49 protein-coding genes and 1 riboswitch (1 of these 50 running past the window's edge) are annotated in these 57,671 nt (G+C 54.5%); of the genes, 28 read left to right on the top strand and 21 right to left on the bottom strand.

The window, feature by feature from the left end:
- Together HY788_04410 and HY788_04405 are read right to left on the bottom strand one after the other, a co-directional pair.
- On the bottom strand, positions 1-562 hold the 5' portion of the coding sequence (locus HY788_04410; protein ID MBI4773416.1) for a hypothetical protein. Its footprint begins 326 nt before the window's first position; the window shows 562 of its 888 coding nt (coding positions 1-562); its start codon is at positions 560-562; its stop codon lies beyond the left edge, outside the window.
- Positions 563-704: 142 nt separating this feature from the next.
- Complete coding sequence (locus HY788_04405) at positions 705-1,943, bottom strand: hypothetical protein (GenBank protein ID MBI4773415.1); 1,239 nt, start codon at positions 1,941-1,943, stop codon at positions 705-707.
- A gap of 609 nt (positions 1,944-2,552) precedes the next feature.
- Here HY788_04405 and HY788_04400 point away from each other — a divergent pair.
- The 6 genes from HY788_04400 to HY788_04375 all read left to right on the top strand — a co-directional run bounded on the left by HY788_04400 (position 2,553) and on the right by HY788_04375 (position 8,692).
- Positions 2,553-3,908, top strand: a complete 1,356-nt coding sequence (locus HY788_04400) for an NDP-sugar synthase (GenBank protein ID MBI4773414.1) — start codon at positions 2,553-2,555, stop codon at positions 3,906-3,908.
- Between the two features lie 79 nt (positions 3,909-3,987).
- Positions 3,988-4,305, top strand: coding sequence for a hypothetical protein (locus HY788_04395; protein MBI4773413.1), 318 nt, complete (start codon positions 3,988-3,990; stop codon positions 4,303-4,305).
- A 492-nt stretch (positions 4,306-4,797) separates the two neighbouring features.
- Positions 4,798-5,214 (top strand): DUF3795 domain-containing protein, encoded by a 417-nt coding sequence (locus tag HY788_04390; GenBank protein ID MBI4773412.1) that lies wholly within the window; start codon positions 4,798-4,800, stop codon positions 5,212-5,214.
- 72 nt (positions 5,215-5,286) lie between these two features.
- Positions 5,287-7,548: a molybdopterin-dependent oxidoreductase gene (locus tag HY788_04385; GenBank protein MBI4773411.1), complete on the top strand. Its 2,262-nt coding sequence runs from the start codon at positions 5,287-5,289 to the stop codon at positions 7,546-7,548.
- A 246-nt stretch (positions 7,549-7,794) separates the two neighbouring features.
- Entirely contained in the window at positions 7,795-8,385 is a 591-nt protein-coding gene (locus tag HY788_04380; protein MBI4773410.1) for a TetR family transcriptional regulator C-terminal domain-containing protein, read from the top strand.
- A 52-nt stretch (positions 8,386-8,437) separates the two neighbouring features.
- A complete protein-coding gene (locus tag HY788_04375) occupies positions 8,438-8,692 on the top strand; it encodes a hypothetical protein (GenBank protein MBI4773409.1) in 255 nt (84 codons plus the stop codon).
- Positions 8,693-8,874: 182 nt separating this feature from the next.
- On the opposite strand, the gene HY788_04370 is transcribed toward HY788_04375, so the two are convergent.
- Positions 8,875-9,354: a hypothetical protein gene (locus tag HY788_04370; protein MBI4773408.1), complete on the bottom strand. Its 480-nt coding sequence runs from the start codon at positions 9,352-9,354 to the stop codon at positions 8,875-8,877.
- A 36-nt stretch (positions 9,355-9,390) separates the two neighbouring features.
- On the bottom strand, positions 9,391-10,698 hold the full coding sequence (locus tag HY788_04365; protein ID MBI4773407.1) for a hypothetical protein: 1,308 nt from the start codon (positions 10,696-10,698) through the stop codon (positions 9,391-9,393).
- 386 nt (positions 10,699-11,084) lie between these two features.
- Between HY788_04365 and HY788_04360 the strand changes: the two genes are divergently transcribed.
- The 5 genes from HY788_04360 (at position 11,085) to HY788_04340 (ending at position 16,400) form a co-directional block, all read left to right on the top strand.
- A complete protein-coding gene (locus tag HY788_04360; protein MBI4773406.1) occupies positions 11,085-12,314 on the top strand; it encodes a GAF domain-containing protein in 1,230 nt (409 codons plus the stop codon).
- A gap of 1,263 nt (positions 12,315-13,577) precedes the next feature.
- A complete protein-coding gene (locus HY788_04355; GenBank protein ID MBI4773405.1) occupies positions 13,578-14,432 on the top strand; it encodes a transporter substrate-binding domain-containing protein in 855 nt (284 codons plus the stop codon).
- A gap of 540 nt (positions 14,433-14,972) precedes the next feature.
- On the top strand, positions 14,973-15,125 hold the full coding sequence (locus HY788_04350; protein MBI4773404.1) for a hypothetical protein: 153 nt from the start codon (positions 14,973-14,975) through the stop codon (positions 15,123-15,125).
- Positions 15,126-15,215: 90 nt separating this feature from the next.
- Entirely contained in the window at positions 15,216-15,434 is a 219-nt protein-coding gene (locus HY788_04345) for a hypothetical protein (GenBank protein ID MBI4773403.1), read from the top strand.
- A 30-nt stretch (positions 15,435-15,464) separates the two neighbouring features.
- Positions 15,465-16,400: a glycine cleavage system protein H gene (locus HY788_04340; GenBank protein ID MBI4773402.1), complete on the top strand. Its 936-nt coding sequence runs from the start codon at positions 15,465-15,467 to the stop codon at positions 16,398-16,400.
- 356 nt (positions 16,401-16,756) lie between these two features.
- Here the strand turns inward: HY788_04340 and HY788_04335 are convergent, their stop codons facing one another.
- From HY788_04335 to HY788_04290, 10 genes are all read right to left on the bottom strand, one after another.
- Positions 16,757-17,287 carry a zinc metallopeptidase gene (locus HY788_04335; GenBank protein ID MBI4773401.1) on the bottom strand — a complete coding sequence of 177 codons (531 nt, stop codon included), beginning with the start codon at positions 17,285-17,287 and terminating at the stop codon, positions 16,757-16,759.
- Between the two features lie 94 nt (positions 17,288-17,381).
- Positions 17,382-18,728, bottom strand: coding sequence for a sigma-54-dependent Fis family transcriptional regulator (locus HY788_04330; protein ID MBI4773400.1), 1,347 nt, complete (start codon positions 18,726-18,728; stop codon positions 17,382-17,384).
- Complete coding sequence (locus tag HY788_04325; GenBank protein MBI4773399.1) at positions 18,725-20,284, bottom strand: PAS domain-containing protein; 1,560 nt, start codon at positions 20,282-20,284, stop codon at positions 18,725-18,727. The genes HY788_04330 and HY788_04325 overlap by 4 nt, the downstream gene beginning before the upstream one ends.
- 497 nt (positions 20,285-20,781) lie before the next feature.
- A complete protein-coding gene (locus HY788_04320; GenBank protein MBI4773398.1) occupies positions 20,782-21,267 on the bottom strand; it encodes a hypothetical protein in 486 nt (161 codons plus the stop codon).
- 13 nt (positions 21,268-21,280) lie between these two features.
- A complete protein-coding gene (locus tag HY788_04315) occupies positions 21,281-21,616 on the bottom strand; it encodes a hypothetical protein (GenBank protein MBI4773397.1) in 336 nt (111 codons plus the stop codon).
- Complete coding sequence (locus HY788_04310; GenBank protein ID MBI4773396.1) at positions 21,574-22,254, bottom strand: ParA family protein; 681 nt, start codon at positions 22,252-22,254, stop codon at positions 21,574-21,576. The genes HY788_04315 and HY788_04310 overlap by 43 nt, the downstream gene beginning before the upstream one ends.
- Before the next feature lie 276 nt (positions 22,255-22,530).
- Positions 22,531-23,565, bottom strand: coding sequence for a uroporphyrinogen decarboxylase family protein (locus tag HY788_04305; protein ID MBI4773395.1), 1,035 nt, complete (start codon positions 23,563-23,565; stop codon positions 22,531-22,533).
- 127 nt (positions 23,566-23,692) lie between these two features.
- Entirely contained in the window at positions 23,693-23,905 is a 213-nt protein-coding gene (locus tag HY788_04300) for a hypothetical protein (GenBank protein MBI4773394.1), read from the bottom strand.
- Between the two features lie 126 nt (positions 23,906-24,031).
- The gene (locus HY788_04295) at positions 24,032-25,708 is read right to left on the bottom strand and encodes a sigma-54-dependent Fis family transcriptional regulator (GenBank protein MBI4773393.1); all 1,677 of its coding nucleotides are present in this window, start codon (positions 25,706-25,708) and stop codon (positions 24,032-24,034) included.
- Positions 25,709-25,712: 4 nt separating this feature from the next.
- Positions 25,713-26,951, bottom strand: coding sequence for a PAS domain-containing protein (locus HY788_04290; GenBank protein MBI4773392.1), 1,239 nt, complete (start codon positions 26,949-26,951; stop codon positions 25,713-25,715).
- 991 nt (positions 26,952-27,942) lie between these two features.
- Here HY788_04290 and HY788_04285 point away from each other — a divergent pair.
- From HY788_04285 to HY788_04230, 12 genes are all read left to right on the top strand, one after another.
- A complete protein-coding gene (locus tag HY788_04285) occupies positions 27,943-29,952 on the top strand; it encodes a thiamine pyrophosphate-binding protein (GenBank protein ID MBI4773391.1) in 2,010 nt (669 codons plus the stop codon).
- A gap of 319 nt (positions 29,953-30,271) precedes the next feature.
- Positions 30,272-31,039, top strand: a complete 768-nt coding sequence (locus HY788_04280; protein MBI4773390.1) for an SDR family NAD(P)-dependent oxidoreductase — start codon at positions 30,272-30,274, stop codon at positions 31,037-31,039.
- 253 nt (positions 31,040-31,292) lie between these two features.
- Positions 31,293-32,963: a methylmalonyl-CoA mutase gene (locus HY788_04275; GenBank protein MBI4773389.1), complete on the top strand. Its 1,671-nt coding sequence runs from the start codon at positions 31,293-31,295 to the stop codon at positions 32,961-32,963.
- A 76-nt stretch (positions 32,964-33,039) separates the two neighbouring features.
- Complete coding sequence (locus tag HY788_04270) at positions 33,040-33,453, top strand: cobalamin B12-binding domain-containing protein (protein MBI4773388.1); 414 nt, start codon at positions 33,040-33,042, stop codon at positions 33,451-33,453.
- A gap of 41 nt (positions 33,454-33,494) precedes the next feature.
- Positions 33,495-34,652: a thiolase domain-containing protein gene (locus HY788_04265; GenBank protein ID MBI4773387.1), complete on the top strand. Its 1,158-nt coding sequence runs from the start codon at positions 33,495-33,497 to the stop codon at positions 34,650-34,652.
- Between the two features lie 2 nt (positions 34,653-34,654).
- Complete coding sequence (locus HY788_04260) at positions 34,655-35,002, top strand: OB-fold domain-containing protein (GenBank protein MBI4773386.1); 348 nt, start codon at positions 34,655-34,657, stop codon at positions 35,000-35,002.
- A gap of 160 nt (positions 35,003-35,162) precedes the next feature.
- A complete protein-coding gene (gene meaB, locus HY788_04255; protein ID MBI4773385.1) occupies positions 35,163-36,140 on the top strand; it encodes a methylmalonyl Co-A mutase-associated GTPase MeaB in 978 nt (325 codons plus the stop codon).
- Positions 36,141-36,172: 32 nt separating this feature from the next.
- Entirely contained in the window at positions 36,173-36,712 is a 540-nt protein-coding gene (gene cobO / locus HY788_04250; protein ID MBI4773384.1) for a cob(I)yrinic acid a,c-diamide adenosyltransferase, read from the top strand.
- A 301-nt stretch (positions 36,713-37,013) separates the two neighbouring features.
- A complete protein-coding gene (locus tag HY788_04245) occupies positions 37,014-37,952 on the top strand; it encodes a DUF4384 domain-containing protein (GenBank protein MBI4773383.1) in 939 nt (312 codons plus the stop codon).
- A 140-nt stretch (positions 37,953-38,092) separates the two neighbouring features.
- A complete protein-coding gene (locus tag HY788_04240) occupies positions 38,093-38,809 on the top strand; it encodes a transporter substrate-binding domain-containing protein (GenBank protein MBI4773382.1) in 717 nt (238 codons plus the stop codon).
- A gap of 108 nt (positions 38,810-38,917) precedes the next feature.
- Complete coding sequence (locus HY788_04235; GenBank protein MBI4773381.1) at positions 38,918-39,379, top strand: cytochrome c; 462 nt, start codon at positions 38,918-38,920, stop codon at positions 39,377-39,379.
- 116 nt (positions 39,380-39,495) lie between these two features.
- Complete coding sequence (locus HY788_04230; protein ID MBI4773380.1) at positions 39,496-40,425, top strand: hypothetical protein; 930 nt, start codon at positions 39,496-39,498, stop codon at positions 40,423-40,425.
- Positions 40,426-40,545: 120 nt separating this feature from the next.
- Here the strand turns inward: HY788_04230 and HY788_04225 are convergent, their stop codons facing one another.
- From HY788_04225 to thiC, 5 genes are all read right to left on the bottom strand, one after another.
- Entirely contained in the window at positions 40,546-42,063 is a 1,518-nt protein-coding gene (locus HY788_04225) for a B12-binding domain-containing radical SAM protein (GenBank protein ID MBI4773379.1), read from the bottom strand.
- A complete protein-coding gene (locus tag HY788_04220) occupies positions 42,023-43,402 on the bottom strand; it encodes a radical SAM protein (GenBank protein MBI4773378.1) in 1,380 nt (459 codons plus the stop codon). The genes HY788_04225 and HY788_04220 overlap by 41 nt, the downstream gene beginning before the upstream one ends.
- Before the next feature lie 194 nt (positions 43,403-43,596).
- Entirely contained in the window at positions 43,597-45,168 is a 1,572-nt protein-coding gene (locus HY788_04215) for a methyltransferase domain-containing protein (protein ID MBI4773377.1), read from the bottom strand.
- A 211-nt stretch (positions 45,169-45,379) separates the two neighbouring features.
- Positions 45,380-46,465, bottom strand: coding sequence for a nicotinate-nucleotide--dimethylbenzimidazole phosphoribosyltransferase (cobT, locus tag HY788_04210; GenBank protein ID MBI4773376.1), 1,086 nt, complete (start codon positions 46,463-46,465; stop codon positions 45,380-45,382).
- Between the two features lie 14 nt (positions 46,466-46,479).
- Entirely contained in the window at positions 46,480-47,793 is a 1,314-nt protein-coding gene (gene thiC / locus HY788_04205; protein MBI4773375.1) for a phosphomethylpyrimidine synthase ThiC, read from the bottom strand.
- 349 nt (positions 47,794-48,142) lie between these two features.
- A riboswitch (cobalamin riboswitch) is annotated at positions 48,143-48,346 on the bottom strand.
- 670 nt (positions 48,347-49,016) lie between these two features.
- Here thiC and HY788_04200 point away from each other — a divergent pair.
- Both HY788_04200 and HY788_04195 read left to right on the top strand, forming a co-directional pair.
- Complete coding sequence (locus HY788_04200; protein ID MBI4773374.1) at positions 49,017-51,215, top strand: M4 family metallopeptidase; 2,199 nt, start codon at positions 49,017-49,019, stop codon at positions 51,213-51,215.
- Complete coding sequence (locus HY788_04195) at positions 51,212-52,486, top strand: thrombospondin type 3 repeat-containing protein (GenBank protein MBI4773373.1); 1,275 nt, start codon at positions 51,212-51,214, stop codon at positions 52,484-52,486. Before HY788_04200 ends, HY788_04195 begins: the two co-directional genes overlap by 4 nt.
- 219 nt (positions 52,487-52,705) lie before the next feature.
- On the opposite strand, the gene HY788_04190 is transcribed toward HY788_04195, so the two are convergent.
- The gene (locus HY788_04190) at positions 52,706-54,058 is read right to left on the bottom strand and encodes a 2-hydroxyacyl-CoA dehydratase (protein ID MBI4773372.1); all 1,353 of its coding nucleotides are present in this window, start codon (positions 54,056-54,058) and stop codon (positions 52,706-52,708) included.
- A gap of 479 nt (positions 54,059-54,537) precedes the next feature.
- Entirely contained in the window at positions 54,538-55,149 is a 612-nt protein-coding gene (locus tag HY788_04185) for a cobalamin B12-binding domain-containing protein (protein MBI4773371.1), read from the bottom strand.
- A 797-nt stretch (positions 55,150-55,946) separates the two neighbouring features.
- On the opposite strand from HY788_04185, the gene HY788_04180 reads away from it, so the two are divergent.
- The 3 genes from HY788_04180 (at position 55,947) to HY788_04170 (ending at position 57,369) form a co-directional block, all read left to right on the top strand.
- The gene (locus tag HY788_04180; GenBank protein ID MBI4773370.1) at positions 55,947-56,162 is read left to right on the top strand and encodes a type II toxin-antitoxin system HicB family antitoxin; all 216 of its coding nucleotides are present in this window, start codon (positions 55,947-55,949) and stop codon (positions 56,160-56,162) included.
- A 779-nt stretch (positions 56,163-56,941) separates the two neighbouring features.
- On the top strand, positions 56,942-57,145 hold the full coding sequence (locus HY788_04175; GenBank protein ID MBI4773369.1) for a type II toxin-antitoxin system HicB family antitoxin: 204 nt from the start codon (positions 56,942-56,944) through the stop codon (positions 57,143-57,145).
- The gene (locus tag HY788_04170) at positions 57,145-57,369 is read left to right on the top strand and encodes a type II toxin-antitoxin system HicA family toxin (protein ID MBI4773368.1); all 225 of its coding nucleotides are present in this window, start codon (positions 57,145-57,147) and stop codon (positions 57,367-57,369) included. Before HY788_04175 ends, HY788_04170 begins: the two co-directional genes overlap by 1 nt.
- Positions 57,370-57,671: the final 302 nt, after the last annotated feature.

Here is a 57,671-nt window from a genome sequence, read left to right as displayed (position 1 = left end):
GCTTGGCTATGGCCGCGCGCATGACTTCGGTGGCTTTCTTCTCGTCAAACTCTTCTCCGCCGCCGTAGCCGAAAACCTTGACGTTGTATGCGGCTTCGCTGTGAGTCGCACTGTCCGCAAATACGATTTCCCCTGTATTGGCGTTTACCATGCGGATATCCACGGTCGCGTGATATCCTTTTTTCTTGAGCGCGAATCCGCCTCCTTCTCCGCCCAATTCGCTCTGGCCGTATTCGGTTACGGCGCCTGTGATGATATACTCGACGCCGACGATTTTGCCGATTTGAGCCGCGGTGGACGGATCGATCCTACCCGAAGCGCCCAAGTCCTGTTCTTTGATGACCGCGGTCAGCTTGTCTCGTTCCATTACTTGGAACTTTCCAGTTTTTACGATCTCCGTAGCGAGCATGTCCGCGGCCCCGCTTCCCAATCTCCATCCGCCATGCTGGGATTTGTTTTCGAAATCCATCACGGCTACACGGTCTTTAGCCTGAGCCATGGCGGTAAAAACAAGAAAAACCAGACACAACCCGATCGCCGTTCGAGCCAATCGAACCCACATAATGCATCCTCCTCGAAATTGCATTTGTTGATGGAAAAGATTGCACGGCCCGCACGACTTCGGATTTCCATCAGATCCGTCGGTCCTTCAACTGCAGGCCGCGTATCACCGGATCAGCCGGATATGACAGCTCCGGCCGATGTTAGTCGGCACTCAAGGTAATCTTGTTCTTGGTCACCTTCTTTATCTTGAGATTCATATCACGAGTTACTTTGGATTTGCCTATGGCACGGGCCAGATTCATGGCATCACCGTCATATTCCACCTCCATCTGCTGAGCGTCTCCGGAAAACTCCTCCGTCCTGACGCTCGAAACGTTCTCCATGTCTTTCAGCTCTTCCTCGAGTTCCAATAGTTTGCTGAAATCCAGACCGTGGATTTCCAGGGCGATTCTGGCGCTCACAGCAGCAGGAAGCAGGGTGATTTGAGAGACGGCTATGTCGGAGGCCATTGCGGAAGCCAGGCGGATGGCTTTGTCCAGCGCCGCCGAGGCGCCTCCTCCGAAGGAGCGCAGATCGGGGGCGCCGTTGGACAACATGCCGTTGCCCAGAGAGCCTGCGTACTTGAAAGCCAGATCCCGCGGCACCAGTAACGTCACGCCGTCGAACGTGTTGCCCACGGTGCCCTGGTACACGACTTCCCCCGTATCGACACGCAGGATTTTCCCATGGATCTGACAAATGGCCTGATCCATGGCGCCGCCGGATTTTTGGGCCGCCAGAGAAACATAGCCGGTGACCAGGAGGTCCATTCCACTTACAGGGGTGTCGGACAGGTCTCCCGTCTTTTCGAACTGCTGGCGAAGCTTCTTCAGTTGGACGGGATCCACGACCTTAAAACCGGTTTCAACCAGCTTTCGTGCGATTTCCGTCTCGATGTTCCGAGCCACTTCCATGATTCTTGGCGCCGAATAGTAGCCTAGCATGTGTGAAAGATTTTTCTGATCCGGCGCCAGGAGCACGCCCACACGCCACTCGCGCAGCAGCCCGGAGGCCCGAAGAATCTCGGTGACCGGAGCCACGCTGACCTGTGCTTCAATGTGCACGCGCTGAAGATCGGTACGCCGTTCCTCGAGAATCCGGTAATTGTTGACGAACCCGGCCGCCTTGGAATAGATGCGGTCTTCCACCACTTGGAAGTTCTCGACCAGGGTTTTGGAGGTGACGTACGCACCCACCACCTGTTCCACGGCAGCCCGCCGAGCAATGGCCACAGCCCGTTGTTTATCCGCGGCGGCGTCCTGAGTCGCGGCGGTCTCGCCCCACACCTTAATACTTTGAACCTCCGGTACGGACACCTCAGCCCGGGAGGTGAACGAGCAAAACAGCAACAGCAGCGACAGAGCCGCTCTTGATGGTCCTGACAGGAAAGGTCGAAACATGGAATTTCCCCTTGAAAGGAAGCGCGCGCCCGGATGGTGATTCAGAAAAACCCGCATCCGGAGCCGCGCTGTTTAGACCACATTACTCCCATAGGTCAATTGGGAGACAGACAAAGACATCGAGACGGTCATCAGCGAAGCGTCCCATCCGTTTGTCCACAGCAGTTTACCGAAACACCGCTTGAAACACAAAGGTAAAATAGGACCCTCCCTCGGAGGACATCTCCGCACGCGTCCGGTTTCGCTATCTGCGCGTCAACCCAACCTCGCTGATTGCAGGTTCCACAGGGGCGTATTGCAGCACCTCCCTGCATTAGAACGCGGTGGACCCCCTATGGGCGAATAATCATTTGCCCCTAGCTCCATCGTCGATGCGAACCTCGTGCGGATCTATATCTTGACAAGATTCGTGAGGGACACATATGAATGAGAACACCGTGCGAAGCAACAGGGTCCCCAACATCGGCGGACGGCGAGGCGATTTGCCTTAACCTGTACGGCTCGGGCTCGGGGACTTCTCATACGACATGCCCCTCCAATCCAAAAGAGGGAATCGAGCAGGAGGGGTCGGCCGTTCACAGCATCGGCAGAAAGGAAAAGAGACGCTCTATGCCTATTCAAATGGACACGTATTTCAAGAGCCGCTGGACGCACAAGCGTGGAGCCGACGGCAACATCATGTTCGCCATTTTGGCTGCGGGGTATGGAAAACGCATGGAACCTCTGACCGTTCACCACTTGCCCAAACCCATGTTTCCCATCGGCGGAAGCGTGCCCATATCCGAAATGTGGGTTCGAAAGGCCGTTGAATGCGGAGTTTCGGAAATCTCCATGAACTTGGCGGTCCTGGGCGAAACGATCCGGAACTATTACGGCCGGGGCGCGCGTTTTGGAGCGGATATCCGTTTCGTGGAAGAACACGCTCCGTCCGGCACACTGGGAGGGGTCTGCAAACAGGCGCTGGGGGCCGATGCGAAACGGGTTTTGGATCGGGAGGAGACGATACCGTTCGGCGCTTTTCAGGGATCCACCATCATCGTTCCGAGCGGCGACATAGTGACCAACTTCAGTTCCGATCTGATCGAGCGGATGTACGATATTCACAAACGGAAAGGATCGGCTTTCACCATGCTCCTGACCCCCATACCCTGGGAGCAAAGAGCTGAATTCGGCACCGTGGAACTGGAGAATCCCGAGACGATGCAGGGTCCCATATCCGTATCGGGTCGGATCCGTAAGTTCATAGAAAAGGATCCCAACTCGCCCAGTAATCTGAACAACGCGTCGGTGTACATGATCGAAATGGACCTGCTGCGAATGCTCGATCCATTGCGCACGGAAGCAAGCGTCGCCATCGAGGCGCCTTTCTATGATTTCGGTAAACACGTGTTTTCGGCCATGCTGGGCGAACTGGATTATGTCCGCCTGCCCAAGGATGCGGTTCTCTGGGGAATACAGTACGACGGCCTGTGGTTCGACGTGGGCCGGAAACAGGATTATCTGGAGGTCAACAGGATCTGCATGGATGGGGGAGTGGACATTGTTTTGCCCTACGAACGCTTTCCGTGGGGGTATCTGGGAAACAACGCGTCAGTGGATTTCTCCGAAGTGAATATCGTTCCTCCCGTCATTATCGGCCACGACTGCGTCATTGAAGACAAGGCTGTTCTGGGACCCCACGCGGTGATTGGTGACGGGTGGACCGTTGAAAGCGGGGCGCGCATCACCAACTCGGTCCTATGGAAAACCTATGCATTCACCAAGGACGAGGGATCGCTGATTCCGCGTGAAGAGCGGAAAGCCCTTGTTCCGAACGTAGTAAAACGAGGAACGGTTATGGATGAATCGATTGTTGTGGGTGGAAGTATCGAGGAAGACATCCTCGGAAAAACGGTGGACGTGCTGGAGGACGGCCGTCTCGAAATGCGCTCCATCGATTGGGTCCCGGGTGGGCCGAGAATTTAGCCCAAAGAAATTCCTTGTCGAGTCATCTTCCGATCGAGTCCTTATCCGGGAACGCCGGAGCCGAAAAGGAGAACCATCCGTGGGCAAAGAGCAGAGAGACAAAAGAGCGGCAATGGGAAATGAGATCATTCACATTTGGAGGAAGTATTCGGACCTCGATGAAGGGGATAAGTGCGGAGTACTCGAGGCGGTAAAGACGGCCGTCATCCGTGGGTGGAAACCTCCCGTCGATACGATTCAGAACCAACTCTATCTGGAGATGTTTGAAGAACTGGAAAGTATCGTGAAGTCCCATGAAGAACTGAACCTGTTTCAGAAAGTCGGCGTTCTCGAGACCATGAAAGCGCTGGTGCAGAGAAGAATGTGGGAAAAAGAACGGAAAGAAGATAGCCACTGACGCTCGGACAGGCTTGTAGTGGCGATGGCCCCGGCTGCTGGAGTGGCGGATTCCACCGCTAACCGTAGGCAAGCCGGCATCCGCGCCCGTCTGCTACCAGATTCAGACTTTCGTCATCGGAACCGTTTTGTCGGGTGAAGAGTATAAAAACGGTTGACGAAGATATACGACCGGTCTACTATGACTTCGCATGTAAGGAAACGGCGGTGACGGCGCCGGCGGTCCTGTTTCTATCTCCACTGAGAATCAATCCCCAGGCCTCGCCCGATTTGGGCCTTTCGCGGCCCAAACCCGGTCAATCACTTCTGAAGGAGAGGCCGGGATGAGTCCCGAAGCGATCGTGATCCTCCGACGGACCGGCGAATGCGTTCAATGGGATACCGGGTCAAAACACGTCCTATGGCCGTCCGCTCAATATCAACGATACGAGCCCGGCTACCTTTAGATGAAACCAGAACCTTACACCTACACATCGTTTCCGGGAGAGACACCATGGATTATCTCAACATGACGGCGCCATGCGGGCTTCCTTGCTTTAATTGTCCTTTGTACAAGGCCAATTTTGACGAGGATTTGAGAAAGAAGGTCGCCCAGAATCTGGATGTTTCAGAGGATAAGGCCGTGTGCAAAGGATGCCGAAACGAAAACGGGACCATTGCTTATCTGGATATGACGGAGCCTTGCAATGTGTACCGTTGCATAGAAGAAAGAGAACTGAGCTTTTGCCACGAATGTGAAAATTTCCCATGCGATCATTTGCATCCTTACGCCGACATGGCCGCCACCAAGCCCCACAATCTCAAAGTATTCAACTTGGGTCTGATAAAAAAGATGGGATTGGAAAGCTGGGCCGAAGAAAAGGCGCAAACGGTAATGCGAACCTACTACAAGGGGAAGTGGAAACTGTAGGCGCCTCAATAGAAGAAGGCCGGAAGATGTTAATCAATTCCGCTTATTCCCGTAATTAGAAAAGGTGTGACGATGGAATGGAAGAAAACGGGCTGTGTGTGTTGCGCCAATCTGTGTGGTCTCGAGGTACAGGTCGAAAATAACCGTATCGTCAAGGTGCGCGGAGACAAGGATCATCCTCGCAGCGAGGGCTACGTCTGCCGCAAAGGATTGAACATTGCCTATCATCAGCACCACGTCGATCGATTGATGTATCCGCTGAAAAAGGTCGGAGACGCATTCGAGCGGATATCCTGGGACCAGGCCGTACATGAGGTAGCTGAGAAACTCTCTGCGACCGTAAAGGAACACGGGCCGCGTTCTTTTGCGCTGATGGGCGGATTTACCGTTGCGTGCCCGTCCCAGGGAACTTTTGCCATTCATCTGCTGCGAAGCCTGGGGTCGCAATACTCCTACAACGCCCTTGCCCAGGAGTTGACCGGGCGGTATTGGGTCGATGGAAAGACGTTCGGCAACCAATCTCATCAAACCGTCCCCCATCTCGATGAAACCGACATGCTCCTGGCCGTGGGGTGGAATCCGATGATGAGCCATCACACGCCTCAGGCACGGCGCGTGCTCACCCGACTGAGTAAAGATCCGAATCGGCTGCTCGTGGTCATCGACCCGCGTCTTTCGGAGACAGCCAAAATCGCGGACATCCATCTGCCCGTCAAACCGGGAACGGACGCATTATTGTACCGGGCCATGATCTCCATCATACTCGAAGAAGGGTGGCACAATCAGGACTACATGGACCGGCGCGTCAGCGGTTTCGAGGCGATCCGTTCCCTGTTTACGGATTTCGATGCGAAAGCGGCCCTAGGTGTTTGTGAACTGGACTATGCGCGAGTGAGAGAGGTCTGCCGCTTCTTTGCGACACGCAAGTCCTGTCTTCGCAGCGACCTTGGCGTTCTTATGACCCGGCATAGTACGCTTATCTCCTATCTGGAAAACGCCTTGTTGTCTGTCTGCGGACGGATCGGGGCTGAAGGCGGAAACATCTTCCCGGTGGGGTTGCGCAGCGGGCGGGGCAACCCCAAGAGCACTCCGGATGAACAGGAGGCACGCTCCTGGCGCACCGTGACTTCGCATTATCCGGCCATCACCAGCATATACCCTCCCAACGTGATGCCCGAGGAGATCCTGTCCGGCCACCCGGACAGACTTCGCGCAGTGGTGGTGAGCGGCGCCAACCCGTTGAGGTCCTATGCGGACACGACCGCCTATGAGAAGGCCTTCAGCCGACTGGATCTGTTAGTGACCGTTGACATCGCCATGACCGAGACGGCCGCGCTTTCTCATTATGTGCTGCCCGCTTTGTCCGCCTATGAATCCTGGGACGGGAATCCCTTGATTGGGGAAGGCTTTCCAAAGGTATCCCTGCAGATGCGTCCCCCCGTAGTGAAACCGGAGGGAGAGCAGATCGAAGCTGGTGAAATCTTTCTTCGATTGTCGGATCGCCTGGGATTTGTTCCGGAAATTCCGGAGTCCTTGAACAAAGCGGCGGATAGCGGCGACCGATTCAGGTTTGGGATGGCCCTGATGGAATACTTGCGGTCCGATCCAAAAGCCGCCAGGAGCCTGCCATGCATTCTTTCCAAAACGCTGGGGAAAACATTGGGTTCCGGAAACCTGGCTGCCTTCTGGGGACTTCTGCAGAATCTGCCGCCCGCCGTTCAGGAGATGGCCGCTCGCGTGGGGTTTCATCCCGGACCCGGCCTTGGGGAAGAAATCTTCAAAGCCGTGCTGCAGCATCCGGAAGGTATCTGGGTGGGCGAAGTCGATGCCGCAACGTGGGATCATTTCCAAGCCCTGGACACCCAGGACGGTCGGATCCATCTGGACGCGCCCGAAATGAAAGAGTGGATTCAGGAGATCGATCCTGTACTCGAGTCGAAAAGGCTCAGAGAACACGAGGAAGCATACCCCTTCATCCTGTCGTCCGGCCGACACATGGACTTCAACGCCAATACGAGTCTGCGGGATCCTGCCTGGAACGAAGGAAAACGGGCATGCACCGTGCTCATGCATCCGGAGGACGCGGAAAGGTGTGGTTTCAATGACGGTCAGAGGGTTCGAATAACGACCGAGGCCGGGAAGGAAACCATCGAACTCGAAGTGACCAGGTCCACGAGGCCGGGCTACATCATGATACCGCAAGGATTCGGCCTGGTGCACGGGGGAAAGACCTACGGGACCAACGCCAACCGACTGACCAAAAACACTCATCGGGACCGTATCGCAGGGACCCCTCTGCACCGTTATATTCCATGCAAGGTCGAGGCGGCCTGACTGCAGTGACGGGAGTCTAATTATATACGGGGAGGGAACTTCTGAAAAAGTTTCCCCCCTATGCCCCCCCGTTCAGGATTTTTCAGGCGGGCGCCACCCTTCGACAAGCTCAGGGCCGGCCCCTCCGGGAGGCGCTAAAGGGCCATTGCCCCATGAGGGAGGTCTTTGGGCCACCCCCTGGGAGACCGCTCCTCGGTCCCAGGGCTATCCGGCAAGTCTTGGCAGGGGTTTGGGGATCATGCAACGATGAAAACAGACACCAAAACCAGGATTCTTGAAGAAGGGACCAAACGCGTTTATGAGAAGGGGTTCTATGCCACCGGCCTGCAGGAGATCCTGGCCGGCGCGGGTGTACCCAAGGGCTCGTTCTATTTCTATTTCAAAAGCAAAGAAGACTTCGGTCTCCAACTCATCGATGAGAACGCTCGCCGCCACCTGGATCGGGTGGACCGATATTTGAAGGATCCGAGCAAAACCCCGCTGCAACGCCTGAGCGATTATTTCCATGATCTGATGTCGGCTTTTGAAAAGAACGGTTTCAAGGGCGGGTGTCCTTTCGGAAACCTCTCTTTGGAGATGGGAGACCGGAACGAACGATTCCGGATCCGGCTGGAAGAAGTCTTTAAGGCCCTCAAGCTGAAGATAGCCGCGTGTTTGGAGGAAGCCCGCCGGCAGGGAGAAGTTGCGGCCGACCTGGACGTACAAGAGGCCTCTGATTTCATTCTGAGTAGCTTTCAAGGCACGCTCCTGCAAATGAAGGTCTCCAAAACGACAACCCACCAGAGGTTTTTTGAGCGAATCGTGTTCGAAAAACTGCTCAAGGGCTCAGTCGGATAGGATCCTGAAAATCCGCCATGGCAACGGAAGACGATGCCGCCGCACCAGAGATGTGGATGTCATATTCTACTGTAACGAGGGCGTCCACGCGGTCTACAATTGGTTCGTGGTCACCAAGATACTGGGTCTGAGAAACGCCCGGGTCTATGAAGGCTCCATGGGGGAATGGGCGGACGACGACCTGCTGCCCATGGTTTCGGGAATCGGATTCTATCGTACGTCAGGGGGGATCCTGGCTCCCCCGGTTAAGCGGTCCTATCGTTTATCGCGAAGCCTTTCCGGCAAGATTGGTTCGAGCCCTCCGTGAGCGATCGGCGGCGCGGAGGAGCCGATCCGCGTTATGGGGTATCGGGATGGTTCAGACTTACGGGTTTTACGATGGTCCCTTCTCCGGGAAGATCCGCCATAAACGATCCATGACTTGCATGGACAAGGCTCAGCGCCATGGCGTACCCCTGACCGCCCACATCGTTTGTTGCACCGATCCCATCACTCAGATCCTGGTCGTGGAAAAAGGGCGAAACGGACACCGTCCATGGTCGCCACGAGGATGCATGAACCGCCTTCGTATTTCTGGGGGTAAAAGGACAGTGCATCGTCCTCACTTCTCCAGATTCCGTTTTGAGGGGTGGACGATCGGGTGCCTGAAAAGGCCCTTTCAACCAGTTTGGTGACGCTGTTGTTTCCGGGTAACGTGGCTGTCAGGGAACCATGTGACGAGTCCGCGAGCGCCAAGGTCAGAGGGTACCCCCGGCCGCCGAGGTCGTCCCACACACGAATTCCGTCGCTGTAGTCCGCGTCCGGATACGCCGCGAAATCGACGCCGTTCAAGGTAACCACGGTGATACAGGCGCCGCTCTGGTATTCCTGCAGATAGAAGCTGAGCGTCTTGTCGGTGGATTTCCAAATGCCGTTGGCGGGAATCACCGAAGTCTCTGAAAGAGGCATATCGAGTTCGATTAGAAACATCTTCTCCGAACCCACGTCCTGACCCCAGTTCGTTGCCTAAAGCACTTTCGATCCGTCATTGGTTATGGTCGCATGTGTCTCTTCCCAATATTCCTGTGTGGTGTTGTGGACTTTCGACAAATAGAAAACATTGGGATCGTTCCTATTGAGTTCTACCAAGACATTGGTTCTATCCAGCCAGTTCCTTTCCGGTTCACCCGGCCCTATGTAAGTGGAAATGACACAATATCCAGGCGTATTGCAGGAGATGTGTATACCCGAGCCGAAGCTGTCCGGATTATCGGAAGCATAGTAGAGTCGGATAAGGGGCGTACGATTGGTTCCTTCGCAATTTTCCCCTGCGTTGAGAATCGGCAGAGTCGTCCAGTCGATGGGGATCAGGTCCACATAATCCGTCCTCACATTCTGCATCACAATGACTTCCTTTCCGTCGGCGTCCAGGGCTACGTCGGAATGAGCGGTTCCATAATCCAACCTGTGGAACCGGTCAAGCTCCCTGTTCGCCATGGTCAGTCCGGTAAGGTTTCCGCCGTTCAACGGATCGCCGCCGATGAGAACAAAACCGCCCAGACAGGACATGCCCACCCAGTCGATCTCTCTCTCCTCGGCTGAGATGGAATAGAGGCCTAGGACCTGGTCCTGTTGCCGGTCCCACGTGAAGAGATAGCGCAAGGCGTAGTCCAGGTCGGATCCTTGAAAAGCTAACGCCCAATAGCGTTTGTCGCATGAAGACTCGCCCTCGTCCCGGGTGGCGATGCGAAACAGATCCGTTTCGGCGGCGATGATGGAGCCAATCTTGGAATCGTTCTTGAAGTTCTTTACCATCGTCGCGGAACCGGTTTGGACGTTTACGGTCATGATACTGAACTCGCGAAATCCCCAGATCAGGTCAGGATCTCGAGGATCCCATCTGGGCTCCGCCAGATCCAGCATCGCCATCACACGGTTCGATTCCAGTTCGTATGGAAGCGCCTCGCCCTTGTAGACGGCGAAGCCGCTTTCGATGTTCAAAAGCAATATACGGGACTGGTCCGTGTTGAAGGGATCGAAACGGGAGTACTCGTGTCGAAGGAAGCCGCCTCCCGTTACGCGGGTCAGAGTCGTATGGAAATGAGGATCCTGGAACGGCGCGCCTAGGTCCGGAACGCTCGTCGATACAAGTGGATATTCTGGATTGGAGCCTGAAAGGGGATCGGGAACGGGCAGCAGAGAAGTGGTATCGATTTTCAAACCTTGAACGAAGAACCAAGGCATACGGCCGGTCTCCGCAGCAGCGGCGCCTACGAATGTGTTTGTCCCCGGCGACAAGACGGCCGCCAGGATAAACAGACATAGCCTTCTCATGATAACGTCCTCATAAATCAGTTCAAGGAAGGGGTTTTTCAGAGCGATTCCGTCCTGAGGTCAACAAGCCGTACGGGGTTTCGATCCTCCAAGGCCGTCGGGATGCGTCAGAAGGGTTGAATCCCGGAGGTCTCGGAAGGAACGTTTTTTGACGTAACCAGCTGTAAATAAAATAGCATAATTAGCTCATCCTTGTAAGCGTCGTTTCATGACATCAGTGTCGTCGGTGGCGCTAAGTTCGTTGGGAAGAGCCATGGCTTGACTACTATTCTATTGATGTATTTGTCTGTGTACCACAGTGTGGTATAATTGACACGCCGATTTCTCCCTTGCATTTCTTTGCCTGAATGAGGAAAGCTTCGGTCCATAGAACCACGAAGGGCGAGATGAATAAGTCCGGCAACTCAGAAACCCGGGTCTCGGAGGAACTCGATAGGATGCGACGCCGCATAACCGATCTCGAGGCCGTGGAGGCCGAGTGCCGGATGGCTCAACAGGGACTTGAGAAGACGGTCGAAAGCCAGAACGCCTTGAATTCACTCTTGAAACACTCTCTCGATGAGGTTTCGCTCGAATGCCAGATGGCATATTTCCTGGAGGTTCTGCTCAGCGTGTCCTGGTTGAAGACACTACATATGGGCGGGATATTTCATACGCACGAGGATGACCCCGCGGTCCTTGTACTGGGAGTGCACAAGAATCTGAACAACTCGATTCTGAGCACTTGCGCGAGGGTTCCTTTTGGCCGTTGCCTGTGCGGACGTGCCGCGGCTGAAAGGAAGATTCAGGTGTCCAAGCGGGTGGATCACCGCCACGACATCAATTATCCGGGTCTGGAACACCATGGGCACTACAATGTGCCGGTTTTATCCGGCGAAAAAGTGCTCGGAGTGATTGTCCTGTATTTGCCGGAAGGACAAGACGGCGACCCGTACGAAATATCTTTTCTGAACGCGGCCGCCAGCACTTTGGCGAGCATGATCAAGCGAAAACGTGCGGAAAACGCGCTGCGCCAGAGCGAGCGGGAAGCGCATGTAGTAACGAAGGCCGGAGAGATTAGGAACGCGGTACTACAATTTGCTCCAATCCCCGATACCGGACGATGCATTGCCGGTATCTTGGATATCACTGATCGGATACGAGCAGAATGTGAACTGAAAATGCGTGAAATGGAACTCGATAGCCAGTCTCTCCATCTGAAAGAAGTTAACTCCGCTCTTAGGGTATTGTTAGATCAAAGAGAACGTGATAGGGATGAACTCAAGAACAACGTTCTAAATAACGTTAATAATTTGGTAATGCCTTTTATCGAAAGGTTGAAGGCATGTAAATTGGATAGTTACTACGAGGCTATACTTGAAATCTTGGAGAAAAACATTTTAAACATGGTATCGCCGTTTATAAATAGGCTATCTAACGTATTTATTAATCTAACACCAATGGAAATACAAATAGCCAACCTTATTAAAGAAGGAAAGACAAGTAAAGAAATAGCAAATATGCTCAGACGTTCCGAGAACACAGTTATATTCCACAGAAACAATGTAAGGCGCAAACTCGGCTTGAAACAGGCGAAGCAAAATTTGAGATCATTCCTTTTGTCCTTCGAAAAATAATAGGTTTACCCTACTATTCCCTCCTTATATTTCAATTATTCACACAGGAAACGAACTGTGCTACTCTAAAAGTGTTTGCGGCCCGACATTGTTTCTGCACCGGCATACGTTCGGTCGGCGAATCCTGTTTCCAAGGGAGGGGAATCGGTAGCCCTCAACGTTTGGCAGCGCTGAGCCGTTCGGCACGTACTTCCTGAGACCCTACAATGGGAAGCCTATGGATCTAACAAGATGCAGTTATCCTATCATCATTGTTTTGTGTTTTGTCTAAAATATAAACAAGAACCATAACTAATCAGTTACGGTGGGTTTGCCTTGAAAGAATGTATGGCCAGCTATTAGAAGGGAGGAATATTTATGAGGTCAGTATTAATCTTTGTTGCAACGCTAAGTGTGTTGCTGGTGGGTCCTTTGGTTCAAGCAGGAGACGAATCAATCGATAGTATCTATGAGTCTGTCATTGATAAGAAAATTGATAGATGCGAAAGTCAAGCCGTGTGTGTGATCCATTCACAGAGCAGTAAGCTTCGTTCGTCAGGACTTAGAGCTTACGATATGGCTAATTTCTACCGCAGGAATAAAGATGAACTAGTCAAAGCTATGGTAAAACAGGATGTAAATGCATCAACATGCTCCATCGACTATTTTTTGATCAAAGCATATCACGATCCCCGTGGAAGAGCCGGCCTATTTACTGAATACATACGGAGATAATCCGGCGACGTGGGTGGAGTTAAAAGCTTCGGGTGCCTTTTCTTTACTAAACCGCATTGCGACGGAGCCACAGGTAGGAGGAACGCCGGCTCCTCCCTGTTGAACGAATCAGTCGCGAGCTGCCCCGCCAACGACACAGTCCGGAAAGCAATAAAGCTCGAACGTGCTATTCCACAACAGAAAGACCGGAACATGCTCCAGGGCCCGACCTGAGATTCCGGGCGCCCTCGAAGTTCATGTCTTACCTGCCTTCGGATAGGATAAAAAGGGTGTGTCGAGATTGCAGGAAGAGAATCCTTCCCACCCAATCCCTTCATGATAGTCTTTCCTTGGCGTTCGCCATAGTTTAGGTTAATATGATATCTGAGTACGGTGACGCGCCTATGGTGGGATAAGGTTACCGGATCCCTTGAGGACCGAGTGAGTAATGTACACCGACGATTCGAACATCAGCACCGTACAGGCTGGAGTCGGACCGAGGGGCCGGGAAGCAAGAGTGGGTCACTGTGGCAATTACAAGTAGATCATTCTCACAGAGGGAGTTGTGACATGAGAAAGGCTGCCGGCTTTCTGCTTTTGGCTCTGGCGTTGTGTCTTATGCCGGTATTCGCCTGCGTGACGGAAACCCAGGTTCAAATCTCGGGATCGCCGGTCATAGACAGGATTCTCTCGAGAGGGGAGCTGATCGTCGGTACGGTGGGGAATATGCCGCCGCTCAACATGATCACCCGGGAGGGAGACATCATCGGTCTCGAGGCGGACATGGCCGCGTATCTGGCTACCTCCATGGGAGTGAAGCTCCGGTTCGAGACCATGCCTTTTTCCGATCTGTTGCCGGCGCTCGAGAACGGAAAGATCGACATGATTCTGTCCGGCATGACGATCACTCCGGATCGGAATCTCAGAGTCGCCTTTATAGGGCCCTATTTTGTATCGGGAAAATCCATTCTGACCAAAATACCAACATTGGACGGTGTCAAAGATCCCTCCGAGATCAATACCCCGGATACCACTTTAACCACCCTCGAGAATTCCACCAGCGAACTGTTTGTGAAAAAGTTCATACCGAATGCCAGGCTCGTGACCGTTAAGGATTATGACCAAGCCGTGAATCTGGTGCTCCGGAATGAAGCCGATGCAATGATTGCCGATTATCCCGTCTGCGTCGTGTACGCACTGAGACATCCTGACGAAAACCTGGTGGCCCTGGTGTCCACATTTACCTACGAGCCGATTGGAGTCGCTTTGCCGAAAAACGATCCGCTGCTGATGAACTGGATGCAAAACACGTTGAGCGCCATCGAGGACAATGGAGAACTCGAAGAAATGAGAGTTCGCTGGTTCGAGGACGACTCCTGGCTGAGCAGGCTGCCTCCCGCTTCGGGACATCCGCCTACAGACTAATCTGGAGCCGGAAAGTGCATATGCTGTTGTTTGGCCCGGGGGGAAACCCTGAATGGTTTCCCTCGGGCTTCTTTCAGGTTTTAGAAACCGCTAAGTCCCGAATGACGAAAAATAAGAAACCCTTCCAGCCGCGATCCCCTGAACCAATCCTTTTCTCCTCCCAAGCGTGTAACGATGATAGACAATATCAATACGGTGTGTCGAAAATTGCGACACAGATAGAACCAATTGTAATAACTACATATATTTTGACCATGGGCTTTCCCGCCGCGGGTAGGTGTAGCGGTTTTCATCATTTCCTCTTCGGTCCGCTTGGTGACCGATTCCCGACTGACCCGCCACGTTCATCCGAAAAAACAAAGTAAAATAAACGGGTTACTTAAATAAAACCGCTTCGGGCGCGCGGTGGCATCGTCCTTGCTCTATATGGAGGTCAAGAGACGGGCAATGTCTCACTGAAAGGAGGGTTCCAAGATGCGAAAAAATACACACTCCGACAACGGCCGACGCGGACCATGTGTCCACGTCCGGAGCGGGCGGGTGGATGGACCCAAAACCTGCATATTCAACCACGAATGCTCTCATTGCGCTTTCGATCAGTGGCTCGATTACATGGATGAGTTCATCGACCAAAGCGACCTGAAGACGGGAGAATCGACGAGGGCGCCGAGCCTGGAATTACAGGCGGCGTGAAGCGCCGGATTTGTCCGCATGAAAGAAAGAGAATTCGGACCAAAGTAATAGGAAGGAACGCAAGGCGTTCTGCTGAGAGGGGGCTCCAACATGCAAAAGAATACGCATTCGAACAACGGCCGACGTGGGCCTTGCGTCCATGTCCTGAGTGGGCGGGTGGATGAACCCAAAACCTGCATATTCAACTACGAATGCTTTCATTGCGCTTTCGACCAGTGGCTCGATTACATGGATGAGGCTGACGGTGCGAACCTCATGCGGAGCGGGGAACCGATGGATTCCACTATTGATGCCAGGCAGATGCATTGAAAATATTATTTATGACAGGGAGATATTAAAATGAAAGCAAAGGGAAATAAGCCGAGTGATGGTAAGAAACGGGTGGTCAGCTTCCAGGTGGTGGAAAACCAGTGCATCTGGGCGAAAGCCGGGGTCATCAATTACCGGGTCTGTGACAATGCCTATGACTGCAACACCTGCGGCTTTGACAAGGCGATGAGCCGGGCCGGGCAGAAGAAGCCGGAGGATGTTTCTCAGCTGTTTGCACCCGGTTGGAGCGAGGAGTTGAGGAGCCGCTATATCGGCGCCAACCGGCCGTGCCGTCATGCGCTCACCGGCCGCATCAATGCACCGAAGATATGCCCTTTGAACAACGAGTGCTACCATTGCGCCTTCGACCAGTGGCTGGATGAAGTGGATTTGAGCCAGGAACTGGATGCCCCCAAGTACCGGCTGGCGTCCGGATTCAAAATCGCGGAAGGCTACTACTACCATATGGGGCATACCTGGGTGCGGTTCGAACATGGCGGCGTCGTACGAGTGGGATTCGATGACTTCCTCTCCCGCGTGTTCGGCACGATGAGTTCGGTGGCGCTTCCGTCTTTGGGAAGAAGCGTGTCCCAAGACAAGGTGGGGTGGAGCTTTGCGCGCGAACAACATGAGGCGTCCGTGCTGTGTCCCGTGACGGGGAAGGTCCTGGCGGTGAACCATGCAGTCATGGACCATCCGGAAATCGCCCACAAAGATCCCTATCAACACGGATGGCTGATGATTATCGAGCCGAACATGCCCAAGCGGAATTTGAAAGGCCTCTATTACGGTGATGAAAGCGTCCATTGGATGGAACAGGAGCAACAGAAGCTGATGGGGATTTTGGGTCCTGAATACGCCGCGCTGGCGGCCACCGGCGCCGAGGTGGTGGACGATGTCTTCGGCAACTGCGAAGGTATCGAATGGAACGGCTTGGTCGACCGGTTTCTGCATACGAGCAAATAGTTGGAAAGACAGGTGCTGAGGGAGACTCTAGATAGTTTCCCTCGGACTTAAAATTTTCCGAGAATCGCTACACAGCCCTAAACGGAACGGCTGAATTCTTGGAAACCGTTCGATTTCTCGAGCCCTTTCCGGTTTGTCTCGTAGGGGCGGGTTTGCCGTAGGTCCTGAGCCTGTCGATGGAAAACCCGCCCCTTGCAGCTTTGAAGGATAGCTCTGAAAGAGGCCCCGAAATCCACCCCGTTTCAAAACCTGCAGCCGGTAAGGTTGGATCGGCGGGTGCAAAACGACCGAAATCCGGCATTTGTTGGTTTTCACCCTTGCGGATGCAGTTCTACAGTCCGTAAGGCGCATCGAGGTTACGGAAATGCGGGAGCGTGCGTGGCGTCCTCCAGGAAAGTGGTGCAGTAGCGGCAAAACTGGAAGGGTATGCGATCCAGATCGTCCAGGTTTCCGGCAAAACGCATAAGGCACCTTTCGTCCGTGCAATGCATGACATTGAACAGGTGTCCCAACTCGTGCAAGGCGATCTTGGCGGCCCGCTCCAAAACGGTCGAAAACTCGGGAGTGTTCGAACCTTCGGCTTTCCCCAGCCGATAGAGAGACACGAGAGCCACTTTTCCTCCCAGCATGGCCTCACCGAACACATGGGTGAATATGGGGACAAAGATGTCCACGTCGAACACGGCGATGACCTTGCCGCATGTGTCGAGCGGTTTGGACTCGAACGCCTTCAATAGATGGGCCGCGTTATATTGATGCCTTTTCGAATCGTAGGCCTCTCGGGGGAGATCCCAGGGGGCGAGGGTGTCCGTGGTTAGATGAAGATAGCCGGAGACATGGGCCGCTATCACCTTGACTGATAGAGGGGGCGCCTTTCCTACAGCCACTACACCAATCCGCTTCGTATCAGCTTTCATCGACGGCCAAAGGATTTGCGTTCGTACGAGAAAGATCCGAATCGGCGAACGCGCCGAGCCGGACTCAGTTATCGCGTTTAAGCCCGTACATGTTGATCTTCTTGTGGAGCGTGGCGCGATGAATGCCCAAGATTTTTGCCGCCTGCGAAATGTTCCAATCGCATTCGGTCATGACCAATTCTATGTGCGTCCTCTCCATATCGAACAGAGACCGTCCGGGAGATCCGCCTGTCGGTTGGGCGCACAGGAAAGCGAAGTCGCTCGCGTTAAGTGTCCGTGATTTGGAGAGAACCACAGCCCGTTCGATGGCGTTTTCCAACTCGCGCACGTTGCCGGGCCAGTCGTAATTCTTGAGCAGCATTTCGGCTTCACGCGACACATGGTCCACATGCTTGGTGGTTTCGTGGCTGAATTTGTTCAGGAAGTGGTTTACCAGCAGCGGGATATCTTCCTTTCGCTTTCTCAACGGTGGAATCTGGATCTCGATCACGTTGATCCTGTAATAAAAATCCTCCCTGAACGACCGGTTGGAGAGCTGCTCCTCGAGGTCCCGGCTGGTTGCGGAGATAAGCCTGAAATCGACTTCAACGGACTGGGTGCTGCCTACGCGTGTGATTTTCTTTTCCTGCAATACCCGTAACAGGTCCACCTGCATCTTGGTGCTGATTTCACCGATTTCATCGAGAAAGAGTGTTCCTCCGCTCACCACCTCGATAAAGCCTTTGCGGCTTTGCACCGCACTTGTAAAAGCGCCTTTCTGGTGTCCGAACAGCTCGCTTTCCAATAACGAGTCGGGGATGGCGCCGCAGTTGATGGCGATAAAGGGGTAATTGGCTCTTCGGCTTCTGGCGTGGATCGCTTTGGCGACCATCTCCTTGCCGGTTCCGGTTTCGCCTATGAGAAGGACCGACGCGTCACTGTCCGCCACTTCCGGGATGAGCTGAAACAGTTCCTGCATGGCGTCCGACTGCCCGATGATGTTTTCAAACCGGGACATGTGTTCCAGCCGGCCTTTCAGGTAGTTGTATTCCTTGGCCAGTTTCCTTTGCTGTGCGATCTTTTCCATGACCAGGGAGAGCTGATCCGGCTTGAACGGCTTGAGCAGGTAATCGGCGGCGCCTATTTTCATGGCCTGGACCGCCGACTCAATGGAACCGTACGCGGTAATGATGACCACGATGGTTTCCGGATACTCGGCCTTCACCTTTTCCAGCAGCTCGATGCCGCTCATTCCGGGCATCTTGATATCTACGAACATCAGGTCGAAGGCGCTCTCTTCCAATTTTTTGAGGGCTTCCATTCCCGAGGCGGCGGCGTCCACCCGGTGACCGCCTCTTTTGAACCAGTGAAGAAAGGACTCGCGAACGATCATTTCGTCATCGACGATCATAATGCTCATTTTTTCGTTCATGGAGCATCCTCCTGGTGGGGAAGCGTAATCCAATCCCCGGTAGGAATCGGAAACTGGAGAATAAAATTGGTCCCCTCATTGACCCGGCTGTTCACCGCGACTTTTCCGCCATGGCTTTTGACCACTCCGTAGACGATGGATAGACCCAGACCGGTGCCTTCGCCCATGGGTTTTGTCGTGAAGAAAGGATCGAAGATATGATCCAAATTTTCAGGCGAAATGCCGACGCCGGTGTCGTGGATTTCGACAGAGACCGATTCCAGTTTCGGATCCAGCCGCGAGATGATTTCCAGACGCCCGCCGGACGGCATCGCCTCGATGGAGTTGAAGATCAAATTGAGAAAACACTGCTGCAACTTGTTGGCGTCACCGTGAATGCTCAACATGTCCGGAGCCAGTTCGACCTTCAATTCGATGTCCTGCAGTTTGATTCGATGGCGGGTCAAGTTGAGCACCGCCGTGAGTACGTCGTTGAGATTGGTGTCCCGGTACTCCATGGATGATTCCCTGGAAAAGGACAGCAGGCCGGAAACGATGGCGCCGCAACGTTCGAGTTCGGTGGACATGAGCTCCGCAAACTTGCGCAATTGCTCGGCGTCCTCAGGACCAATCTTCCCTTCTTTCAGGATGTCGAGTATGATGTGGCTAAACGTTATGAGCCCCTGGATCGGGTTGTTGATTTCATGAACGCAGCTCGCAACCAGCTTGCCCAGTGAAATAAGTCGATCCTCCTGGATCAGTTTATCCAGATCCGCCTTGGATTCCTTTTGTCGCTGAATCCATTGAGACGAGATATCCCGAGAAATATCACGCCAAATCTCGATGATACGCACAATGTCGCCATTTGGATCCTTGATCGGATACGTCACGATCTCGCTGTATGACAGCGGATCATCCGCCTTCAGGTCCGGCTCAATGACGCGTGAGGATCTGCCGGTCCGGATCGTTTCCAACATGGGACAGGTCAGGCCGAAATCCGTACTGGCGCAGGGTGCGTTGAATCCACGGATGACGCTGTAACAGGGTGCGCCGATCACATCTTTTCGGGTCTTTTGAATGGATTCCAGACACGCGGCATTGGCCTCGGCTATGGTGAAATCGGTATTCAACACCAGGATTCGCTGGGTCACCTGTTGGATGAGAAACTCGGAGATCATCTTCTCGAAAAGGACTTGCTGTTCCAATGGCCTGCGCTTCTGATCCACCGCAACGAACTGAAGCAACCATCGGGCGATGTTGAGTTCAAGGATTCCCACGCGCTCGGGTCTCAACTTGATCAGATCGTACAGCACCTCGCGGCTGTTGGTTGATTCAATGACAGCGTTCAAATCTTCGATTTGCAGCAGCTCCCGCAAATCGGTGGTAGTGTAAATACCCATGTCCCGGGCCATGCGGTAGCCTTCCGCCTCCGGGTTGGTGTCGCAGACACCCACAACCTTGATTTTGAATCTGGTAAAAGCATTCAAAGAGAACAACTTCAGGAAAAATTTGCATGTCCGGCCTCCGCCTACAATGGCCAGGTTCTGGGGAGCCTTACCGTAACTTTTAGTATCCATGCTCAGGATGTCCTGGGAGATCCTTTGGATCTCCACGGCTGCGGGACCACATCGTGGTCCCAATGGAATTCCGAGAACCTCGAGGGAGGTCGCTTGGTTCCTGTCAACCCGACGCGCAACGTTCTTCCGCGCTTTGCGATCGATTGGAAGCCTTAACCGCCGGCCGATCCGGGATTTTCATGCTTATTGTAGGGAAGGGCCGGAAGCACGCCGCCTGCGCCGGGTTCTTTCCGGTCGCAACATCGTTTAGACACTCTCTGTGTGAGTACACTTTTCCATCCCCTTTTTCAACGGCAGGATACCATGACACGAGTCCGATGGGCGTCAACAAGGTGAATGCGACTCGGGAAGTCCATACACGCGGAATTTCGAAAAGAGTTGCTTCAGGCCGCCGGGAACATCCTGCGCTATGGACTCGTCCGCCCATCTCGACAGGCCGTGGAGGGTGGAATGGGTGGAGAAAAATGGTTGCTCGCAAAAGACCGGTTCATCTGATTTCAGGGAATTGTTTCTCGGCGATATTGGACCGGCATGGACAGACTGTGGGGCGGCAGTTCGGCCCTGGACTCGATCAGCGCCAGCAGGATTTCAACCGTTCGGTCATCCGGCTTCCATTGATAGCGCCGCTCGTATCCTTTTCCGCTGAAGCGCTCGTATCCTATGACATTGGCCTGAGCGTCCCGTTTTTCCCTCTCGTGGTGAGCAACGATATATTCCATGGTATCTTTCAACATTTTCGGCCAGTAATCCTTGGAGAGGGCCCCTTCAGCGTCAACGGGGTATTTATTGAACTCTACACGGGCAATTCCGCTGGGTAATCGCTGTTTGAGCTTCATGAACACGATCACGACCCGCACGTGTCGATCGGCAAAATCCGGAAACAGGGCTCCTCCCTCGTAGAGAAACCGGCGGAATTGCACACCGGACATGTGCGTGACGGATCCTTGCGAATCCACATAGAAGTGCCAGGGAACATGGTCCATTTTCAGTTTCTTTTCAGGGAAGTCCCGCGCTTTCCACTTCTTCGTCCAGGCTCGTCAGGTAGACGGTCAGGGCATCCCGAATCACGTCCGACAGCCTGTGGTTTTCCCTGCGATCCTCAGGTTTGCGTGGGGCATCTTCAGCGGCCCGCCGTGTCGCTTCTCTCATGACGGCTTCGTACAATTCCGGCGGCAGCATGACCGAGAGCTTTACGAATCCGGTGCGATCTTCTGCCGGGGAAGCCAGGTTGAACCTGCCGGCGCTCCCGACTCCTCCCACATTTCCTCTGTTGGGGCGGATTTCGGCCTTTATCCGGGCCGCTGCACGAGTAAGGCTCCCTGCTTTATCCATAGTTCCTCCTCGATGGCTCGGGCCAATACGCTGAATTCTCTCCGAGCCGGGCTTGAAGGGGAATATTCGGCCAGTGTCAGGCCACGCAAGGCCGCCGTGGCCGCCGCTTCCCGCAAACTTATGGAAGGAGCTACAGGCGCCCCCAGTCCTTCGAGCGCTGCGCGAATTTCGCGTCCGGCGCTTGTGAACGCCCGCACCCGGTTCGGAACCAGCCACGCTTTCGGCCTGTGACTCCTCCGCTGGACGTTGGCCTCTCGGACCACCTGGAGCGTTTCTCCCGCGGCAAAAATATCCAGTGGGGATGGACTTACCGGTATGAGCGCCAGATCCGCCACCAGGTGGGCCCATAGCGCCATATCTGTGAACGTTGGCGGGGTGTCCAGGAATACGAGTCCGGCAGTCTTGGCGGCCGCCTGGACTTGAACGTTGAATTCGTCGAAGGAAGAGGCTTCCAGAGACTCCACAATCCGATGCAACAGACCTTCACCCATGCCGGCCCAGCGGATCAGGCTCTGCTGCGGATCGGCGTCCAGCGCCAGAACCTGGTGCCCCATGTGTGAAAACTCGCCACACAGATGTGCGCACAGCGTCGTTTTCCCACTTCCACCTTTTCGGCCCGTCACCGCGATTAAGGTCATAACCGAAACCACCCGATTTTGAGATGTCGTGACCCGATAAGTACGGGCGCGTTTTATCGTCGGGAATCGCAATCCTGATGATTCAGGTCTTCAACATGGGCTAAGCGGTCACATGCTTGTATCCAACAAAGAATACCGTGTTCTGGTTTCATTTCTGTCAAGGCTTCGACAAAAGCAGACCCGATCCATCGATCGAGAGGTTCGATATTGTACAACGGATTCCCGAAGCGGTTGCGCGTCCGACACAATCATATAAACGGAAGGCCTTGCCGCGCTCTATTTGGCATACGTACCGTATTCCCGGCCGAATTCCATGAAATGGAGAACCCGATCGAGGGTGGAATTGTACGGGATATCGCACCCTGACGTGAGGATGAACGCGCTTCCTTTCGCGCATAGGTCCACCACTTCCTTCACAGCGGCTTCGATCCGATCTTTCTTGCCATTGGCAAACAGGTTCGTGGCCACGTTCCCGATGGCCACGATTTTCGTACCCGCCAGGTCCCGCAGGCGTTGCATCGAGGTCTGGGCGTCGATGCTGAGAGAATGGATCGGCAAGTCGAGAATGTCTTCCAGAATGGGGTCAATGTAGCCGCATATATGCAGACTCACATTTATTCTATTGGCTTTAAAATATTCAAACAATTCCATGTGATACGGTTTGATGAACTCCCGATACATGTTCGGTGAAATCAGGCTGCAGGAAGCCGCCGCCTCGGTCATGCTCACTCCGGCCCCGGTGTCTTTGAGCTTGGAGGAATAGACCTTGCACGTTTCCGTTGCGAACGCCATCAAGTCATGGACGAAATCCGGTTCGTCATAGGTGTCCATCATGAGTTGTTCGACGCCACGCAGGGTGACGGCGATATTCCAGGGACCGTTCACCACGGACGCCACCGGCACCTGCCTTCCGAAATGGGAGGCTAAATCCCTGCAGGCTTTCAGGTAAACAGGTCCGCGACCGTCTTTCTCAGGATCCGGCACCGTCATTTTCACTAAAGCCTTCTGGTCTTCCGCGAGCATTTTCCTTCGAAGCAAAGGACTGCCGTCTTCTGTAAATTCGATTACGTTGCCCATAGCTTCTGTTTCGAGATTGAGGTCGATGTGGGAAACCAGTGTATCCGGCCGGACAATATCGAAGGCGCGAAGTGTGGCCTCCACCATCTTACCGGGATCCGTAAAGAATCGTCCCAGGGGGACTCCCCCCAATTTGGCGGTAAACGGACCCAGAGATACGGTTACGGGAATCCTTTCCAGAAATTCGCGCTTGAACGCCGCGCGCACATAATCCATGCCGCATTTTTCCGCCATTGAACACCTCTTCCTCGTTGAGACGTGACAGCCGAGGGCCGCCCGCACTGATAACCGCTTTTCTCAAATCACTCCGTCTATTTGGGTTCCATTATGCCCGTCATTCCAAAGAATGGCTATTACTTCTTCATTGGAAACATTCCGGAGCCGGTTTGCTCCGGCGATCCGTTTCGATGCACCGGATAACCCATGCCCTTATGGCGAACTCGATGTCTGAAGCGAGTCTTTTGTCTTTGGCGATGCGGGGCAAATCCATCTGCGGGTTGGCGAGCCGCTTTAGGTCCATCGGGAGAAACTCTTCCAGCCGAATATCCTCAAATTTCCCTTGTGAAACAGCCAAGAGAAGGCTTTCCTTTCCGGTTTCATGTGAAAAGCGACCGTTCTTTCGCCATCTTAAACAGAGGATGAAGTCTTGTCGAGCGCTTTGAACGGGGAACTCGTCTCCCTGAACGATCTTCGTAAATGATCAGACGATCTTATATCGCTTCAGCTTGCGATAGAGCTCCTGGCGGCTGATACCCAGCACCGCCGCCGCCTTCGTTTTATTCCATCGAGCCTTCTCCAAGGCGGCGACTACATCGTGATAGTGTTCCCGGTCTTTGGACGTTAAACCGAATTTTCTCAAATGAGCGGGCAGGTGCCTGGTCTCGATAACTTCTTCCCTGCAAAGAATGAATGCGTGCTCCAGCGAATGCTCCAGCTCCCGGACGTTCCCCGGCCAAGGGTATTCTATGAATGTTTCGAGCACATCCTCTGATACCGACGCGATCTGTTTATCGAGTTTGATTCTCAGTTTCTCCAAAAAATGATCGACGAGGAGAGGTATATCTTCCTTCCGTTCTCTCAACGGCGGCAGTTCAATTTCCACAACCCGTAAACGGTAATAGAGGTCTTCGCGGAAGCGCCCACCTTCTATTTCAGTATTTAAATCCTTGTTCGTGGCGGCAATTACTCTGACATTCACCTTCACCGGAGTCGAATCGCCGACACGCTCAAACTCCCCGTCCTGCAGAACGTGGAGAAGGCGAAGCTGCATGTGCGGCGTGGTCTCACCAATTTCGTCCAGGAAGATCGTACCTCCCTCGGCTTTCTGGAATCGACCCATGCGGTTCTTGGTGGCCCCGGTGAAAGCTCCGCTGACATGGCCGAACAGCTCGCTTTCGAGTAAGGTCTCCGGCAAGGCGGAACAGTTTACGGATACAAAGGGCCTACCACGAAGAGTTCCCATGCGGTGTATCGTCCTGGCAACCATACCTTTCCCGGTGCCGCTTTCTCCGCTTATCAAGAGGGTGCTCCGGACGTCCTTCAAACGCTCCATTAGGTCATAAATCTCTTGTATTTGTGGACTCTTGCCGATGATACCATGAAGCTCACTGCGTCCTTCAAGTTCCCTTTCCAGATGGACGAGTCGGGTCTCATCTCTAATAACGAGAACAGCTCCCTGGACTTTATTCCTGGTCCCCACCAATGGGTAAGTCCTGATATTTACGGTTTGTTGAGGACGGCTTTTCCTTTCACATTCAATGAAACGAACCTCAAGGGAACGATGCTCACGGATCGTAGTCTTCAGACTCTCCAAGCAGTTCATGCTGCATTCCCCTGAGAAAGAGTCAAAAGCATTTCCGACAGCCGACTCCCGGGTTATCCCACACAATTCTCCGGCTCTTCCATTGACTTGGAGGATCAGTAGCTTTTGATCAACAGTAACAATAGCGTCTTTGACACTCCTAAAAATAGCTTCGAGATTCAGACGATATTTTTCCTTTTCTTCGGCAAGTTTCTTATGTCGTAATGCCTTGCTTGCCACGTGAAGCAATGTGTCCTGGCGTATAGGCTTGGGCAAATAATCAAATGCGCCTAGCCGAACAGCATCCGAAGCCGTTTCTATGTTAGGCGCACCGGTAAAAATGACAACAGGGCATAACATATTTCTTTTCTTGACTTCATCCAGGATTTCAATACCTGTTCTTCCTTTCAAAATAACGTCAGCAAAAATGACATCGAGTTCGATGCTATCGATGATTTCTAGGGCCTGGTCGCAGTCGGATGCGCACCATACATTATACCCCTCTTGCTGGAGAAATCGGTTCAAAGTGAATCGTATGTTCTCTTCGTCGTCTATTAATAATATGTTAGCTGCCATAGCCTCACCCGACTGGAATATAAATGATGACCTCAGTGGAGTCCAGCTCCCTGCTCTTAATCACGAGCTTTCCTCCATGATCTTTTATTATGCCATGGCTGATACTCAGCCCTAAGCCTGTACCCATCCCGCTGGGTTTGGTTGAAAAGAAGGGCTCGGTGACCCTATGTAGATACGACTGTGGAATGCCTGTCCCTTTGTCCAACAGCGACACCTTTACGTAGTGTGTATCATTCAAGCGAGCCTCTCGGGCGTCAATCTTTAACAATTTGTCGGGATGAAATCCGGGATATCGCTGGTTCAGCGCATACCTGGCGTTGTTGATTATATTCAAAAATACCTGCTGTAGCTGCTGGAAATGACCGACGGCTTTTGGCATCGGGTCTTGGATCGAAAGTCTCAGAATAATTCCATTCTTGTTGAGCTGAGCTTCAGTCAGACCCAAGGTGGCCGATAAGACTTCCGATACGTCGATCGGCTTTTTTGTAAAGTCTCGCGAACTCGCGAAAGACAACAGGCCGCTCACAATGGACGCTATTCGCTCTCCTTCTTTCATGATTCTGTGGCCCAAATCATACTCGGTTGTTGCTTTGTCATACTCGTTAACGAGTATCTGGGCAAGATTGATTATGGAATTGATGGGGTTGTTGATTTCGTGAGCAACTCCTGCCGCAAGTTCTCCCAGCGACGCCATCTGTCCCGCGTTCAACGCCTCGGACTCGATTTCTTTCATGGCCTCTTCGGCGCGCTTGCGCTCCGTGATATCCAGGTATGTTCCCATGGCGCGAAGCGCTCGTCCGTGCTCGCCCCATCGAACGACCCTTCCCCTATCCAACAACCACCTCCATTCGCCGTTTTTTGTGCGCATGCGGTGGACGTTCTCGTACAGGTCGGTTTGGCCTTTGAAATGCTGGATCAGGTCTTCCCTGATTCTGGGGAGATCGTCCGGGTGTGTGAGGCTTTTCCAACGAGCCCCGGTCATGTAAGGCCTGGTTTCCTCAAGGGTATAGCCGAGGTTCTCAACCCACTGTGGAGTGACTTCCATCACGTCGGAAACGAGGTCCCAGTCCCATAGACCTTCATTGGCGCTTTCCAAAGCCATTCTCAACTGTTGTTCGCTTCGCCTCAGAGCCTCTTCAGTATTTCTTAATTCTGATAGTGACATCCCGAGTTTACTATTTTCGATGCGAAGCCATTTTAGTTCCGAGATCAAACCTGCTTTTGTCTTTTGCTCATCCTTCATAGTTGGCTCCCTATGAACCGGCCTGTCAAAAAACATCTACTTTTACAACAGTATGCACACTAGGTAATTCACGACACGAACTGTTCGTGAACGCGTAGGAAGCCAAGAGCGCTAATTCCACGTTATTCCGTAGAAAGCCGGAATGACGTATCATTAATAGGTTTCTCATCTCCGATTTCGCCAGGGTTACGTTTCTTTTCACATTCTACTAAACCATTGAATATTGCGTACAAGACGATATATTGACCAGGATGGTCTATAATGTACCATTTGTACTAGGCTATGTTACACTTTGTAGAAATGATAATACACTGCATGTTTGCCTTACACATAAAAATGGAAATATATCCAAGGATCATTATATTTATATTATCAGCGCCAACTCAAATTTGCAAGGCTATCCTGATAGGAATGTTACAAAGTGTAACTTATTCTCCCCCGCATCGGGTCAACTCTTACCCAGTGTAGTGCTCCGAAGCTCGTAACAATATGAAAACAGAACAAAATATTTAATTAAGTTCGGCAACGGCTTCCGGCACATTTCTTGATAAGAGATTCTTCACAACTGCCTATGTGACTTGCCTTGATGTTTGTAGTCACGCATTTGGAATTTCGGCGAAATGGCCTGAAGTATGAAGTAGCCAGCCGCCTTTCAGGTATGAATCTGACGCTCCAGAGGAGTAGTTTGCCTGTTCAACGGCTTGATAGTTCGGAATTTACATCAAATACTTCAAATTAAGACTACCATGTTTTTCAGAGTTAGTAAAGTTACACTTGCATATTCCATCCCATCTTCTTAATGTCCGCGCCCGTGAACTCGGTACGGATCGATATTCAAACAAGGTGGACAAGAGGCCGCCCGAGGCATGAATCTATGAAAGGAGGAGATTTGTACAGACAATCGAGAGATCGGTCCGGTTAACTGCCTGGAAGCAGGCGCTCCGGGTAATTGGCCGGAAGTATGAAAACAACAGGAGGAGAGTATCCGACGATGGAACAAGCACTCGAAAAGAAAATGACACTCGATTTTGAAAAGCCGATGTTCGAGAAAACCGAACGCAAGGCCGTTAAAGAAGAAGAAAAACAACCATACGATTCCCTCGATATCCTGGCGGATATCCTGGTGGAGGAAGGCGTACAGGAAATATGGTGCCTGGAAGGAAGCGGTTTGTTCCGACTGATCAATTCGATCATGAGGAAAGGTATAAAGAGGATTTCGTGCACCCACGAAGCGGAATGCGGTTTTGCCGCCGAGGCCTTCGGCAGAATCGCCAGAAGGCCGGGAGTGGTCACCATCGGACCGGGAACGGGAGTTACCAACCTTTCCTCGACGCTTCACCAGGCTCGCAGCGCCCAAGCCCCCATGGTGTTCATTGTTGCGGACTCACCCGAGTTGTTTGACGGAAGGTGGACGCAACAAGGGGGACTCATCGCGTCGGAGGTGCTTTCTCCTCTTCTCAAACGGCCGGTTAGAAGGCTGACGCAGCCTCTGTCCGTGGCATATCAAACGAAGCAGGCTTTCCGCGACGCCGTGACGCCGGTAACGGGTCCGATGGGCATTGCCATGGCGGAAGAACTCACTCTGTATTCGCCCGGCAGCCCGGCCACCACCAAAGGAATGCTCGCGCATGGATACGTTCCGGGTACATGGCCCCAAAGCCGAACGGATATGTTCAAGATGGAAGCCGACCCAACAGATATCGAGAGGAGCATGAAATGGCTTTTGGAGGCGGATCAGCCGGCGATGATCTGCGGAGAGTCCATCTGGTACCACGACGCGGTGGATGAGTTGAACGAGTTTGTGCATCTTATAGGGATTCCCTGTCATACTCGGAGGCTTTCCCGTGGCGCCATCTCCGAGTACGATCCACTGAACTGTTACGGCCGGGCGAGGGGAAGGACCATGAGGGCCGCCGACCGGGCGCTGGTGATGGGTCTCGGCGTACGATATCTGGAAAACTTCGGCAAACCTCCGTTCTGGGGTAATGAAACCCGCTATATCCAAGTTCAATGCTCTCCCGAGATGCAATGTCTCCAATTGCATAATGAATTCGAGTTGAACGGAAACATGAAGCTCATTCTGCAACAGATGATCTCCTGTCTTAAAGATTTGGGAGTCAAAAAGCCCGTCGCGAAATGGGAAAAGTGGCGGGCAACCGTACTCGAAGAAAAAGAGAAGTCGCTCCAGCGGACCACCGAACGGACGGAATCCCAAAGAGGTAAGCAGCCCTTTCATCCCGACCTGGCTGGAAGACTGATCGGGGAATGGCTCAATAAGGAGCTTCAGGACGACTACATTACCGTGCTCGGCGGATGGTCCGCCACTTCCTTCTACACCGACTGGATTCGGCTCAGAACGGCGGGCCGACTGTTGGACGCCACGGATGCCATCGGACTTGGACATCCGGTATCCATGGCTGTCGGCGCCTCCATGGCGGATGGGAGAAAGCACCCGGTAATCGCCCTCATGGGTGACGGCGACTTCTACGGTGGAGCCGGGATGGCTTACCAGCTCGCGGTCAAGTGGGAGATTCCCGTAATCGGGATTCACATCAACAACAACTCTCTCTGCACGAACTGCGATGAGGTATTTCAGGCGCCCTACGGAGTTACGAAGGACTTCTATAAAGATTTCATGCAGATCTATCCTCCCAAGATCAAGACAGAAAAGATGGTCGCCGAGTTCGGTGTTCACGGAGAATACGTCGAGCGTGATGAAGAGATGCTGCCGGCTCTGGACCGCTGCCTCAAGGCCGTGCGAGAAGGCGTTCCCGCTCATGTGAACGTCATTGCAGACCCCATTGTGAATAATGAGATCATGGGTCTCTTTACGGCAACCCTTTACGGGAACATACCCTATAACGATCTCACACGGCCCGCCAAAAGGCTCATTACGGAGCATGGATATTTCCGGAAGGCGTCGGCGTTTTCCGCGCATCCCAGCTGGCTCAAGGCGGTTCAAGTCTACGAGGAAACCGGCCAGATTCCGGACATCGTCTGATCCGGGAACCAAAACTCGCCAAGAAAGCATTACTAAACACAAGTCTCAATTAAAAACCATTTTATCCAAAGGGAGATAGGAAATGCCCGCGAAAAGCCTTCAGCAGAAATTCGAGGACTGGCAGTGGAAGTGCCAGGATTGCGCACACGTCTGGCGGAGCGAGAGCTACGAGTGTCCTAAATGCAAGAGCCTCAATACGGAAAGAACTCTAAAATAGTCGTACCGTTCACAGGGTACTTGCGGTAGCCGCGGAGGGGAGCTCTCTTCGAGAGGTTCCCCTCCGGTCGGGCGAGTCCGTCTAACAGGTGCAGGAGACGTTATGCAGTTGAACGGAAGCGTGGCTGTTGTGACCGGAGGCGCATCAGGACTCGGAGAAGCATGCGCCCGCGAACTGGTGGCCCATGGTGCAAGGGTCGCCATTTTGGATCTTTCAGAAGATAAAGGAAAGAATCTTGCCTCCGAGTTGGGCGGCGCCTGCCTTTTCCACAAAACGGATGTGACGGACGGAAATTCGGTAAAGTCAGCTATCGCCGCGACCATGGAGCGGTTCCTTTCCGTTCACATTGCCGTCAATTGCGCCGGAGTGGCAACGCCTGCCAAAGTACTCGGCAAGCGAGGGGTAATGCCATTGGAGAGCTTTGTTCAAGTACTCAACATCAATTTGGTCGGCACCATGAACGTAATTCGGTTGGCTGCGGAACAGATGATAAAAAACAAACCCAATCAAGACGGAGAAATCGGAGTGATGGTCAATACGGCCTCGGATGCCGCTTTCGAGGGGCAGATCGGGCAGGCCGCATACAGCGCTTCGAAAGCGGGAGTCGTGGGAATGACCCTTCCCATTGCTCGGGAGTTCGCCGACTACGGCATTCGCAACGTGAGCATCGCCCCGGGGATATTCGACACGCCCATGATCGGCGGGATGTCCGACGCTGTTAGGAAGTCCCTCATCGCTACGTGCGTATTCCCTAAACGGATGGGGTATCCGTCGGAATTCGCCATGCTGGTCAGACAGATCATTGAAAATCCGATGCTGAACGGTGTGGCCATCAGGCTGGACGGTGCTTTGCGCATGGCTCCCAGGTAAAGCGTGAGCAATCATTTACTAATGAATTCCGGGGGCATGAATCCCCGGATCCGGGAGTCTCTGCGGACTGCGTTCCGGTGAACCTTAGAACAGATGCAAAACATGCGACAGAGCCGGAGGGATAGGGGGCCCAACGGGGGTACGAGGGCGGAGCTTTCGCGCCGCGCCCGAGCGGACCTTGAGCGCCCCCCCTCGGGCACGCATCGCCAACTATTACATTTGCCACAATGAACCTCGGGCAGAGGAGGTAACCATGATGGATCGGAAAGACATTCGGCGGATTGAGGAAAGGAGAGCCGTCTGGGAGCAAAACACCCTTACCAAAACTCCCCCTCGAAAGAAGGGATTCGCGACCATTTCAGGGATTCCGCTGAGGGATATCTATACCCCTGAAGACGTAGCCGGCTTGGATTACTTAAACGACCTTGGTTTTCCCGGCGAATATCCGTTCACGCGTGGAGCCTACGCCCCGATGAACAGGGGGCGCGCTTGGACCATACGTCAGGTTGTGGGAGTCGGCACCGCCAAGGAAACCAATCAGCGGCACAAGTTCGTCATGAAAACGGGCCAGACCGGTATGAGCAACGACTTCGACGTGCCGACATGCATCGGGCTGGACTCCGACCATCCTCTGGCGGAAGGGGAAGTCGGTCGGGTCGGGGTCGCGATAGACAGCCTGGCGGACATGGAAGCTTTATACGAGGATATTCCTCTGGAAGGCACCAGCCATTCCTTCACCATAAACCACCCGACCCTTCCAATTCTAAGTATGTTTCTCAACTTGGCGGAAAAGAGGGGAGTGCCTTACGCATCACTGCGGGGAACCACTCAAAACGATCCTCTAAAAGAGTGCTTCGCGATGAAGATGTTTTCTTTTCCCCCCAGGTCCAGCGTAAAACTCCTTGTAGATACGTGGGAATTCGCTTCCAAGTATTTGCCGAAATGGAACATCACCAATATGAACGGATATCCCACAAGAGATTCCGGAGGGACGGTCTACCATGAACTGGGGTTCACGTTTGCCGCAGCTATCAATTATTTCGATGAAGCCTTGAAGAGAGGCATCAGCGTGGACGCCATCGCTCCCGGGGTCTCTCTAATGTGGTACGTTCACATGGATTTTCTGGAGGAGATTGCGAAGTTCAGGGCGATGCGACGGATCTGGGCAAAGATCATGAAGGAACGATACCAGGCCAAAAACCCCAAAAGCTGGCAGCTCAGAATGCACGCCCAGACCGGCGGCGGCGCATACACCTATCAGCAGCCTGAAAACAATATTGTGCGGGGAACCATCGGGGGCATGGCCGCGGCGCTCGGCGGAGTCCAATCCATGGCCATAGCGTGCTTTGATGAAGCCCTGTCCATTCCGTCCGAAAACGCTCACCGACTGTCCATCCGGACCCAGCAGATCATCTGCCACGAGAGCGGCATCGCTAACGTTGTGGACCCCTTCGCCGGCTCCTATTTCATGGAATGGCTTACCAACGAAGTGGAGCAGCGGACATGGGACGTCATCAAGGACATCGAGGATCGGGGGGGGATGGCCAAATGCGTGGAAACCGGTTATGCCGACACAGTTCTGACTGAACAGGCCTACAGGTACACCAGAGCCGTTGAAAATAAGGACAGAATCGTAGTGGGCGTGAACGAATTCGTTTCAGATGAGCTGGAAGAAGAGCCCGAAGTTTTTAGAGTTACTGAAGAAACGGAACACACACAGCTTGCGAGTCTAAGGAAGCTCAAAGCAACGAGAAACAACCAAGAAGTAGAGAAAAGGCTCGACGATCTCCGAAGAGCGGCGGAAAAGAACGAAAACGTGACGCCGTACTGCATAGAGGCTTCCAAAGTGTACGCCACTGAAGGAGAGATCATGCAGGCGCTGCGAGATATCTATGGCGAGTTCAAGCCGCCGTCGATTCTCTAGGGTTCACTCATCCTGTTGCGGTGGGTTTCAAACCATTTCCGGAACGTCTGAAAGGTCTCATCAGAAGGAGTAGCTTATGGGCAATAAAAGGCCGATACGGGTGTTGCTTGCCAAGCCCGGCTTGGATGGTCATGACTTAGGAGTCAAGATGGTGGCCATGGCCCTCAAGGATGCGGGTATGGAAGTGATTTACCTGGGAATGCGGCAGACGCCGAACGCCATAGTGAATGCAGCCGTACAGGAAGACGCGGATATCATCGGGCTGAGCAATCTTTCCGCTTCCCTGATTCCCATGGGAGCGCGAGTGATGGAACTCTTGAAGGAGAAAAAGCTGGACATACCCGTAATCTACGGGGGGACCATCCTTAAGGAGGATCGAGGAAAACTGTTGGGCTTGGGAATCAGAGAGACATTCTCTCCAGGGACTCTGATGAAGGATATCATCCGGAACGTAAGGACCTTGGTTCCCGATGAAATGCTCCAAGCCTAAAGCCGTAAAATGACACCCGACACTTAAAGGAAATGACCGTTATGAGAAGGGTATCCATCATTGGAGTGGGGACTACGAATTTCGGAATCCTCGAGGGGATGAGCATCAAGAAGCTGGCTTCGCTAGCCTGCAATCGGGCCATACTGGACGCGAAGGTGGATCGAGGGAATATCCAGGCCTTCTTCCTGGGCAATTACATCGGCGGCATCCTGGAGGGGCAAGAGACGTCGGCTCCCATCGTGGCCTGCGAGATCGGCCTGAACAAGAGCGTCGCCTGCACCAAGGTCGAGGGCGCTTGCTGCTCCGCCGGCATCGCGCTCCGCCAGGGTTATCTCCTGATAGCGTCCGGAGTGTACGATTTCGTCCTGGTGGGCGGCGTGGAGAAGATGAGCGGCGCTTCCACCGCAAAGAACACGGAGGCCCTTGCGGCAGGAATGGACAAAGACATGGAGGGCTATACCGGCTTGACCTTTCCCGGCTATTTCGGCCTGGTCGCCAACAGGCACACGTACGAATATGGAACAACCATTGAACAGATCGGCATGGTTTCGGTGAAAAACCGCAAAAACGCGGTCCGAAATCCCAGGGCCCGCTTCAGAAAAGAAGTCACCTTGGAGGAAGTCCTCCATTCACGATTGGTCACGGACCCGTTGAAGCTGTTTGACTGTTGTCCCATTTCGGATGGGGCCGCCGCCGCTGTACTGTGTCCCACCGAATTGGCTCGGAGTTTTACGGATAAGCCCATTGAAATTCTGGGATCTGGTCACGGGTTGGGCCACAGTACTTCTTATGCTATGGACGGACCTTCGTGTACGGCCACGGTCCATGCCTCAAAGGAGGCGTTTGAGATGGCCGGAATCAAGCCTTCTGACGTGGATGTGGCTGAAATACACGACTGTTTCACCATCGCGGAAATCGTGGACAGCGAAGACATCGGATTTTTCGAGCGGGGGAAAGGCGGTCCGGCGGTGGAGGAAGGCTTGACACAAGTGAACGGGAAAATCCCGATCAATACCAGCGGAGGACTGCTTTCCAAGGGACACCCCGTGGGCGCCACCGGCTTGGGGCAGGTGTATGAAATCGTCAAGCAGTTGCGAGGGGAGCACGAGAACCAGGTGGAAAACGCCGAGATCGGTTTAGCCATGAACCTGGGCGCTTCGGGACTTGTCTCCACCGTAACCATTCTCCGAGGAGCCTAGCGATGCGGACCATGTTGAAGGAAGTTAGCGTGGACAAGTGCGTGCACTGCGGAAAACTGTATATCTCCCCGGCTTACGTGTGTGCAGGGTGTGGATCCGAGGAATTCCGGGCGGAGCGGATAGACGGAAGAGGCCACATATATACGCATACCATCATCCGTGTTGCCCCGGAGGCTTTCCGGAATCAGGTCCCGTATCCCATGGCCGTTATCGAACTGGCTCACGGATTAAGACTGACGGTACGCTTGATTCTCGAGGAAGGTGAAACCATGGAAATAGGAAACGCCGTGGGGTGTCTGCGGCAGGACGATGCCGGATACTGGTTCGGGCTACTGCATCCCGGACAATGAATCCTGTTTGCCCAATGCTTTTGATGGGAGGTCTGGGGAAGGCTTATCAGCAAAGGTCCTGTCCGGCGAATCATTCGGGATGGAATTCCTCTGTAATTTGACGCCGCATGCGAACAGGAGATCACGGATCACAACCCGTTCGGGAAAGGGGCTCTGCGTCATGGAGTGGATCGATCGTCTTTTGGAGGGGGATCAGATCGCAGCATCAAAGCTGATTTCAATGGTCGAAAACAAGTCCCCGAAAATTCCGGAAATCATGAGGCTGATTCATCCCTACACGGGCCGATCCAAAGTCATCGGGTTTACGGGTCCCCCGGGCGTGGGGAAAAGCACCCTGGTGGATCAATTCATATATGTGGGCTGTACCAAGGAATTGCGCCTGGGTGTGATCGCTGTGGATTCCAGCAGTCCTTTCTCGGGTGGAGCGCTTTTGGGAGACCGTGTTCGAATGCACGCTTTCGCCGAGAACGAAAACGTGTTCATCCGCAGTATGGGCACGCGCGGGCATCTGGGGGGACTCAGTGAAGCCAGCAAGGGCGCCATCCGAATACTGGAGGCGCTTGGCTGTGACATGATCCTGGTGGAAACCGTGGGCGTCGGCCAGGTGGAATTGGACATTGTTAAAGAAGTGGATACCGTGCTGGTGGTAACGATGCCCAGTTCAGGCGACTATATACAAACCATGAAAGCCGGGATCATGGAGATTGCGGACGTTTTCGTGGTGAACAAAGCCGATCTCCCCGGTGTGGATTTGACGTGCCTCGAGATCGAAAGGTCCCTGGACATGGCCCTCGAACCTCGAGATTGGCGACCTCCCGTGATCCGGACCCATGCGCATTTGGGTGAAGGAATCGGGGAATTGTGGAAGGCCGTGGAAGCACATCGGGATTTCCTGCATCAGGACGGCAGATTGGAGAGCAGAAGGCAGGGACAAATCCGGGCTGAGATGGCTGAGCTTGTGTTCAGCAGACTTAGAGAGGATTTCTGGTCAGGTTGGGACGAGGACCCTGATTTCCTCGAGCTCACTAGGAAGGTCTTCCACCGTGAGATGGATCTTTATGCGGCACGGGATCAGGTGGTGCATAGGATTCGGAAGAAAATAGCGGAAGCCCGTATCTCCGGATCGAGTGGTTTTTAGGCTCTTTTTATTTCAAGAGGATAACCGTGAGCTTGGAACACGCGTCAGGGAAAGAGTATAGAGGCCTGGTGCTCGTCAATACCGGCACGGGAAAAGGAAAGACCACTGCTTCCTTGGGAGCGGCCATCCGGGCTGCCGGACAGGGTCTGAACACCATTATCCTTCAATTTATCAAAGCTTCGTTGAATTACGGTGAATTACAGTCCATTCAACGCTTGGACAACGTCGAAATCCATTCCCTTGGGTTGGGAATGGTGGACGAGAATGGGCCCATGGATAAGCACGCGGCCAAGGCCCGTGAAGCCTGGGAAAAAGCCAGAGCGGCCGTATACTCGGACCAATATGAGCTTGTGATCCTGGACGAAATCAACGTGGCCGTCCATTACGGTTTTGTTTCCGTGGGGGAAGTGATCGATCTGCTTCAGAGTCGGCCTCGGCGTCTCCATGTGATTCTGACGGGCCGATTCGCGCCGCGGGAGATCATCGAAATCGCGGATACGGTCACCGAAATGTGCGAAGTCAAGCACCACTACCGTAAGGGAGTCGACGCCGTGAAGGGGATCGAATTCTGATCCGAACTTTCCCCAAACCTCTTTCATGATTTCCGGGGCCGGGAACATCGTCGGACCCGGCAACAGCGAAATTCAAAGGTTCCCACCTGAATAATTGCGCAGGAAGCTTCCATCTTCTCCCTCGTCATACTATAATTAGCTGCGGTCGGAAAGTGCGGATAGCCGGAAAACTTCGATAGAGGCGATTTGTCTGATCGCAAGGCATGAGAGGAACCCCGCGACGAGAAAGATCACGAACCGTTTTTCCGTCATCGGGCTTCAGGATTATGAATCGTTCCGATCGAATAGTAAGGGAGGTCGTATGCGGACTCGACAATGGATGCGGTACGGCATCGGACTGGCGGTTTCATTCTGGATCTGGTCCGTGCTTTTAGTTTATGCGCAAGGCCCTGGAGGCGCGAGAGGCATATATGTGGTTCCGGACGAAGAGAAACGGTCGGTGATTCAGGAAGCCGACGGCTTTTCGTATTTGGGTGGCGACATCACGTTGAATCAGGCGAAGGTTCAGGCGTTGGCGGACGCGAAGAGAAACGCGGCCGAAGCCGTCCTTACGTACGTGCAATCGAATACCAAAGTAGAGAATTTCGAGGTGCAATACGATGTGATCCTGTCCAAGGCGGAGGCCGCCATACGGGTGATCGACCAGAAAGACCAAGGAATCGTGGACAATACGCGGTACCATGTCTGGATCAAAGCCGAGGTGTTCTACGATCTGGCTTCCAAAGCCGAGAAGCCGGACATGCCCCTGCTCATGGACGAAAAGGCGCCTCTGACCGTGAAAATCTGGACCGAGAAAAAACGGTACAAGAAAGGCGAGCGCATCGTCATCCATATGAGGGGGAATAAAGACTATTTCGCCAGGATTGTGGACAAGACCAGCACCGGAGAGCTGGTGCAGCTCCTCCCCAACCGGTTTCGTCAGGCCAACCATTTCAAAGGCGGCGAGATCTACACCATTCCCGGTGAGGGGGACCGCTTCGAACTGGAGGTAGGAGAACCTTACGGAAAGGATCGGATTTTGGTGTACGCAAGCGAAGCGGCGCTTGCGGATGTTCCCATGCGCGTTCTTGGCGGGAGCGGATTGCAGGCGTTCGACGGCGGGGAGGAAGAACTCGCACAGCGGATGCGGGGTATTTCCGTGGTTGCCGGGGACGGGACGCCGTCCAGCGAGCCTGTTGCTGCGGAAGCCTCCGGCACGGTGTTTTATGAAGCCGTCTGGGAAGTATGGACTGCCGAATGACACTACCTTCGCCTAGTGCTGAATTTCGGTAATCAAGGAGAGTCAAAGTGTACGTGAAAACAGGCCGCGCTTTTCGAATGTTACTTTTTCTATTGTGGGTAGTATTATGCGCCCCGGTCGCATGCTCCGAAGCGGGCGACATGTCCGAACCCGATGCTCGAGTCCCCGAAACGTTGGTCATTTCGTGCGACCGGGAGTTTCCTCCGTACACCACGGCGAATGCCGAAAACGAACCAGCCGGAATGCTCGTGGATCTGTGGCGGCTCTGGTCCGACAAGACGGGACACAAGATAACGTTTCGGGTTTCCGACTGGGAAGGTACATTGAGCAATCTCAGACAAGGTCTCGTGGATGTTCACATGGGTCTGTTCAGGAACGAGGAAAGAGAAACCTGGATCGACTTCTCGATGCCCATCTATGCTTCCGGATCGGCGCTTTTCTACCCCTTGAACCAGGGCACGGTCCTTGACTTGAGCGGTCTCAAGGGTCTCAAGGTGGGGGTCGTCCGGGGGGGCGACGCCGAGAACTTCCTGGCCGTGCACAAGCCGGATCTAGTCCTCGTACGGTACGACGAGCCCAAGACAATGGTCCGAGCCGCGCTATCGGGGGGCATCCGAGCCTTTGCCGACGAATCGTTGGGCATGCTCACATTGCTCGAACCTGAAGGGTGGAAGGACCAAATCGGGAAGCCGGCCGAAGAGTTCTACACCAAAGACATGTGCGCCGGGGTCCGTAAGGGCCGGAAGGAATTGCTGGAACTCGTCAATAGAGGGTTGAACGCTATTTCGAAGGAGGAAATGGCTGAAATCGAACGGCGTTGGATAGCGGATCCGGGCGTCCGTCGGTTCGGCCCTTGAATCGTTTCGGATACTTGGAATGGACCTCCGCGTTTGTGGTGTTCCCAATCCATCAACAGTGGAGAACGGAGCCAAAGATTTTGAGGTATTAATAGGGGAGGTGCAATCATGAAGAACGGTCTGAAGTGGCTGGTCTCCTTGGTGTCCGTGTGCTCGCTTCTCGGCTTAGCCGGTGCTTATATGGTAGAAAAGCAACCGCCGCCAAAGAGTGCCCACGATCACATGGAAGGAACCCAACACGGGCACATCGAGGCGCCGGAGGGAGTTGAGAAGAGGGTGAACCCCGTTCCGTTCGAAGCGGAATCCGTTTCACGCGGTGAGGGTCATTTCAGCAAAAACTGTGTCAGTTGCCACGGCGCCTCCGCCAAGGGTGACGGACCCATGGCGGATAAGCTCCCTCACAGACCCGCCGATTTGATACGGGCCATAGTTGAAGAGCCGGTAGGCAAGCTCGCGTGGATCGTATCCAATGGATATGGACACATGCCGGCGTGGAAAGGCGTTCTGTCCGAAAGAGACATCTGGGACGTGCTGAATTTCCTGAAGATGAAGGAACAATTATCCAGATGATTGCTGAAGTGGGCAACGATCCGCAGTGATATTCGCACATACGTACTCTTAATGACAAAGCAATCTGAAACGGCGTACTCAAGCCCCGGTTGCCGAATAGGTTGAGGAGAGGGAAGTTGAGAAATCGAATTGTGAATGGTGCGGGCATGTTGGCGACGTTTATCGCGGCCGTATGTGGTTTTGGACCCGGTGCTTCGCTCGATACGAGTTCCGCGCATGCCCTGACGGCGGATCACCTGGCTGTCCGGCGGTTCAGCCGTATCCCGGACAAGTGGATCGACGCGGCCAAAACGCTCGCCTTTCATTATGCGCACACCTCCCACGGCTCGCAAATCGTGGCCGGCCTTCTGGCCCTGGAAGCGATCGATCCTAAATACAGTGCTGCAATCAGGGAAGACGCCGACACCGCGGCATTGCCTCCTCAGGAAACTCCACCGGCTTTCCGCATGTACGACGGGAACCCACCGGAAACCTATATCGAGCCCGATGACTATTGGGCGACCGACTCAGGCCTGGACCGCACCCGGGCCGTGGCGAACACCGGGCTGTTCAACTTTTCCATGTGGGCATGGTGTGGCCAGCAGTCCTCGAATTCCGAGGAAACGGTCAACCAGTATCTGGCCGCTCTGGATACATTGGGAACCGAGTTTTCGGGCATGAGGTTTATCTATATGACCGGGCACACGGATGGAGGCGGTGCGGACTTGATCCGAAACAACCGGATGGTTCGGGATTACGTGAACGCAAACAACAAGATCCTTTACGATTTTGCGGACATCGAACAATACGATCCGGACGGAAACTATCATCCCGATACGGACGATTCCTGTACCTGGTGCGCCGACTGGTGCAATGCGCACCCGGACGATCCGGACTGCCTGTACCGGCCGGCGGACGATACCGAATGCGCGCATACGCACGGCCTCAACTGCATGCTCAAAGCCAAGGCGTTCTGGTGGCTGATGGCCCGATTGGCCGGCTGGAACGGAATTCCAACGGACTCCGCCGTAACGGCGCCGTTGACTATTCTGTTGTCCGCTCCCTAGTGATCGTCCGCGTCGAGGAATAGTAGAAACAGCCGTGAAGTGAGTGATCGACAGCCGTTCGTGGCGGTAGGAAATGTTTACCGCCATAAGGGTGGACGCGGCGCGGAGACAAGGGGCGCCTCATCTGGTCTGCCGAAGGGGGCATCTGTCCTGTCGTATCTTCTCTTGAAGTTCCCCCTCGATGTCGCCCTCGAGATCTGCGAGCTTCGGAAGCGATGTCGTGTTTTCCGCAGATTCGAGCAACCGCTCGAACAATTCCACCAGCCATGCATTGACACGCTGAAACGGTTCACTGTAGGGAGCCTCTTTTTCCCAGTAGATGGGCGACATGGGCTCGGACATGGCCTTGAGCACCGAAAGGCAACAAAAACGCATCACTTTGGACATCCACAAAACCCGAGGGTCCAGAAACGTCACTTCGCCTTCGAATCCGAGGTAGCCTCGCGGCTCGAGCCTGCCCGACAATTGGTATTGGCGATAACCGGGCGTTCCCATGAGCACGATCTGGCGGTGGCAAAGCACATTAGCCGTCCGGCCCAAACGATCCAGCAACCGGTTCTTTGTCAGGAAATCCAGGTTGGCTCGCAGGTCTTCCATGGTTCCGTCCGGCTCGAACATGATGAAACCCACCTCCGGCTCGATGCCGAACGACCGGCACAGGGCGATGGCCTCTTCGGCGGTTTCCCTCGAACAGCCCTTGCGGAGCCGCCCCAACGACGCCGTCGAGCCGCTTTCGATGCCCATGAGGAGGCTTTCGAGACCCGCAGCCCGGAGTGTCTCGAGCAGCCTGCTATCCAAATCGTTGGGCCTGCTTTCCATACCGAATGTAACGCCGAGAGGTTCGAGACGCCGGGCCAACCGGATGATCCGCTCTTTGCCCTCGGTCCCCGGTCCCACGAAGTTGGCGTCCACAAAATAGAAATCCCGGAATCCCCGATCCGTCAAATCCTCGACTTCCCGGATCACGTTCTTCACCGATCTCCCACGCCAGAGCGGACCTTCGCTGTAAAAACAGGGCACCGGACAGAAACTGCACTGGTTGTAACACCCGCGGCCGGCCAGTATGCTTGCCGTTGACGGTGGAAGCTCGAATCGAATCGGAAAGGGAAAGGCGTCCGGGTCCGGGGCCGGAGGGCGCCTTGCCGCCATCTCGATTCTTGCCGGCGTCCGGAACGCCAATCCCGGAACATCCTGCCACTGGCGGCCGGATCGCAGTCTCTCGGCCAAATCCACCAGAGTGTGCTCGAACTCGCCCACGGCAATACTGTCCACAACCCGGTTATTCATGAGGAGGACCGGATATGCCAGGGTCGGGAAAAAGCCGAACAGGCAGATATGTCCGCCGTATCCTTCGTCTCTGACACGGGATAGGCATTGAAACAGCGCACCCGTATGTTCCCAGAAATACACGGCGTGTACGAACAGCGCGTCGGGCGGATGCGCCAAAAGGTCCGAGACGGTTTCCCCGAACTCGTTGTGGCGACTCGGAGCGTCCAATAGGCTGACGTCATGTCCGGCTTCCATCAAAGCGGCGGCCGCGTAACCGGCCATGAGACAGGACCAGAGCGGCGTGTTGGCGATCTCGTTGAAGCGTTTCTCAGAAGGAATCCGCGGATGCTCGAGTATACGGATGTTCATGGGGGTTCGTCCTCGTTTCCATGGTCAGACCCAACCGCGAAAATACGCCGGCCAGGTGGCAGTGGGCTTCCATTTCGTGCAATACATGTGCGAATGTTGGGGGATTGAAATAGGTTGGATACAAAAGATCCGTGGCCGGGTCCAGAAATCCGTCATTCGCGAGTTTTCCGGTCAACGGCGCCCCGGGATACAGTCGAACGTTATTGAACACCACGGCGCCCAGATTTCCCGCCTTGGAATGGATGTCCAAAATACGGTCCAACGTGGACCAGGCCTCTTCGATCAGTATCTTCGAGTCTCCGGGCAAATTGACCAGAAAATGGCAGACCGTGATAATGCCGCTTCGGGCGGCGATCCGGGCCGCGGCAAAAAGGTCCTCTGTTGTCATATGCTTGTTCAATGTCCGGAGTCCCTGTTCGGCAAGCGCGTCGCCGGAGAAATAAAGGGCTGCCAGGCCTGCGTCCGACGCCAACCGGGCCAAAGATTCCGACAGCGTGTCTTCCCGGAAAAAACCGGTCCATTCCACGCGCAACTTTCGGTTCAGAAGCTCGCGACAGATCGCCTCGAGATGTTCCGGCGGGCGATTCAGGACCGGATCCGTGAAATGAAAAAGACCGACGCCATGGTCCGTGTGCAGCCGTTCCATCTCGTCCACGACGCTCTTGGGGCTTCGAAACCGGTGTTTCCCTCCCCCGAGACAAGGATAGACGCAATAGCCGCACCTCAGGTCACATCCCCGTTTGCTTTCTATTCCCATGGACGCTACGTAGGCGTTCCCACTTAAGTACGCCTCCGGGGGGAAGCTTTTCACGTCCAAGCCGGGGAGGGTGTCCAGATCCGAGACAAAGGCCCCGGGCTGTTTGACGATTCCGCGCTTCGTCCGGTAAACGAGTCCGGGAATCGCATCGCGGGTGCGATGGAGGGACAAGAGGCGGGGCAGGGCGGTTTCCCCCTCTCCGATGATCCCCGCGTCCACCTCGGGCGCCTCGATCATGATCCGCTCCGCGAACAGGGAAAAGGCCGGACCTCCCGCCCAAATCCTTGCATGGGGAATCGACGCTCGAACCAATTTGGCGGCCGTTTTCAAAGCGGAAAGATAGGAAGCCTGGTGACCCGCCAGAGGATCCAGGTTCCGAAACGACAATCCCACCACGTCGGGCTGGAACGATTGGAGAGCGTTCCGGAGTTCCGGCCAGGGATCCGCAGCCAGGTTCAAATCCAGGGCGGCCTTGGCCGCGTTCCGGGGGACCAGCGCGGAAAGCCTCGAGAGGCCCAAGGGATACACGCGTTCCCCTGCGCCCAGATGAGATGTGGGTAGCTGAACCAGCAATAACCGCATGATAATGATCCACGGGGGAAAACTTTTGAAACCCCGCCTGTGGCGGGGCTCCCCCGTACCCCCTTTTCAAAACTTTTGAGGTTGGCATCACCCCTCGACAAGCTCAGGGCAGGCTCCTGAGGGAGGCGCTCACACCATAATCCACCTACGGGCAAGGCCCCAACTACCTTGCGAACAGATGCCACATATACCATTCACTCCAGGAGCAATAGTCCGATGTATTTTACGTATTGCAGCGGTTCCGTCAGAGGTTCGATCCGAATACCGGCATTGCGCGCCGTGGCGTACACGTCCATGCCGCAGGCTTCCATGGATGGGCGGGCGCGTTTGGGATGACGGCATGGGCCTTCGACCGGGCAGGGCGAACAGAGAGGGCAGGGTCCCGCCCCAAAGACCAGGGCTTTGTGAAAGCCGGCCAGAAAAGCCTCTTTTTCCACTCGAAGCAAATTTTCATGGAATTCGAGTCCGGGTGGAGCGCCCTCGATCACCATCACGGTGGCATAGGTGTCCAATAACCGTCTGGTAGCCTCCTCCGGCATGGCGAAAGGAGGACATTGACGGTTGTTGGAGTATCCGGAGCAGCCGAACCGGCATTTCAAGCGCACCCAGGGTGCGACGACCACCTGGTCCGCGGGCATGAGAACGGCCCGGGAAAAACCGGAGGATCGGGCCGCGTGCAACAATCCCTCCATCTCCGGGCGATCCGTGTTCTCCAGGGGTCTGCGGGAGGCCAGTATCACGGAGGTATCCGAAGGTAGATCCCGGGTCGCCACGTGCGTCATGCCCGCTTCGGAAATCCATTCTCCGACATGCGCCGTATCGTGGCACGCGCCGTTATACGTATTCAGCATCATGTTCAGATCGTACAGAACGCCCTTGTGGGGGGAATGCCCGAAGCGGTCGGGAAAGTAATCGTGGATGACCAGCAAGCCGTCAGGGGCCAGCAGGCCCAAGGCCTTATGCAACAAAAGACGCGCTTCTTCGGGACCGTAGGCATGGAGGAAATTGCTCAACAGCACCAGCCCGAAGACCTGCTCCCGATCGAAACGATGCGTTCTGAAATCGCCTTCTGAAGTCTCTATGGATTCCCAATCCGCGGGATCCGGATACAGCATTTTTGCGGCGCTCAGGACCTCGGGCAGTTCGAACAACACGGCGCGGCTTCCGGGCCTGGTTTTGATCAATGCGCGGCTTAAGGCGCCCGCCCCGCCCGCCACATCCAGAATGGGGGATTCCCATGTTTGGCTTTGAATCAGGGACACGATTTCGGGCGCTTTCACCCTTGCAAGCGCGTCCAGGGCGCGAACGTATCTTTCCGTCCTGCACTCGTAGTCTTCCCCTTGCTGGGCTTCGATCCTTGCCGATGCGTTGCGGTCCGGAGACACGGCCTGCGTGAGCCCGGACCATTTGGGCCGGATGTATCTCCGGTACAGAAAAAAGTCGCCCATGTAGGATTCCGAGCCCGGAATGAGATAGAGGCGGGCGATCGGGTTGTTCGACCAACCTTCATTGGTGCGACACACGAGTTCCAGCCGCTCGAGCACCCTCAACAACCGATCGAGAGATTCTTTCCGGCAGCTCGCCGCACATGCCAGACGGTCCAAATCCTGGTTGCCGGCCTCGATACAGCCAAAGAGATTCAGATCCAGAGCGGTAAACAAAACCTCGGAATACCAGTGCGCCGTGGCCAGATCCTCGAGGAATTGGAAACCACGATGCCCGGCGTCCGATTGTTGAAAAGGCAGTGCGACCGGTAATTTTGTCATAGCTGTTGTTAGGGGAACCCTTCTGTAGAATCCCGCTGCGGCGGGACCTAACCCCTCCCAAGACTTTTCTCATTGGGGTCACCCCGCGTCCCGCGGGGTGACCCGGGACCCCATCTGATATTCATTCAGTGATTGAGCCGCTCAGCCGGAGGCGGTGCGGCACGCTTAAGGAATTTGAAGGGAGTCTGAGGGGAACTTTCTAAAGTTCCCCTCAGTAAGCTCTCTCTTCATTCGGGTTCGTTACGGCGGCCTGTTCGAAGGTCAACATCTCGGCTCCGATTCTCGCGGCCGCCGCAAGGATGGACAGGCCGAAGGCGGCCCCGGTGCCTTCTCCCAGGCGCATGTCCAGATCCACCAAGGGCCTGAGTCCCAGGCTCGACAGTATCAGATCGTGTCCCAGCACGTGGCAGCGATGGCCGCTGAAGAGGTAATCCTTCACATGGGGATGAAAACGGCTCGCCAGAAGTGCGGCGGACGTGGAGATGAAACCGTCCACCATTACAGGGACGCGGTGCGCGCAGGCGGCAAGGACGAGCCCGGCGATGCCTCCGATTTCGTAACCGCCCACCTTGGCCAGCACGTCCAAGGGGTTGTCCGGATCCGGAGCATTCACAGCGAGGGCGCGCTTCACCACTTCGATCTTGTTGCGTAGGGCGTAGTCGTCGAGACCCGTGCCCCGGTTGACCAGTTCAACGGGATCGCGTTTCAGCAGGACGGCTGCAATAGCCGATGAAGGGGTCGTATTCCCGATGCCCATGTCCCCGGTGCCTAATGCGTCCAGTCCGAGTTCGAGTTCTTCTTCAAACACCCGGATGCCCGCTTCCACCGCCTTCCGTGCGTGTTCGATCGACATGGCGGGACCCAAGGAAATGTCCTGTGTTCCGTCGGCGATCCGGCGGGCAAGAAACCGGGTCTTCCGGTTTCCTGTCAGGGCGGGCTCGGGTAGTCTTCCGGCCACGCCCATGTCCACCACGGTGAGCCTCGCGCCCACGTGCCGCGTGAGCACGTTGATGGCCGCGCCCCCGAGCAGGAAGTTGTTCACCATCTGACAAGTCACTTCGGAAGGAAAGCAACTCACTCCCTGTGCCGCAACGCCATGGTCCCCGGCCATGGTCACTACGGCGAGACGCTTCATCTCAGGAAGCGGCGTTCCCGTGATGCCGGCGAGCCGCACTCCCAATTCGTGCAACATGCCCAGGCTGCCCCTGGGTATGGCCAGGGAGTCGTGATGACGCCGGGCCTCGTTCATTGCGGCCCGGTCCAGGGGGCCGATGCGTTGGATAGTCGTATCGAGCATATCTGATCCTCAGGTTAGGCCTTATGACTCGAGCGAAGGGTCGTTTGAAAAAGTTCCGTGGAGGCCCGATTCGCGCAGAAATCCCCGCACATGGTGCACACCTTTTCGTTCGAGGGCGAACGGTCGTGCCGGATGCGGCGCGCGTCCGCGGGGAACAAAGCGTTCGCGAACTGCCCTTCCCAGTCGCAGTCCCGGCGTGCTTTGCTCATGGTCAGATCCCGGCCTCGAAAGCGTTCCGGATGCTTCGAAAGATCGCCGATATGGGCGGCCAGGCGGGCCACTTTCACCCCTTCGGCCACGTCCTTCTCGTTGGGTAATGCCAGATGCTCGGCCGGAGTGATGTAGCAGATGAGGTCCGCGCCGTAACGAGCCGACTGGGCCGCACCGATGGCGGCCACCACGTGATCGTAGGCGGCGCCCACGTCCGTGGGTAGAGGTCCGAGCATGTAATATGGAGCGTAGTTGCTCATGCGCTTCTGCAGAATGATATTGGCTTCGATTTCGTCCATGGGCACGTGTCCGGGTCCTTCCACCATCATCTGACAGCCCAGCCGGCGGCCTTCTTCAGCCAGCTCGCAGTTGATGATCAATTCCTGGACCATGGCCCGGTCGAAGGAATCTCCGATGGAGCCCGCCCGGAGACCGTTTCCCAGGGAAAGCACCACGTCGTATTTCTTGAGGATTCCAGCTACCCGGTCGAACCGGTCGTATAACGGGTTCTCCTTACCGTTGGCCTTCATCCAGGCCACCAGGGAAGCGCCGCCTTTGCTCACCAGACCGCCGTAGCGGTAACCTTGTTTTTCCAGTCGCTCGATGGTATACAAATTGATGCCGCAGTGAATGGCCATAAATGAAATGCCGTCTTCGCACTGCCGTTCAATCAGATCGAAGAGCATTTCCTCATCCAGCCGGTTGGGATCGCCGTATTTGCGAGTGGCTTCGCAAAACGCCTGATACAGGGGTACGTTCCCCACCGGCAATTCCACTGCGGCGATTACCTCTCTCCGAATCCGATCCAGGTCGCCGCCCACGGACAGTTCCATCAACGTATCCGCTCCGGCTTCCTGGGCCGTAATCGCTTTTCGTACTTCCGCGTCGATGTCCGCGATGTCCGTGGACGTTCCGATGGAAGCGTTGATCTTGGTGGAAAGCCCCATCCCAATGCCTACCAGGCGGACTTTCCGGTTCCGGTTAAGCGGAATTACGATCCGCCCCTCGGCGATGCGTTCGCGAATGACCTCAGCCCCAAGACCTTCGTCCCGGGCCAACTGCGCCATTTCCGGCGTCGTTTCACCTGCCACGGCTCGTTCGAGTTGCGTTTGATGCACGGTAACCTCCTTTGTTACGGAAAGAGAAAGAGTTCGTTAACAGGGTGCCCCAAACCCTTCCCAAAACTTTCAAGAAACGGGTCACCCCGCGTCCCGCGGGGAGACCCTGGACCAAGCCGCGGGCTCCGCGCTGTGACTCAGGAACCTCCCCGACATGGCAATTGCCTTGAGGGCGCCAACCCTTGGGAGGCGCTCAGTTCATGAAATCCAGGGGTGGGTTCGGGTCTGCCTCCGGCGGATTCCCCCGAGAGCTTCCACACGTGCTCCGTGAATCGCTTCAAATAAAAATCCCCAAGCCGGATTACCAGCTTGGGGATTTGCCATCTCCACCAACTGTGGTTCTTAGTCGCGTCGTCCGAAATCGCCCGGCAGGTCTTCTGACTTCCGGATCATCCTAATTCCCGCGCCTTCCCATGCGGCTTCGCCAAAAACACTTGCCGCACAGTGGCCGTTGCGGGTTTCGTCCCCGGTTACAGCGGCGGGTCCGTGCCGGTGTTTCACCGGCTTCCCTATCAGGCTCCGTTCCGGAGCCACCAGCATTTCGATACGAGCTGAATTTGGTCACCTATAACTTTGCGAGAAGAAGATTGTCAAGCGTTTATCGGTCTCGGTTTCTTGAACTGTTTAAGAAGAGCTGCGTCCCGGCCGGGAAGGCGCCCGAAGTGTGACCTGTCTGATAGGTGCTGTCGGCAGGGAGAAAGCGGCGGAACCCTGTTCTTCGTTGGGAGATTGCCACATGCCCCAACCCTCGCCCCCGCATGGAAACCGGCGACCTCTCATGGCAATGGGCATAGGGGATGTTCGATCCGTTGGGTCCATTGGTCCCCAAGACGAGGGGCGCCCGGATGTCCTGTTTAGGCAGGGGCAAACGATATCGGGCCGCATTGACACAGAAGCGCAAGGCCGAATATAATTTATATATTGTCTTCGTATTGTTATGGCAATGATGAATGGTCCCCGCTCCAACAGCGCCGACACGGCTCTTCCCCATTAAACATGCCGACCATTGGCCGGTATGTGAAACGAATAGCTCTCCCAAGAAAAGCAGCGCTTTCGCGTCGCTCGCTTCACCGCGCTGCTAACAACAAGCGCGCCCACTCCGGTGACGGGCTCGGCCTTCAAGGTGGCCAGGGCGACCGGAAATTCCAGGCAACCCGTTAAGAAAGCCGTTTGGTTCTTTTGAACATTCGCATGAACCAACGGAAATTAGAAGGAGGGTACTAATGGCCAAGACAGCTTGCCACTTGTACGTTCTGCGGGTTCTGTCATTCTTTTGTCTCTGTCTGTTCATAGTCGCGTCCGCTGAAGCGGCGCGAGACGCCGCCTCCGTTGAAACCGAGACGTTGGAGCGCTTCAGCCGTATCTTTAATGGTCCCGATTCGCACCCTGCCCGGGGCGATTCCCCCGGTATCGACGTGAGCAAGTTGAGGCCTGCTCCAAAGCCGTCCGCCGAATACGGCGTACCCTTCTCGAAGGCGCTGTCGGGAGCTTCACCGGTGGCTGCCGCATCGAGCGCCGTCGCCTTTACGGGCCTGAAAACCGCATACTTCGGAGGGGACATGTTCGTGGTCAAGGTGAATGTCTCCTTCGATTCGTCCAAGGAAACCGCCGACCTGTATGCAGCGGCTTGGCTGGACGGCCAAAGCGCACCGTTGTTCTTTACGGGCAACGACCTGTCGCCTCTGGATTGGGCCGCTGTTCCGGCGCGGACGGGGATTTCTCAGGGTAGCGGGAGTTATGAAGTGTTCACCTTCAAGTTGCCCAATCCCATGGGCCCTCTGAAATTCACTTTGCTCGCGGCGCTTCTCAAAGGAGGACAGCCTTTGACCGGGGAGAACCTTCTTTCGAATGTCGCGAGCGCGGAAGTCAAGTTCATTGGAGGCAGCAGCGATACCTCTGAAAAGGGCCAAACGGACGTATTTCGCTACCTGGCGCTGGGGCTGGGTCAACAGATATTAAGAGGAACGGTGCATCAAGGGGTTCTGAGACGGATGGACCTCGGTTTCAGCCTGAAAAGGTCCGACCTGCCTTCGGGATTTACTTCGGACGATGTTGTTCTAGGGCTCCTCCCTGCCACTCAAGGGCTCTTGAGAATCACCGAGCCCAAGAAGAGCCTGAGGATCATCAAGCGCGCGGGAACCGCTTCAAAGAAATATCACTTCGAGCAGACCTACAAGGACATTCCCGTATACGGTTCATGGTTCAAAATGTCCGTTAAGGAATCCGGCGACTCATTCTCGCTGGACTCCCTTTCGGGCAGGTATGTTCCGGACCTCCAGTTGACCGACACTTCGGCGGCTTTGGATGGGAAGGATGCGCTGCTGGCCGTGGCCGAGGCCAACGGCATCGCCTCTCTTTCAGAATTGGAGGTGGTCATTCCTCCGAAACTGTGGATTTTCGATGCCGCTCTCCTCGCCCCGGAATGCCCCAACTGCCCCGAAGTCTCGTATGATCCCCGCCTGGGCTGGCGGGTCGTGTTTTTCTCCCCGAAAGAGCATGGAGCCGTGGCGGATGCTTTTGTAGACGCCTTTACGGGAGAAATTCTCTTTCAGCAGGCACGGACCGACGGTGAGCTCCAGCTCAATCTTTTTACCGCGGAGGGCAACACGAGCAGCACCTGTTTCGCCTGGCAGGCCACCCGGAGGGAGCAATGGTACGACGAGGAAGGGGAATGCGATTACTCGAGGCACTGCCGGAAATTCAATTATTGTCCTCTCGAAGGGTACGCCTGCGTGAACCCGGACACGGAGGGCGTGGACGCGGACTTTTTGAGCAGAAGGATCTATGATTTTTACCTGAGCGTCTTCGGGCGGAGGTCCTACGACGGAGACGACTCCTACATTTGGACCTACCTGGATGTTGGATTCAGTCCGGACAACGCCAGTTCCACGGATTGCGGCGCGTGGACGATCCATCAGTTCTCGAGCGGGATGTGCACACCCGATGCTTACGGGCACGAGTTCGGGCACTCTTTTCACGATTCGGAAACCAACTTCGTCTACAGCAACGAAAGCGGCGCGGTGGCGGAGCATGTAGCGGATATGTTCGGGCACTTTTTCGAGTGCTGGACGGGACCGGACTGCAATTGGCAGATGGGTGAGGGCAGTGTTTTGGGTCTCGCTTCAACCTGCGGGAGTTTGCGAGACATGGCTGATCCCCCGCGATGCGACAGCGATCCGGACCATTATTCGGCGTATGTAAACACCACCAGTGACGAAGGCGGAGTGCACACGAACTGCGGCATCCTAAACAAAGCCGGCTTTTTGATGACCGACGGGGGGACGTTCCGTACAGTCATCGTTACCGGAATCGGCGAGGAAAAATCCAGAGCCGTCTACTATAAAACATCATTGATGAGCTCGACAGAAACACGGGGTTCGGGGATTTTTCGAACGGCATACAGGATGCCTGCCGGGATTTGATCGGTGAGGGAACGGTGACCGCCGACGACTGCTGCCAGGTGAAAAACGCGTTCGCCGCGGTTGAACTCGGTTTCCCCGACCAGGACTGCGACGGAGAGGAAGACCGGTTCGACACGGACGACGACAACGATATGGCTCCGGACGACACGGACAACTGCGTCCTTGTTCCCAATTCATCCCAACGGGACCGGGACGGCGACGGCGAGGGCGACGCCTGTGACGCCGACATTGACGGAGACCATATTAACAACACTTCAGACAATTGTCCCAATTCGTCCAACCCGGAACAGGCGGATTTCGACGGAGACGACGAGGGAGACGTCTGCGACGATACGGACGATGACGGAGTGCGAGACAATGTGGACAACTGCCGGTCCGTTCGCAATCGCGACCAGGAAAACGCCGACGGAGACGGACAGGGAGATGCTTGTGATTCCGATATGGATGGCGATGGAGTAGCCAATACGAGCGACAATTGCCAATACGAGGCCAATGCGAGTCAGACGGACACGGACGGAGACGATGTCGGGGACGTATGCGACAACTGCCTGTCCGTCTCGAATCACGATCAGGGCGACATCGATGATGACGGTTCGGGGAACGCCTGCGATGACGACGACGATGGAGACGGCGTTCCGGACGACAGAGACAACTGTCCGGAGGAGTACACGTACGTGTCGGAATGGATGATCTGCCCTCCCGAGTCGTTTTGCAGCTACGGATGCCCTCCGCAGCACATCATCGAGGGTCCGTCCCAATGGATATTCGATTATGGAGACCTTGGTCCGGGACATCCGGCGGCCATGCGCCCGACGCTCGAAATACCATTCGATCCGTGCCGGTTCGTAGACTGCCAGACCCAGACGCTGTTTGGCGAAGATACGTATGTGACCCTGACGCTTGATCTGTCGATGAATCCGGCCTCCGGAGCGTCCACAACGGATCACGCCATTTCGTTGCATTTCGCGGTCCTCGATCAGGCCGGCCATCGAGTGGCGGATGCTCAGACGCTGATAGAGCATGTCTCTCCCGAGCCGGCCTTATTGCCGCAGGCCGCCACGAGCCAGGTCACGCTCTCATTCCCGCTGGCGCCTTCGTACACGTGGAGGTATTCGGGCAAATTCGACCAGGAAACGAGCCCCGAAGCGGCCCTTCCCTTGTATCATCTCGTGCTTGTTCCCGAAGTAGGGGATGAAGCGAACCAGGTCCTGCTTTCCAAAACGCCTATTAACGCAACAGTGCACGTGCAAGTGGGCAAGCAGGACAAATGAGCCGATAGAAACAGGGTATGTGGATCTCCTTCGGCAAAGTCTTTTCAAAAAGGCTGCGCCGAAGGAGTCGTACTCTTGATGAAGTTGGATAGCGGATTGACGAGGGTGTGACGCATCCGTTTGGCGCCCGGATTGCGCCCTTCGGTGATTGGCTCAAGGCAAGCCGAGATTTCCCTCTGCCGATCGCAGCCCGACTGTCCGGTCTCCGCCTTAACAGGATTACCAGTCGAATCCTTCCTGCTTTCTGACCTCCCGGTAGTGGTCCATGGTTTCTGTGAATGTTCCCATCTTATCCATGGCCTCTTCCTCATTAAACACCCGCAAGTCCACAATATCGCCTTCGACGATCACGCCGGGCACCTTGATTTCTTCGAGCAAAAGATTCCTGGCGTCCAGCAGCGAGTACGTCGCCGGGCGGCAGGACCGGAGCGGATGCGCCAGGAACCCGTCCACTTTATACTTTTTCGCCCAATCCAGCGCAGGACCCATCATGAAACTCGAGCTGATATCGTACTTCCGGGCAAACTCGTTATATTCCATCCACTTGTGGTAGGTTATCCGGGCGTTCAATTCCAACGGATCCGTAACCCCGTGCCTCTCTTTTTCAGGCAGGCCCGCCGCGTGATAACTCCAGCTTTCGATAGCCACCACGATTCCCAGCTCCTCCGCCAACCGGTCAAAGAATCCCAGGGAATGCCAGGGAGGAAGCTCGGAAAACATCACACGGTACTTTTCGTTGGGAACGGCGGGGATCCCATGATCGACCCTGTTTTTTACTTCAGCGTACACGCGTTGATAGAATTCATATGCTTCCGGGTCGTGCGGCATATACAGGTGAGCCATCATGACCGCCCAGAAATCCTGGGCCACCATGGGTGATGGTATCGCCTTGCGAAGTTCGTCCACTTCGCGGGCCAGGTTCAATATCTTGATGGTTTGGTCCAAAACTTGACCGTAATAGTCCCAATCCATTTTCTTGCCCAGAAGGCTTTCCAGGAAAGCCACGAATTCCCTCAATTGATGTGTAATGAATTGGATGTTTCGTTCTTTATTCCCCGGCAAGAAATACTCGAAGGTGCCCGTTTGAGGAAGTTCCAGGGTCCAGAGAGGAGTATCGTCCAGAAATCGTCCCAATGCCTGAAACCACTTATAGCGCGCATCGCAGCCGGCTCCCGAGCCGATGAGGACCGCCGGTTTCGCCAATCCCCCTCCGGGCGCGTCCACCGGCGGCACAAACCGGTTATCCTTCAGAGTCTTGGCGTAGCCAAAGCAATTCCTGGCGTAGCCGCAGAGCGTGCTAGGAAACCCTTCGGAATCGCTGATTTCGAGAAATCGTTCGGCCTGACGCACGGAGGCACAAAAAGCGCCGTAGTTTTCTGGAAATACCACCTCGAGGCCCATGGCCCTGGCGATCAGTTCGCCCTCCCACCAGGTAACCATGGACCAGGCCGTCGGGCGGCCCTCTTTGGCGGCTTCGATGGCGTTTTTCAACATTTTTTTGCCAAAATAGCCTGCCTCCCGGGCCGTCTGTAACGTCTTCCCTGAAGTCTTTTTTTCCTTTTTGTCTTCCATGGTTCATGGCTCCCTTTTGCGGGTTTCAGGAAAAAGACCGCTGCGAACGGGTCATAAGGACAAGAAGGGTCGTTTGGATGGATGCTCGGATATGGTATCCCGTCGCGGCTCCAATCGCAAGAGCAATCGAGGCATCGCGGTCTTCCGGCGCAGTGTAGAGGACGTATATTTCAGCTTACAGCGTCTGGTCGTGAAACAGGGGCTGGGATAGAGACATTACCGGACCGTTTCACCGCGAGCCGCCGGACTGCAGCCGGTTTTTTCCGCTTTGATGGTTTTCCGACCGAGGAAGAAGTGGGGGAAGCATTTTTTGGGGGGAGTACCGGGTGTTCCGGCCGTCTTGGCTCAGGAACGGTTTTACGTGGCCGGATCCTAGGCAATGGGAAATCATCGCGTAGCGGGAATGCGATGAAATGGAAATAACAAGGGATGGGCGGCAACCACCCGGAACGAATAGAATGTTCATAGGATTCCCCTGCTCAGGCAACCAGCCTATCGTACAATTTCAAGGGATCCGAAAGGACTTCGTCAACTCTGAGGCTGTCTGCAAGAGGACCGCCGGCTATGATCTTGACATCGGGTCTGGCGGCCCTGACCCCCTCGATTATGGCCTCAACGCTCGATTTTGTCCTGTCCTCTGTACACGTGAGAATCACGAATCTCAGCGAATGATCCAAGAGTATTTGCGATATATCTTCCAGGAGGATACCCTTCCTAAGGCTGTATATATTTAAACCTTTGGCCTTCAGCAGAATCGCTATTACGTCTCTCGTGGTAATATGACCCTCGCCCTTCACCGAGGCGACCAGAACCGAGAATGGAGGTTTTTGAGGCGCCCCTATCTTCGATTCCAGCACCCTCAGCACCTTCATCGTCGCGAGAAAGCAAGAATCCCACGACTTGAGCGAACCGTCCGGGTCTCTTTCATACCAAGCCCCAAACTCAGTATGGGCTCTTAACACGCTACTGACGACAATCTCTTCGACTCCAAACCCTCCGTCGATGGCGCTGTTCAACTCCTGCAGTGCTCTCGATCGGTCACCAATCATTATAGCCTGAGCTATAGACTCTAACCGGCTTTCTCTCGACATCGCGGGCGCTCTCCATAACGACGTTTTTCAACACCTTCCGGTCATAAGTTCCATCCCTACTTGCGGGAGATTGGGATTGTGTTATTGGCTTAATTTACCATTGGATCCTTTGAAAGTTTGAACGATAGCATTTTTGGGTTAGAATGTCATTATGCTGTATGTGGCTAAAATTGTTCAGAATTGAATGCTACTGCTATGGCCGGTGGCTCGAATACGCGGATTCTCGGGATGATCGGACCCGGACATATACTCCCTCTCCCTGCGTCGAAGATCCTGAGCCTGCCGATAGGGGAGAGGTCAGAGGCTTGCCCGGCATTTTATCCCGGCGTAGCCTGGCGAAGCGGGAAGCGCAGCGACGTTTAGGTGAAGACGTGTTGCTCAATGATTGAGCATCATCCCCCCACCAATTGCTCAAATTCCGGGCAATATCGGGGTATCGGCCGTGGCCCGAAATCGGAGAATTCCTGTAAAATAAATCTGTTATTGCAAACAGCATACAAGCTGCACTAGATTTGTACTGCAGGACTGGGATATTTCTGGCAATATATGGTTGAATCACCCTGTTTGTCGACTAAACCGAGCCGGGTCGACAGATTTCGCGACATATGAAACCTGCAATCGCGTGCAGATGGCATGCTTCCACGGATTAGGAGCGACATGAAACAGCATGGCTCGACGAGGACCCGGCTCTAATGAGAACGAAAAAGGACTTGGCAAGAGCCGGGAGCAGGCTTGTCATCTTAGTTTCAGCTCATTTTTTACCTCATTAACTGACAAAAGCAGCTCGGGAGCGTATGATGCATAATGAGTTTACGGCGATTATAGAAAAGGATGGAGAATGGTATATTGCCTACTGTCCCGAAGTTCCTGGAGCAAATGGGCAAGGCAAGACGATAGAGGAATGTAAGAAGAGTCTATCGGAAGCTATATCACTTATACTGGAAGACCGGCGTTCGGACGCGATGCGCGGATTACCGGAAGACGCGATTCAAGCTGTCGTCGCAGTCTCATGAAAAGACAAGCCCTTCTAAGGCATTTGCGCCGGTATGGTTGTTACCTCAAGAGAGAAGGCGCTTCTCATTCGCTTTGGATGAACCCGGCGAATGGTTCTCTTGAAACGGTTCCCCGGCACAATGAAATTCCTGAAAAGCTAGCCGGAAAAATATGTAAAGGACTCGGAATAGTCGATCTAAGCAAGAATAAATAGAAAATTCTGCGGATTTGGATGAAGAGCAAGGGAAGCCGTTGCGACGGCATGAGCGTACGGGTCGACCCTTGGGAAGCGTGTACTTCCTCGATCGCCTCGAACGCATGCTCGCCCGTGTGTTGCGGCCACGCAAGGCAGGAAGAAAGGCCAGAGCACCGGCGAAATAGGTAAGGTGTTCCCGGGTTACTGGAAGATGTTGCGCCATCCGATCCCTCGCCGGATGATGTGACGCAACGCCCCCGGCGCACCAATGCGTGCCCTTCGTGGCATGAGCTCTCTATATCATAAATGAAAAAACACAGAAACGCGCAAAATCAACCCCGTCCCCTATTTCACCTGAATCTTTGCACCGTTCGACCGAATCATAGACTTCGCGCGTAGGGTGGCCTTTGCGAGCGATCCGGAGCTATACTGGATGTTGTGTTCGCGCCCCTTTCTGATATACTGAAAATGCTTCATATCCCTGCGCGATTTCGACATCAGCCGGTCTCATGCGGGCGCATGGGCGGACAGGCGCACTTTGCGTTCACCGAAGCGTTGGCCTTGTGGATTGATACGAACCTCTGCGATAGTGGGAGACAATAGGTGAGGGAATTCAGCGTCTTAATTGAAAAAGATGAGGACGGCTATTTTGTTGCCTCTGTCCCGGCCCTTCGTGGATGTCATACTCAGGCAAAGTCTCTCGACATGTTGATGAAAAGAATAAAAGAGGCTATCGAACTTTGCCTCGAGGTGGAAGAGCCGGTATCCAACGAATTTATTGGAGTTCAAAAAGTGGCCGTCAACTGATGACCGATTTCCCAGCCATAACCGGTAATCGACTCATTCGTGTTCTGCGTAAGCTCGGATTTGAAGTTATCCGCGTAAAAGGCAGTCATCACTTCCTCCGCCATCAAGACGGTCGATGCACAGTTGTACCTCAACACAGGGGAGAGAGCATTGGCCGCGGCCTCCTTGTTCAGATTTTACGAGACTGCGATATCACAAAAGAAGAATTACGGGAAAAACTTTGAACGAGCGTGTCGCTACGCACCATACCGGGTCTTTCCGCCGGGAGGTGTCATAAGCTAATCGTTATACCCGAATCCCACCCCGTTCCTCTTCTCCACCCGCAAAATCCGGACATATACTCCCTCTGTCAAGAATCCTGAGCTTGTCGAGGGGGGATAGGTCACCGAAGTTTGACACTTGGCGGCCGATAAATCTATCATAACATATTGGAATCTGGATCAAAGTTGGATTTTGTCGTGTCGGATATGTAGTGTATAATTAAACCATTAATATATTGACATAATGTGCTTAATAATGTATTATG

This window comes from Deltaproteobacteria bacterium, from assembly GCA_016208165.1.
Lineage (GTDB): Bacteria > Desulfobacterota > Desulfarculia > JACQYL01 > JACQYL01 > JACQYL01.
The sequence above is the reverse complement of the archived record's forward strand: the minus strand, read 5'-3'. Positions and strand labels throughout refer to the sequence as shown.

Excerpts from the sequence above, each read along its gene's own strand:
- HY788_04405 (MBI4773415.1), bottom strand. The coding sequence starts at position 1,943 with ATGTTTCGACCTTTCCTGTCAGGACCATCAAGAGCGGCTCTGTCGCTG.
- HY788_04400 (MBI4773414.1), top strand. The coding sequence starts at position 2,553 with ATGCCTATTCAAATGGACACGTATTTCAAGAGCCGCTGGACGCACAAG.
- HY788_04390 (MBI4773412.1), top strand. The coding sequence starts at position 4,798 with ATGGATTATCTCAACATGACGGCGCCATGCGGGCTTCCTTGCTTTAAT.
- HY788_04385 (MBI4773411.1), top strand. The coding sequence starts at position 5,287 with ATGGAATGGAAGAAAACGGGCTGTGTGTGTTGCGCCAATCTGTGTGGT.
- HY788_04380 (MBI4773410.1), top strand. The coding sequence starts at position 7,795 with ATGAAAACAGACACCAAAACCAGGATTCTTGAAGAAGGGACCAAACGC.
- HY788_04370 (MBI4773408.1), bottom strand. The coding sequence starts at position 9,354 with ATGTTTCTAATCGAACTCGATATGCCTCTTTCAGAGACTTCGGTGATT.
- HY788_04365 (MBI4773407.1), bottom strand. The coding sequence starts at position 10,698 with ATGAGAAGGCTATGTCTGTTTATCCTGGCGGCCGTCTTGTCGCCGGGG.
- HY788_04360 (MBI4773406.1), top strand. The coding sequence starts at position 11,085 with ATGAATAAGTCCGGCAACTCAGAAACCCGGGTCTCGGAGGAACTCGAT.
- HY788_04355 (MBI4773405.1), top strand. The coding sequence starts at position 13,578 with ATGAGAAAGGCTGCCGGCTTTCTGCTTTTGGCTCTGGCGTTGTGTCTT.
- HY788_04345 (MBI4773403.1), top strand. The coding sequence starts at position 15,216 with ATGCAAAAGAATACGCATTCGAACAACGGCCGACGTGGGCCTTGCGTC.
- HY788_04340 (MBI4773402.1), top strand. The coding sequence starts at position 15,465 with ATGAAAGCAAAGGGAAATAAGCCGAGTGATGGTAAGAAACGGGTGGTC.
- HY788_04330 (MBI4773400.1), bottom strand. The coding sequence starts at position 18,728 with ATGAACGAAAAAATGAGCATTATGATCGTCGATGACGAAATGATCGTT.
- HY788_04325 (MBI4773399.1), bottom strand. The coding sequence starts at position 20,284 with ATGGATACTAAAAGTTACGGTAAGGCTCCCCAGAACCTGGCCATTGTA.
- HY788_04320 (MBI4773398.1), bottom strand. The coding sequence starts at position 21,267 with ATGGACCATGTTCCCTGGCACTTCTATGTGGATTCGCAAGGATCCGTC.
- HY788_04315 (MBI4773397.1), bottom strand. The coding sequence starts at position 21,616 with ATGGATAAAGCAGGGAGCCTTACTCGTGCAGCGGCCCGGATAAAGGCC.
- HY788_04310 (MBI4773396.1), bottom strand. The coding sequence starts at position 22,254 with ATGACCTTAATCGCGGTGACGGGCCGAAAAGGTGGAAGTGGGAAAACG.
- HY788_04305 (MBI4773395.1), bottom strand. The coding sequence starts at position 23,565 with ATGGCGGAAAAATGCGGCATGGATTATGTGCGCGCGGCGTTCAAGCGC.
- HY788_04295 (MBI4773393.1), bottom strand. The coding sequence starts at position 25,708 with ATGGCAGCTAACATATTATTAATAGACGACGAAGAGAACATACGATTC.
- HY788_04290 (MBI4773392.1), bottom strand. The coding sequence starts at position 26,951 with ATGAAGGATGAGCAAAAGACAAAAGCAGGTTTGATCTCGGAACTAAAA.
- HY788_04285 (MBI4773391.1), top strand. The coding sequence starts at position 27,943 with ATGGAACAAGCACTCGAAAAGAAAATGACACTCGATTTTGAAAAGCCG.
- HY788_04280 (MBI4773390.1), top strand. The coding sequence starts at position 30,272 with ATGCAGTTGAACGGAAGCGTGGCTGTTGTGACCGGAGGCGCATCAGGA.
- HY788_04275 (MBI4773389.1), top strand. The coding sequence starts at position 31,293 with ATGATGGATCGGAAAGACATTCGGCGGATTGAGGAAAGGAGAGCCGTC.
- HY788_04270 (MBI4773388.1), top strand. The coding sequence starts at position 33,040 with ATGGGCAATAAAAGGCCGATACGGGTGTTGCTTGCCAAGCCCGGCTTG.
- HY788_04265 (MBI4773387.1), top strand. The coding sequence starts at position 33,495 with ATGAGAAGGGTATCCATCATTGGAGTGGGGACTACGAATTTCGGAATC.
- HY788_04260 (MBI4773386.1), top strand. The coding sequence starts at position 34,655 with ATGCGGACCATGTTGAAGGAAGTTAGCGTGGACAAGTGCGTGCACTGC.
- meaB (MBI4773385.1), top strand. The coding sequence starts at position 35,163 with ATGGAGTGGATCGATCGTCTTTTGGAGGGGGATCAGATCGCAGCATCA.
- HY788_04245 (MBI4773383.1), top strand. The coding sequence starts at position 37,014 with ATGCGGACTCGACAATGGATGCGGTACGGCATCGGACTGGCGGTTTCA.
- HY788_04240 (MBI4773382.1), top strand. The coding sequence starts at position 38,093 with ATGTCCGAACCCGATGCTCGAGTCCCCGAAACGTTGGTCATTTCGTGC.
- HY788_04235 (MBI4773381.1), top strand. The coding sequence starts at position 38,918 with ATGAAGAACGGTCTGAAGTGGCTGGTCTCCTTGGTGTCCGTGTGCTCG.
- HY788_04225 (MBI4773379.1), bottom strand. The coding sequence starts at position 42,063 with ATGAACATCCGTATACTCGAGCATCCGCGGATTCCTTCTGAGAAACGC.
- HY788_04220 (MBI4773378.1), bottom strand. The coding sequence starts at position 43,402 with ATGCGGTTATTGCTGGTTCAGCTACCCACATCTCATCTGGGCGCAGGG.
- HY788_04215 (MBI4773377.1), bottom strand. The coding sequence starts at position 45,168 with ATGACAAAATTACCGGTCGCACTGCCTTTTCAACAATCGGACGCCGGG.
- cobT (MBI4773376.1), bottom strand. The coding sequence starts at position 46,465 with ATGCTCGATACGACTATCCAACGCATCGGCCCCCTGGACCGGGCCGCA.
- HY788_04200 (MBI4773374.1), top strand. The coding sequence starts at position 49,017 with ATGGCCAAGACAGCTTGCCACTTGTACGTTCTGCGGGTTCTGTCATTC.
- HY788_04190 (MBI4773372.1), bottom strand. The coding sequence starts at position 54,058 with ATGGAAGACAAAAAGGAAAAAAAGACTTCAGGGAAGACGTTACAGACG.
- HY788_04185 (MBI4773371.1), bottom strand. The coding sequence starts at position 55,149 with ATGTCGAGAGAAAGCCGGTTAGAGTCTATAGCTCAGGCTATAATGATT.
- HY788_04180 (MBI4773370.1), top strand. The coding sequence starts at position 55,947 with ATGCATAATGAGTTTACGGCGATTATAGAAAAGGATGGAGAATGGTAT.
- HY788_04170 (MBI4773368.1), top strand. The coding sequence starts at position 57,145 with ATGACCGATTTCCCAGCCATAACCGGTAATCGACTCATTCGTGTTCTG.